General features: G+C 51.8%; 45 protein-coding genes (1 of these 45 only partly in view). 26 read left to right on the top strand and 19 right to left on the bottom strand.

Going from position 1 to position 49,114, the window contains the following annotated elements:
- From D568_RS0111560 to D568_RS0111535, 5 genes are all read left to right on the top strand, one after another.
- Positions 1-457, top strand: a 457-nt coding sequence (locus tag D568_RS0111560; protein WP_020209766.1) for an IS3 family transposase, incomplete at its 5' end; no start/stop codon positions are given.
- A gap of 31 nt (positions 458-488) precedes the next feature.
- Complete coding sequence (locus D568_RS0111555; RefSeq protein ID WP_020209765.1) at positions 489-854, top strand: hypothetical protein; 366 nt, start codon at positions 489-491, stop codon at positions 852-854.
- Positions 855-1,177: 323 nt separating this feature from the next.
- Positions 1,178-1,522 carry a hypothetical protein gene (locus tag D568_RS0111545; protein WP_020209763.1) on the top strand — a complete coding sequence of 115 codons (345 nt, stop codon included), beginning with the start codon at positions 1,178-1,180 and terminating at the stop codon, positions 1,520-1,522.
- Between the two features lie 41 nt (positions 1,523-1,563).
- Positions 1,564-2,178 carry a glutathione S-transferase family protein gene (locus D568_RS0111540; protein ID WP_020209762.1) on the top strand — a complete coding sequence of 205 codons (615 nt, stop codon included), beginning with the start codon at positions 1,564-1,566 and terminating at the stop codon, positions 2,176-2,178.
- Between the two features lie 248 nt (positions 2,179-2,426).
- Positions 2,427-3,356: a serine hydrolase domain-containing protein gene (locus tag D568_RS0111535; protein WP_245551632.1), complete on the top strand. Its 930-nt coding sequence runs from the start codon at positions 2,427-2,429 to the stop codon at positions 3,354-3,356.
- Between the two features lie 139 nt (positions 3,357-3,495).
- Here D568_RS0111535 and D568_RS20035 read toward each other — a convergent pair whose 3' ends face one another.
- Entirely contained in the window at positions 3,496-5,205 is a 1,710-nt protein-coding gene (locus D568_RS20035; protein ID WP_020209760.1) for a DEAD/DEAH box helicase, read from the bottom strand.
- Positions 5,206-5,587: 382 nt separating this feature from the next.
- On the opposite strand from D568_RS20035, the gene D568_RS0111525 reads away from it, so the two are divergent.
- Together D568_RS0111525 and D568_RS0111520 are read left to right on the top strand one after the other, a co-directional pair.
- Complete coding sequence (locus D568_RS0111525) at positions 5,588-6,433, top strand: hypothetical protein (RefSeq protein WP_020209759.1); 846 nt, start codon at positions 5,588-5,590, stop codon at positions 6,431-6,433.
- Positions 6,434-6,446: 13 nt separating this feature from the next.
- The gene (locus D568_RS0111520) at positions 6,447-6,839 is read left to right on the top strand and encodes an HIT family protein (protein WP_020209758.1); all 393 of its coding nucleotides are present in this window, start codon (positions 6,447-6,449) and stop codon (positions 6,837-6,839) included.
- Positions 6,840-6,899: 60 nt separating this feature from the next.
- On the opposite strand, the gene D568_RS0111515 is transcribed toward D568_RS0111520, so the two are convergent.
- Complete coding sequence (locus D568_RS0111515) at positions 6,900-7,436, bottom strand: DUF3806 domain-containing protein (RefSeq protein ID WP_020209757.1); 537 nt, start codon at positions 7,434-7,436, stop codon at positions 6,900-6,902.
- Positions 7,420-8,988 (bottom strand): FMN-binding glutamate synthase family protein, encoded by a 1,569-nt coding sequence (locus tag D568_RS20030; protein ID WP_020209756.1) that lies wholly within the window; start codon positions 8,986-8,988, stop codon positions 7,420-7,422. The genes D568_RS0111515 and D568_RS20030 overlap by 17 nt, the downstream gene beginning before the upstream one ends.
- A gap of 91 nt (positions 8,989-9,079) precedes the next feature.
- On the opposite strand from D568_RS20030, the gene D568_RS0111505 reads away from it, so the two are divergent.
- The 3 genes from D568_RS0111505 to D568_RS0111495 all read left to right on the top strand — a co-directional run bounded on the left by D568_RS0111505 (position 9,080) and on the right by D568_RS0111495 (position 11,142).
- The gene (locus D568_RS0111505) at positions 9,080-9,442 is read left to right on the top strand and encodes a hypothetical protein (RefSeq protein WP_157497837.1); all 363 of its coding nucleotides are present in this window, start codon (positions 9,080-9,082) and stop codon (positions 9,440-9,442) included.
- A gap of 29 nt (positions 9,443-9,471) precedes the next feature.
- The gene (locus D568_RS0111500; protein WP_020209754.1) at positions 9,472-10,227 is read left to right on the top strand and encodes an AsmA family protein; all 756 of its coding nucleotides are present in this window, start codon (positions 9,472-9,474) and stop codon (positions 10,225-10,227) included.
- Between the two features lie 333 nt (positions 10,228-10,560).
- Positions 10,561-11,142, top strand: a complete 582-nt coding sequence (locus tag D568_RS0111495; protein ID WP_040516616.1) for a hypothetical protein — start codon at positions 10,561-10,563, stop codon at positions 11,140-11,142.
- Between the two features lie 83 nt (positions 11,143-11,225).
- On the opposite strand, the gene D568_RS0111490 is transcribed toward D568_RS0111495, so the two are convergent.
- Together D568_RS0111490 and D568_RS0111485 are read right to left on the bottom strand one after the other, a co-directional pair.
- The gene (locus D568_RS0111490; protein WP_020209752.1) at positions 11,226-12,542 is read right to left on the bottom strand and encodes a type II toxin-antitoxin system HipA family toxin; all 1,317 of its coding nucleotides are present in this window, start codon (positions 12,540-12,542) and stop codon (positions 11,226-11,228) included.
- On the bottom strand, positions 12,536-12,853 hold the full coding sequence (locus D568_RS0111485; protein ID WP_040516725.1) for a helix-turn-helix transcriptional regulator: 318 nt from the start codon (positions 12,851-12,853) through the stop codon (positions 12,536-12,538). Before D568_RS0111485 ends, D568_RS0111490 begins: the two co-directional genes overlap by 7 nt.
- A gap of 306 nt (positions 12,854-13,159) precedes the next feature.
- On the opposite strand from D568_RS0111485, the gene D568_RS0111480 reads away from it, so the two are divergent.
- Positions 13,160-13,777, top strand: a complete 618-nt coding sequence (locus tag D568_RS0111480) for a LysE family translocator (protein WP_020209750.1) — start codon at positions 13,160-13,162, stop codon at positions 13,775-13,777.
- A 352-nt stretch (positions 13,778-14,129) separates the two neighbouring features.
- Positions 14,130-14,612 carry a DUF6231 family protein gene (locus tag D568_RS0111475; protein ID WP_157497835.1) on the top strand — a complete coding sequence of 161 codons (483 nt, stop codon included), beginning with the start codon at positions 14,130-14,132 and terminating at the stop codon, positions 14,610-14,612.
- Positions 14,613-15,104: 492 nt separating this feature from the next.
- Here D568_RS0111475 and D568_RS0111465 read toward each other — a convergent pair whose 3' ends face one another.
- The 8 genes from D568_RS0111465 to D568_RS0111430 all read right to left on the bottom strand — a co-directional run bounded on the left by D568_RS0111465 (position 15,105) and on the right by D568_RS0111430 (position 26,045).
- Complete coding sequence (locus D568_RS0111465; RefSeq protein WP_020209747.1) at positions 15,105-17,699, bottom strand: glycoside hydrolase family 9 protein; 2,595 nt, start codon at positions 17,697-17,699, stop codon at positions 15,105-15,107.
- Positions 17,700-17,982: 283 nt separating this feature from the next.
- A complete protein-coding gene (locus D568_RS20025) occupies positions 17,983-19,080 on the bottom strand; it encodes a metalloprotease (RefSeq protein WP_020209746.1) in 1,098 nt (365 codons plus the stop codon).
- The gene (locus D568_RS0111455; RefSeq protein WP_020209745.1) at positions 19,077-20,747 is read right to left on the bottom strand and encodes a BatD family protein; all 1,671 of its coding nucleotides are present in this window, start codon (positions 20,745-20,747) and stop codon (positions 19,077-19,079) included. Before D568_RS0111455 ends, D568_RS20025 begins: the two co-directional genes overlap by 4 nt.
- Before the next feature lie 5 nt (positions 20,748-20,752).
- Positions 20,753-22,651 (bottom strand): VWA domain-containing protein, encoded by a 1,899-nt coding sequence (locus D568_RS20020; protein WP_020209744.1) that lies wholly within the window; start codon positions 22,649-22,651, stop codon positions 20,753-20,755.
- Complete coding sequence (locus D568_RS0111445) at positions 22,648-23,667, bottom strand: VWA domain-containing protein (protein ID WP_020209743.1); 1,020 nt, start codon at positions 23,665-23,667, stop codon at positions 22,648-22,650. Before D568_RS0111445 ends, D568_RS20020 begins: the two co-directional genes overlap by 4 nt.
- Positions 23,660-24,151: a DUF4381 domain-containing protein gene (locus D568_RS20015; protein WP_020209742.1), complete on the bottom strand. Its 492-nt coding sequence runs from the start codon at positions 24,149-24,151 to the stop codon at positions 23,660-23,662. The genes D568_RS0111445 and D568_RS20015 overlap by 8 nt, the downstream gene beginning before the upstream one ends.
- Complete coding sequence (locus D568_RS0111435; RefSeq protein WP_020209741.1) at positions 24,148-25,092, bottom strand: DUF58 domain-containing protein; 945 nt, start codon at positions 25,090-25,092, stop codon at positions 24,148-24,150. The genes D568_RS20015 and D568_RS0111435 overlap by 4 nt, the downstream gene beginning before the upstream one ends.
- Positions 25,092-26,045, bottom strand: coding sequence for an AAA family ATPase (locus tag D568_RS0111430; protein ID WP_020209740.1), 954 nt, complete (start codon positions 26,043-26,045; stop codon positions 25,092-25,094). The genes D568_RS0111435 and D568_RS0111430 overlap by 1 nt, the downstream gene beginning before the upstream one ends.
- A gap of 283 nt (positions 26,046-26,328) precedes the next feature.
- Here D568_RS0111430 and D568_RS20010 point away from each other — a divergent pair, with 283 nt between their 5' ends.
- From D568_RS20010 to D568_RS0111405, 4 genes are all read left to right on the top strand, one after another.
- Positions 26,329-31,185, top strand: a complete 4,857-nt coding sequence (locus tag D568_RS20010) for an NAD-glutamate dehydrogenase (protein WP_020209739.1) — start codon at positions 26,329-26,331, stop codon at positions 31,183-31,185.
- Positions 31,186-31,296: 111 nt separating this feature from the next.
- A complete protein-coding gene (locus tag D568_RS0111415; RefSeq protein WP_020209737.1) occupies positions 31,297-32,766 on the top strand; it encodes an NAD-dependent succinate-semialdehyde dehydrogenase in 1,470 nt (489 codons plus the stop codon).
- A 19-nt stretch (positions 32,767-32,785) separates the two neighbouring features.
- A complete protein-coding gene (locus D568_RS0111410; protein WP_245551633.1) occupies positions 32,786-32,998 on the top strand; it encodes a DUF2835 domain-containing protein in 213 nt (70 codons plus the stop codon).
- Positions 32,999-33,058: 60 nt separating this feature from the next.
- Positions 33,059-34,105, top strand: a complete 1,047-nt coding sequence (locus D568_RS0111405; protein WP_020209735.1) for a quinone-dependent dihydroorotate dehydrogenase — start codon at positions 33,059-33,061, stop codon at positions 34,103-34,105.
- A 181-nt stretch (positions 34,106-34,286) separates the two neighbouring features.
- Here the strand turns inward: D568_RS0111405 and rmf are convergent, their stop codons facing one another.
- The gene (gene rmf, locus D568_RS0111400) at positions 34,287-34,508 is read right to left on the bottom strand and encodes a ribosome modulation factor (protein WP_026287004.1); all 222 of its coding nucleotides are present in this window, start codon (positions 34,506-34,508) and stop codon (positions 34,287-34,289) included.
- 470 nt (positions 34,509-34,978) lie between these two features.
- Here rmf and rlmKL point away from each other — a divergent pair, with 470 nt between their 5' ends.
- On the top strand, positions 34,979-37,186 hold the full coding sequence (rlmKL, locus tag D568_RS0111395) for a bifunctional 23S rRNA (guanine(2069)-N(7))-methyltransferase RlmK/23S rRNA (guanine(2445)-N(2))-methyltransferase RlmL (protein WP_020209733.1): 2,208 nt from the start codon (positions 34,979-34,981) through the stop codon (positions 37,184-37,186).
- Positions 37,187-37,191: 5 nt separating this feature from the next.
- The gene (locus D568_RS0111390; RefSeq protein WP_020209732.1) at positions 37,192-37,461 is read left to right on the top strand and encodes a hypothetical protein; all 270 of its coding nucleotides are present in this window, start codon (positions 37,192-37,194) and stop codon (positions 37,459-37,461) included.
- Between the two features lie 25 nt (positions 37,462-37,486).
- Here the strand turns inward: D568_RS0111390 and D568_RS0111385 are convergent, their stop codons facing one another.
- On the bottom strand, positions 37,487-39,316 hold the full coding sequence (locus tag D568_RS0111385) for an ABC transporter ATP-binding protein (protein ID WP_020209731.1): 1,830 nt from the start codon (positions 39,314-39,316) through the stop codon (positions 37,487-37,489).
- A 369-nt stretch (positions 39,317-39,685) separates the two neighbouring features.
- On the opposite strand from D568_RS0111385, the gene D568_RS0111380 reads away from it, so the two are divergent.
- Together D568_RS0111380 and D568_RS0111375 are read left to right on the top strand one after the other, a co-directional pair.
- Positions 39,686-40,075: a hypothetical protein gene (locus D568_RS0111380; RefSeq protein WP_020209730.1), complete on the top strand. Its 390-nt coding sequence runs from the start codon at positions 39,686-39,688 to the stop codon at positions 40,073-40,075.
- 30 nt (positions 40,076-40,105) lie between these two features.
- Entirely contained in the window at positions 40,106-40,654 is a 549-nt protein-coding gene (locus D568_RS0111375) for a hypothetical protein (protein ID WP_020209729.1), read from the top strand.
- 49 nt (positions 40,655-40,703) lie between these two features.
- Here D568_RS0111375 and D568_RS0111370 read toward each other — a convergent pair whose 3' ends face one another.
- Together D568_RS0111370 and D568_RS0111365 are read right to left on the bottom strand one after the other, a co-directional pair.
- Positions 40,704-41,555, bottom strand: a complete 852-nt coding sequence (locus D568_RS0111370) for a pirin family protein (protein WP_020209728.1) — start codon at positions 41,553-41,555, stop codon at positions 40,704-40,706.
- Between the two features lie 57 nt (positions 41,556-41,612).
- Positions 41,613-42,218, bottom strand: a complete 606-nt coding sequence (locus D568_RS0111365) for an FMN-dependent NADH-azoreductase (RefSeq protein WP_020209727.1) — start codon at positions 42,216-42,218, stop codon at positions 41,613-41,615.
- 117 nt (positions 42,219-42,335) lie between these two features.
- Here D568_RS0111365 and D568_RS0111360 point away from each other — a divergent pair, with 117 nt between their 5' ends.
- A complete protein-coding gene (locus tag D568_RS0111360) occupies positions 42,336-43,229 on the top strand; it encodes a LysR family transcriptional regulator (RefSeq protein ID WP_020209726.1) in 894 nt (297 codons plus the stop codon).
- Here the strand turns inward: D568_RS0111360 and D568_RS0111355 are convergent.
- Entirely contained in the window at positions 43,226-43,591 is a 366-nt protein-coding gene (locus tag D568_RS0111355) for a SirB2 family protein (protein WP_020209725.1), read from the bottom strand. The genes D568_RS0111360 and D568_RS0111355 overlap by 4 nt on opposite strands.
- 257 nt (positions 43,592-43,848) lie before the next feature.
- Entirely contained in the window at positions 43,849-44,337 is a 489-nt protein-coding gene (locus D568_RS0111350; RefSeq protein WP_020209724.1) for a MarR family winged helix-turn-helix transcriptional regulator, read from the bottom strand.
- A gap of 348 nt (positions 44,338-44,685) precedes the next feature.
- Here D568_RS0111350 and ectA point away from each other — a divergent pair, with 348 nt between their 5' ends.
- The 5 genes from ectA to D568_RS0111325 form a co-directional block, all read left to right on the top strand.
- Complete coding sequence (gene ectA, locus D568_RS0111345) at positions 44,686-45,177, top strand: diaminobutyrate acetyltransferase (protein WP_020209723.1); 492 nt, start codon at positions 44,686-44,688, stop codon at positions 45,175-45,177.
- A gap of 54 nt (positions 45,178-45,231) precedes the next feature.
- Positions 45,232-46,506, top strand: a complete 1,275-nt coding sequence (gene ectB / locus D568_RS0111340; RefSeq protein ID WP_020209722.1) for a diaminobutyrate--2-oxoglutarate transaminase — start codon at positions 45,232-45,234, stop codon at positions 46,504-46,506.
- Between the two features lie 98 nt (positions 46,507-46,604).
- Positions 46,605-47,003, top strand: a complete 399-nt coding sequence (locus D568_RS0111335) for an ectoine synthase (protein ID WP_020209721.1) — start codon at positions 46,605-46,607, stop codon at positions 47,001-47,003.
- Positions 47,004-47,049: 46 nt separating this feature from the next.
- Positions 47,050-48,486: an aspartate kinase gene (locus D568_RS0111330; protein ID WP_020209720.1), complete on the top strand. Its 1,437-nt coding sequence runs from the start codon at positions 47,050-47,052 to the stop codon at positions 48,484-48,486.
- Positions 48,474-49,114 carry the 5' portion of a tetratricopeptide repeat protein gene (locus D568_RS0111325; protein ID WP_020209719.1) on the top strand. 283 nt of this gene lie beyond the right edge of the window, so only the first 641 of its 924 coding nucleotides appear in the window; its start codon is at positions 48,474-48,476; its stop codon lies beyond the right edge, outside the window. The genes D568_RS0111330 and D568_RS0111325 overlap by 13 nt, the downstream gene beginning before the upstream one ends.

Genomic DNA, 49,114 nt, shown 5'->3' with positions numbered 1-49,114 from the left:
CTGGGTTCGACACCAATGGCTCTACCTGGCGACGGTCATGGACCTCTATTCACGTCGTATTATTGGCTGGAGCCTGGATACGAGTATGACAGAGCAGCTGATCACGCAGGCGATGCAAATGGCCATCGATGCTCGTGAGGCAGCCCCCGGCTTGATTGTTCACTCAGATCGGGGCACGCAGTATCGCTCAAACAGCTACGTTAGCTTTCTCGAGAGACACGGCATCACTCGGAGCATGAGCAGAAAGGGAAATTGCTGGGACAATGCCGTCATGGAATCTTTCTATGCTCGACTCAAAGTTGAGCTGATCTACGCCAAGTGCTATCAGTCGATTGACGAAGCGAGATCGGGTATATTTGGTTACATTGAAATTTTTTACAATCGCAAAAGAAGGCATTCTGCAAACGACGGGGTAAGCCCTGTTGAGTTTGAAGAGAAGGCAGCTATCGCTGCATAGGTACGGTGTCTATTTTTTGTGGGGAACACCATTGAAAAAAATGGATCGTAGAAACTTAACAATTATTGCTCTCGTAGTATCCGCAATAGCCGTTGGAGCTGTAGAGGTACATCTCAATAGTATTGGCGAATTTCTCACAGAGAGAACCCAAACAGTTTGGGGCTTTGCTTTCATAATGCTGAGCATAATGTGGGCTAACGAAGACGCCAAAAACCAACGTTATTCCAAGCCTTTCAGCTTTGGTTTGCTTATGTACATCTTCTGGCCTGTCGCCTTTCCATACTATTTACTGACAACCCGGAGAATTAAAGGTCTTATCTATATCCTTGGCTTTTTGGCTATCTGGTCAGGCCCTTGGCTCGCAGGTCTAATCTCTTATGTTTACATCTATGAGTAAATCAATTAACAAGTGTGTCATGCTCACCCTTCGGGGCTGGGACGGCTTACGCGCTACTCCAGCCGCCCTATACACAGGCGTTAGTTGTCCAAGTTACCCATCAGAAAGTGAAATGACTAAATACGTGTTTTTACATCTAAGGTACTTCATCTACGGGGCTTTTGGCTTCATGGCGCTAGGCTATCTTATGGAAATGTCTACTGTAGGAAATGATGGCGTATCTTCAAAGTTAATTGGTTTCCTTGGTTTGGCGGGAGGTATTTCCTTTCTGGCATCTAGCATTTCGTGTCACATTCTATTTGTATTTATCAAGGATTTGATCTATGGAAATACTTGAATGGCTACTAGCTGTGATATTCGTCGGGAGCTTATTCTATCCGATAGGTTATTGTTTCTATCGTAAAGTGCCAAATAAGCTATTTTATTTATCTTCGGTGGTTGGCGTTTCATTTGTCGTTCATTCGCTACTAGCTATTGCTGTGCTACCTATAGCACTGATAATGATTAAAATAGTACCGCAGCTGGTAGAGAACGGTGTAATGGCCAATGTTTCGCCTTTGTTGCAGCTAGTTGATGTGGTTCATAACCACTATTTTCTGGTTCTCACTCCAGTAGTGTGTATCGCATTGCCTCGCCTAATTAGAAGGCGCTATGCAATATTCACTTAAAAAGGCTGAGTTGAGACCTTACCGTTCACATTTAAAAAATCATGTACAAACTCTTCAACTATCAGCCTTCGGGCAATTGCTACAAGTTAAGGCTGCTGTTAAGCCAGCTCGGTATCGAGTATGAATCCGTCGAGGTTGATATTTTAGAGGGTGAGTCGAGAACCGACGATTTTTTAAATATTAACCCGAATGGCCGTGTTCCTGTGTTACAGGTCGAAGATGAACACCTTCCTGAGTCAAACGCGGCATTGTGGTATTTGGCGGAGGAGTCTAAGTTTATTCCGCAAGATCGTTTGGGGCGAGCGCAGGTGTTGCAGTGGATGTTCTTCGAGCAATACAGTCACGAGCCTTATATTGCGTCGGTTAGATTCTGGGTTTCTTTGCTCAAAGATAGACCCAATAGATTGAGTGAGATACAGCAGCGTATGCCATTGGGGTATGCAGCTTTAAGTGTTATGGAAATCCATTTAGCGGCAAATGATTTCTTTGTGGGTGGAGCTTATAGCATCGCAGATATTGCCCTTTACGCGTATACCCATGTTGCGGAAGAGGGTGGGTACGATCTGTCACCGTATCCGAAAATTCGCCGGTGGTTCGATCGGGTAGAGTCTCAAGCGGGTTATATACCTATGCTTGCTAGTCGGCAGGACGGTTGAGTGTTTTTGTGTTCTGTCTGCCCAGAAGAAACGCTGTGAGAGTAACTTGCCACTTTGGCGATAAGGGGTTATAAAAATCTCTGGCTCATTTAGCGCAACCATTTGAAATTGCTAATAATACTAATTACCCAAAGTACGCCATGAATAAAAAACAGTTTAAGCAACTATTTCGAGTTGTGCTGCTTGTTGGCACTGTTGTCTCTTTATTTTTTGTACCTTGGATTTTGGTAAAGGCTTGGATTTTACCTTTGCCTGATACCGTTCAAGCGCAGGTGGATGAGGCAATTGGGTACGGGTTTGATGGGATGATTGTGTACGTGGATCAGGCGGGTAAGCCGCCTGCGTTCTATGCCGCTGGCTGGAAAGATCGGCAGCGAGAGATACCCGCTGACCCGCAGGCGCTGTTTAAAATTGCCAGTATTAACAAGCTATATATCGCGGCATCTATTGCCAAGCTGGCTCATTCCGAGCGGTTGTCGTTGGATGATACGGTAGCGAACTATTTCCCGGAGCTTATCGGCAGGCTTGATTACGCCGATGAAATCACGGTGCAGATGATGGCGCAGCACCGCAGCGGTATTGCGAATTTTACGAACAACCCAGCGTTCTGGGAAAACGAACAGGAAAACGGCAAAAATGCTATTGAGTTTGCCCTCGCCATGCCCAGCAGTTTTGAGCCTGACCGTGGGTATGAATACTCCAATACCAATTATTTACTGCTGAGCCTGATCATCGACAAGGTGGTGGGTTATAGCCACACCCAGTATATCCGCGAGGAGATTTTGACCCCACTCAATCTCACCAACACCTTCTTTTCGCTGGACGAAGTCGATTTGGATGATGTGATGAGCGGCTATTACGTGGGCGTTGACGAGGACTTTAAAAGTAACGAATACGGCATGTTAGCGACCGCTGAGGATGTGGGCGTGTTCTTGCGAGCGTTAAACGATGGTTCGGTATTTAAAGAAGGTGAGCAAGAAATTTATTCATCCATTTACGTTTATGAGCACGGTGGCCTGGTGCCGGGTTATCAAAGCCTGGCGGAATACCATAAAGACATAGACACGGTCGTTGTTCAGTTTCTTAACACAACCGATTTTAACGGCTACCAATGGAACCTGTCCGAGATTTTTATAAATAGAATAGTGAAGATACTGAAAAACCAGGGTGATTCTTAACGCTGATTGGCAGGTGAGCTTAATCGGGGGGGGGCTTTAGTTTCGGAGCTTAGGTGCAATACGCGTGCAGATGGACTGAGAGCAGAATTTTTAAACGCCCGTCACAGCCTATAATGGCTGTGACGGATGTGAGGCGGTATTAACCGTGCGCTGGTTTTCTTTTACGCGGCTTAGCCTTACCTTTATCCCCGCCTTTACGCATAGGCCCGCGGTCTTCACTGAGTGATAACTGCTGGCCGCGCACGTGCAGCGAGGCGATTTTTTTTGTTTGCGCCGGTGCTAAATCTTCGGGCAAGTCCAGGGTGGCAAAGCTGTCGAACAGTTTGATCTGGCCGATGCTACGGCCTTTTAAGCCGGCTTCGTTGGCAATAGCGCCAACGATATCACCTGGGCGTGCACCGTGGTTGCGGCCCACTTCAATGCGGTAACGCTTCATGCCTTCTTCCGGGCCACGATTGTTGTTGCGACGCGGACGCTCGCCACGCTCGCCGCGATCACGGCTGCGCTCGCGCTCGGGTTTGATTTCGGCAAACTTAACTTGCAGCGGGCGATTCTTTTGTAGCAGGTACGCCAGTGCGGTGGCAATGGCTTCGGGCTCCAGATCGTGTTCGCGGCTGTATTTGGCCAGCAGCTCGTCAAAAAAGCTCAGGTTTTCTTCGCCGTTCACCACATCGGTGATTTGCTGTAAAAACTGATCAATACGCGCGGCACTGACGGTGTCGCCGCTGGGCAGTTTCATGGCTTCAATACGCTGGCCGGTGGCTTTTTCAATTGAGTACAGCAGGCGTTTTTCGCGCGGGGCAACGAACAAAATGGCCTTGCCCGAGCGACCGGCGCGGCCGGTACGGCCAATGCGGTGGACGTAGGCTTCGCTATCGTAAGGGATGTCGTAGTTAATCACGTGGCTGACGCGCTCAACGTCAATGCCGCGGGCGGCTACGTCGGTGGCGATCAGAATATCCAGCGATTTGTTTTTTAAGCGCTCGATGGTGCGCTCGCGCAGTGCCTGATTCATGTCGCCGTTAATGGCGGCGGCGCTGTAGCCACGGGCTTCGAGCTTTTCAGCAAGCTCGACGGTGGCGGTTTTGGTGCGCACAAACATGATAATGCCGTCGAAAGGTTCGACTTCCAGAATGCGGGTTAGGGCATCCAGTTTGTTGGTGCCGCTGACCATCCAGTAGGCCTGCTCGATGTTGCTGCCAGTGGTGCTTTCGCGGGCCACTTTAATCTCTTCGGGCGAGCGCAGGTAGGTGTTGGCTACACGGCGGATTTCTTTGGGCATGGTGGCCGAAAACAGCGCGGTTTGGCGGTTCTCGGGGGTGTGCTCCATAATCCAGGTGACATCGTCAATAAAGCCCATGCGCAGCATTTCGTCGGCTTCGTCCAGCACCATGGCTTTAAGGTTGGACAAGTCCAAACTGCCGCGGCGCAAGTGGTCCATAACCCGGCCGGGGGTGCCTACCACAACCTGAGCGCCGCGCTTTAACTGACGCAGCTGGCCGCGCATATCCTGGCCGCCGTAAATGGGCAGTACGTGAAAGTTGTTCAGCTCGCTGGCGTAGCTTTGAAAGGCCTCGGCGACCTGAATGGCCAGCTCGCGGGTAGGGGCCAGCACCAGCACTTGGGTGTTGGCGCTTTTGGTGTCGATGCTCGACAACAATGGCAGGGCAAAAGCGGCCGTTTTACCGGTACCGGTTTGTGCCAGGCCGACAATATCTTTACCGTCCAGCAGCGCGGGAATGGCGCGTGCCTGAATCGGTGAGGGGGTTTCGTAGCCAATTTTAGAAATGGCGTTAAGGACGGGCTGAGACAGGTTCAGCTCGGAAAAAGCAATGTTTTCTGATGACATGAATACATCCAATAATGGCGCGGGGCGCCGATTGCAAAATGGCGTAATGCGTACGCCGCGAGTCGGAGATTGACTCAAACAGACAGGTCAGGGCGCTAATGCGCCGGTAACAATCACAGGTTTACCACAGTGCCCGCAGGCCGCTGCTTTCAGGTATTTAGCAGGCTTTTATTAGTCTGCTACTTCAGGCGGGAAATACATAACCGCTTGAGGCATACGCTGGAGTAAATCTCCATCAGTATTTGCCTCGTAGCACGGTGCGCAAATGGCGCGGGCTTAGGGCTCTTGTGAGGCTTTCACTGAGGGCGCGGAGTATAGGGGATTGTTCAAGCTTTGGCCAGCGCTTTCGTGCTAATCTTGCACAAAATTGATGGGCGGGTGTATGAGCAGGGATTCACAGCAAAAACATTTATCCACTACGGCGTTGGCAAAGGCCATTGGTAAAGACGGTAAAGAGCTGTTTATTTTGTTGGCCAACAGCGGTTGGATTATCAAGGTAGACGGCCACTGGCAGCTCACTGAAAAAGGGCGTTTTGAAGGCGGTACCTACGCTAACCACCCCAAGTATGGGGAGTACATTGTCTGGCCTGAAAGTTTGAAAAGCCACCCGGTGATGGGGCTGCTGCCCGAGGCGCCGTTGAGCGCGCGCAATCTGTCGTTAAAGCTGGGTATGCCGGCGCGGTTAATCAACGTATTGCTGGCCGAACGCGGCTGGATTGAAAAGCACGTGCACGGTTGGCTGGCGACCGAGGCGGGTAAGGCGCTGGGGGCGCAACAGCACATCAGCGACAGCACCGCCATTCCTTTTGTCACCTGGCCCGAAACCTTGTTGGATAACCCTGCCTTGCAGCAAGCTGTGGCGGCTTTAAAGCCCGATGCGGCGCATTGCTTAGACGGCCACGCGCCTGCCGAGGGCGGCTTAAACCAGATTAACAATTGGCTGTATGTGACCGGGTTAACCCATGCGCGGCGCTACGGCTTGGCGCTGACGGTGGGGCAGTATCGCGGGCAGTCGGTAACGGTGGATTTTTACCTGCCACAGCAGCGGGTGGCCATTGTATATTGGCCTGCTGAAGCCGCTCCGGGTAAGTTGGCCGCCACGCTGGAGCTGCGCGAAAAACTCAAAGCCGCCCATTGCCCGGTGATTGAACTGGAGCAGTCGCAACTGGATAATCTGGATGAAATTCTAGCGCGCGAGTTAATGAAACTTAGCGTCGCCGTTTATTAAAGTAGAGGTTTTTATGGCAAGTGTATTCAGCAAAATCATCGCCGGTGAATTGCCGGGCCATTTTGTGTACGAGGACGATATCGCGGTGGCTATTATGACCATTGCGCCGTTAAAAGATGGCCACGTGCTGGTCATTCCCCGTGAAGAAATTGACCACTGGTACGATTTACCCGCCGACACCTTGGCGCACTTAACGGTGATTAGCCAGAAGGTGGCCAAGGCGTTGCAAAAGGCTTTTCCCGCTACCCGCGTTGGCATGATGATCGCGGGGTTAGAAGTGCCGCACACGCACCTGCATCTGGTACCGATGGATGAAATGAACGAACTGGATTTTGCCAATGCCAAACCCGCCGATGCCAAGGTGTTGGCGGCGCAGGCCGAAAAAATTAAGGCGGAGTTGGAGTAACGCAAAGGGCGCCTGATGTTGGTGCGTTAGCAGTGACCATCAGGCATCCGATTTAGTCGGTTAATAAGGCTTATATTCCCGTACCTCGCCATAGGGCAGTGCAGGCAGTGATTCGGCAATTAAGTCCAGCGCTTCGACGTACACTTTTTTAACGTCCGGTTTTAACCCCACACGCATGCGGCGCGACAGCATGGTCACCGGAAACAAACACTCTTCTACGCTCATGGCGCACAAAGCGCGTGAGCGACCTAACTTGTCTTCGTACACTTTCCAGGTCAGTTCTTGTTCGTCTTTAAGCATGACATCGCCCAACACCACGCCCAGCGCCTGTTGGGTGATGGTGTCGTCTTTGGCTACCAGTTCGCGGTCGATAATACGCTGCAGGGTGCTTAAATCGGATTTGTCGCCGCGAACTTGGCTGCCTAAATTCTCGCGCGCCAACCGATCAATGCGGGCGCGCTGTTGCGACAGAAAGCTCTCATCGGTCCAGCTTAAATCGTCGATGATGACCGCATCCGGGTTGTCATTTTGTTGCGCGTAAGAGGCGCTGCTGGCGAGTAAGGTGATGGCTATCAGCCATTTAATTGATGCTTTCATGGGGTACCTCTTTGTTCGCTTGTGCGGCGCTATTGGCGTGCGCCTGGTCGTGATCGTCTATCAGAGTCACAGGCTCGGGGTGAAGTTCACTTAACGGCGCTGATAACCCCGATGCCATAACAATTTGTACATGGTCGCGGCGCAAACCACGTGGTTCGGCCACACCGCAAGCGTGGGCGATAAGGCCAACACCGTAAGTCATATTGCGCTGGTAGTGGGCCACACGCTCGGCTTTATCGGTGGGCACCAGGCCGCGCTGCAGTTTCGGGTCGTGGGTGGTGACCCCTGTGGGGCAGGTGTTTTTGTGGCATTGCATGGCCTGAATGCAGCCCAGGGCGAACATAAACCCCCGCGCACTGACGGTAAAGTCGGCACCACAGGCCAGCGCCCAGGCCACCTTAGAAGGGGTGACCAGTTTTCCCGAGGCAATGACTTTAATTCGATCTTTCAGACCGTGCTGTCGGAGTAAATCGCACACCCAGGGCAGGCTTTCTTTCAGTGGCAGGCCCACATAATCCATCAGTGGTTGCGGCGCGGCGCCGGTGCCGCCGTCGCAGCTGTCGATGGTGATAAAATCTGGCGCTCGATCAATGCCGCGCTGCTTTATTGCGGCGATTAAATCTTTCAGCCACTGCTGGCTGCCGATAACCGCTTTAAAACCTACGGGTTTGCCAGTGACTTCGCGCACATGCTCAATCATGTCCAGCAAATCGTCCACCGAGCGAATATCCGGATGACCGTTGGGGCTGATGGAGGCATGGCCTTCGGGAATGCCGCGAATAGCGGATATTTCGGCCGAAACTTTCTCGGCGGGTAGAATACCGCCTTTGCCCGGTTTGGCCCCTTGGCTAAGCTTGATCTCAATCATTTTGACCTGCTCGTGCTCGCCCAAATGCTTTAAGCGTTCATCGCTCAAGTGGCCTTCATGATTGCGTACGCCATACTTTGCGGTGCCTATTTGAAACACCACATCGCCGCCGCCTTCCAGGTGATAGGGCGACAGGCCACCTTCGCCGGTGTTAAACCAGCATCCGGCTTTTGCCGCACCTGCCGACAGGGCTTGTACAGCGGGTTTAGATAGCGCGCCGAAGCTCATGCCGCTGATGTTAAAAATGGAGCTGGTGGTGTAGGGCTTGCGACAGTAAGGGCCCACCATAACCTCCGAGGGCAGGGCGGCGTCTTTTTCCAGGGTGGGAAAGGCAGAGTTTAAAAACATCACCTCGCCGGTTTTGCTTAAGTCGCGGGTCGAGCCAAAAGCGACGTTGGCGTCCACATTTTTGGCTGAGCGGTATACCCAGGCGCGCTCGGCGCGGTTAAAGGGCAACTCTTCTCGGTCCATGGCAAAAAAGTACTGGCGAAAAAACTCTCCCAAGTGCTCAAACAGATAACGAAACCGGCCAATAACCGGGTAGTTGCGCCGAATGGTGTGCGTGCTTTGATTGACATCAACCACATACATAATGGCCGCAGCGATGACGGTCAGGACAATGACACCAGTAAATAAGATGGCAATTATGCCCAGTAAATTCAGGGCGAGAGAGCTATCATTCATAAGAGCTTGTTTTCACGGTTATGTTTTATGGCTTGGTGCGCGTTATGATAGGCGTTTTTCAGCATTGGCGCATTGCCTGGGGGGAATGAATATGGGTTTTTTCGCGCGTTTACTTCTGATTTTACTGGTCATTGCGGTGTCGGCGCAGGGCGCGGCACTCTACTGGGGCTACCAGCAGCATTTACAGCTAACCGCCCGGGTGGCCGAGCTGGAAACTCAGTCGGCCGCTTTACAGACGCGGGCCGAAGCGCTGGGCAACACCATCAAAAAGATGGAACAGGATTCGGTGGGAGCCATGGTTAAAAAAGCCAATCAAGTGATTGTTCAGGGCTGGGATGCGATTGTGAACTCCGTTGAAGCGGAGATGGATCGCGCCCGCGAGGCGCTGGAACATTTGGATGAAGAGCCAGCTACTGCTGAACAAGCTGCGCCGCAAACACAGCCTGCTCCTTAAACACTAATTTTCGGCAAAGGAAGACTGACATGAAAGCGTTAAAAATTATTCTGATTATTTTGCTGGTGCTGTTTTTGTTAATCGGCGGCGGTATTTATTATTTGCTTAAAAACCTCGACACCATAGTCGCGGGTGCGATTGAGCGCATTGGCACCGAGGTATTGCAAACCGAAGTCAGCCTGGATTCTACGCACTTTGAGTTAAAACAGGGGCGCGGTGAGCTGCACGGGTTGTCCATTGCCAACCTGGACGGTTTTAATGAGCCTTACCTGTTTCAATTAAATGAGGTTGCTCTGCAGGTTGAGCCCACCACCTTGCGTGACCCGGTGATCGTGATCGACGAAATTTTAATCGATGGTGCACAGTTAACGGTGGAAGACAAAGGTATCGCGCAAACCAATATTCAAGAGTTGATGCAGCGCTTAAACCAAGGCGGTTCGCAACAGGAAACCGCATCGGAATCCTCCGGCCCCGCGCCGCGCTTTATGGTGGAAAAGCTGAGCTTTACCGATATTTCTATGGACCTAATTTCGCCTCAGTACGATAACCAGAGTGTCACTCTTAAAGATTTTAGTCGCACTAACCTGGGCGACCGTGAAACCGGCTTAACCGGGCCGCAGCTGGCTAAAGCCATTGTTCAGCCATTGATCGATAAAGCGCGCGACCGCGCCGAGGCTGAATTAAAGTCCCGTGCTCAAGATGCCGCGCAAAAAGCGATTGAAGAGAATTTGTCAGACGAAGATAAAGAAAAAGCGAAGCAGTTGCGTGGGTTGTTGGGGCAGTAAAGTATAGGGGCTGCTGAACGCAGCGGGCTTTTTATTTGCCCGAGTCGCCGGGCGGGCGAGTTACTTTTCTTTTTTGTGGGAAAAAGAAATCTAACGAAAAGAAAAGCCCACCCCGGTTCGCGGCCCTCGGCAACTGCTCCTGCGTTGCTCTACTACACTACATCCATGTAGCTATGCGGGTTCCCTCACTCCAATCGATTTCCATTCGGCTCGCTCGCAGGGGCCTCGGGTGTGCCAAAGTCAGGCTTGGGCAGATTTCTCGTTGCCTTTCTCGGCTACGGGCTTAATTCAGTTAAATCTGTTTGCGGCAATCATATTGTGAGGTATTAGGGGGTGAAAATCAGAACTGACAAGGAGACGTTAAAGACAGCCGCTATTCTTGTACTTTTGTCTTTGTTGGCTTTATCGATCGTTCGTGAGGTGTTTGTTAGCCGATTTTTATTAGATATGACGGCGGAAAGCATGGAAAATCTTACCGAGGGGAGCCGTATGGAGCGGCAGGTTGATTTCTCCACGAGTCTAACTTTCATCGATCATTTAGAGAGTAATAATACGCGAGAGGTTCTTTATAGTCTCTACGAATCGGCCCTGGGTGATTTGATGTGTGTGGACGAAGCGGCAACCCAATGTCTGCCTGAAGTAACCCGTGAACAGTTCAAGTCAAAATACGAAATGTTTATGGCGCGCGAGTGTGAAAATAACTTTTACTCGGCCTGCCTGTCTTACGGTGATTTCCTCTCTCAGCGTGATGATTTTGACCTTGCTAGCAAAGCTTATGTGAAAGCCGCGAACAATGGTAACGAGGCAGCCGCTTCGCGCTTGTATTACTTGTACAGCAATCAACATTGGGACGGCCACTCTGATGAAAAATCCGAATATTGGCTGGGTCGGTTGACTGCAGGGCAACCAAATTGATCTTGGGTGGGGAAAGGGTTTGCGCAGTAGCGGCTATATCTTTATCCGTAGTTTTTGCCCGCTTTTGTTGTATCGGGTATGACTTATAAATTCAATCTAAAATGCCCCTCAATTTCTTGAATCAAACTTTTGGGCACGGCATGTTCGGTGGCGAGTTTTTTCCATTCGCTTACGCTGTCGTAGGTTTGCTCTAACGTTTGGTCGATTTTCTTGCGGGTGAATAGGGGGCTTATTTGACTCAGGCTGTACAAGTCGTCGCGGGTAAAATGGTCGCGTTTGCCGTTCAAACTCATCCAGTGGCTGTTAACCCAGCGGCTGCCGGGTTTGTAGCTGTAGGCGATGTCGTAGGCAGGTGCCAGGCGCCAGGTGTTGTTTTGCAGGGTAAAGGCGAAGTTTTTGGCGTGGTCGTCGTGGTTGCGCGCGACAACATTAAACACCAAACGCTTTAGCAGTTGTTCGGCGTCTTCCGCAGGCAGTTTCAGCTGCCGTGCCACTTCAAATAATTCGGCGTAAGAGAACGAGCCGGGCACTTTGTAGTTAACGTGGGCCAGCCCGTTCAGGGTTTGTACGTGTATTTTCTGGTTGCCTGTGCGGTCAAAACGCTGGGTAATAAAGTGGCGGCGCTCGCCTTCGTTAATTAAATGGCAGGGCATCATATTAATGCCGCAGCTTGTCGCCATTAAGTAGTACACATACTCCATGGCGCCAAAACCCATGGGATCGCCAAAGGTTTCTCGGTCGGCGTTGTGTTCGCTGACGCCGTCAAATTTCATGATGTAGTGGTCAAATCCTTCCGGTACTCGTGCCTGCCCCGAACGTACCTGAGTAAAATCTTTATTAAATGCGAGCACCGCTTTGGGTCTTGCGCCGCCAGCGCTCATGCCCACAGATAGCAGCGCCAGCATGGCTTCGCGTTCATCGCTGCCATCGCTTTGCAGCGATACCTTAAACTCCTCACGTTGGTCGAGAATTTCCTGAGCAATGGCCACCAGCGATTCCACCTCAACCGGGGTGGAGGCGTTGAGGCTTTTTAAGCGGGTGGCGGGGTGGTACTCCAGCGCGCCCATGCCTCGGCGGCCCGTGTATTGCAATCTTTGCAGCGGAGTAATGTCGGCGGTTTGTTTACCCTGGCTTGCTACCCAGGCGTTCAGTACGGCGTTGCCAAAGTCGTCGGGCAGCGAGTCGGCAATCATTCCCGGCAGGCCTTTAAAGGTGTGAAAGTCCAGCTCGGGAAAGGTGTAAATGCGCTGGGCCAGCGGCATTTTCAGGGGCGATAGCTCGATGCCGGTGTTAATAAAGCCCTTGGTGTATTCAAACGCGCCAAGACCGGTATCGGTGTCAAAGCTTACCGCGCCGACATCGTGTTCACCGTAGGTGACCGCCACCACTTCCATTACCATGTGCTTGGCTCCTGATGTTCGTCTTTACGGCTGCCAGAGGCACGTTTGCGCTTTTTGCCCTGCAGTTTTGCCAGCTGCACCGGCGAGACGGGCGGGGGCGGCAAGAAGCTATCGAGCTGCGCGGCCAACCCCAGGGCGTGCATAATAGCCACAAATACCTCCAGCGTGGCCTGGCCTTTTTCGGCGTTGAGCACCGCTTTGCGGCTTACACCCGCTCGTTCGGCGGTCTCAACCTGGGTTAAGTCCAAGTTGAGACGAGCCTGCTTTAAGCGTTCGCCCAGTTCGTCGGCGGTTATGTTTTTTCTTTTCATAATGTCCTTAAATCGGGATTTAATGGCATTTTTTGAAGTTAATGTGCAAAAAATAGCACTTTTGTGCATGTTTGTATAGGTTCTTATTTTAGTACTTTGTCAGAGTTTTTCGTGTTAGTGTTCATTAAGTTGGATCTTATACTCCTTGGATAAGGTTTTCCTATTTTAGTTATACCACGGCAATTACCACTAAACAGACGCCAAATGGATTAAGCTCGCCGAGCTGCTGATGTCGGGTATTTGTAGCCACCGAAAGTTGAGCCGCTAGTGTCATTGATAAGAGTTTTACTGTTTTAAGGCTTAAGTATGAGTGTAGAAAGTGCGCTGTCGTTTTTTCTGGCGGTGTTAGTGTTTGGGGTAACGCCGGGGCCTGGTGTGTTTGCGATTATGGCTCGGGCGCTGGTGTCGGGGGCTGGTTCTTGCGGGTTTCTCGCGTTGGGTATGGTCATCAGCGACATTCTTTATCTGGTAGCTGCTTGTGTGGGGCTGGCTGCCATGGCGACCCATTGGAGTGAGTTGTTTACGGTAATTCGTTTTATGGGCGCTGCTTATCTTATTTACCTGGGCTGGAAGATGTGGAAGGCGCCAGCGCAGCTAAGGGCTGCCAATAAACAGGCTGATCCTGCGGATGGGGCGATGAGCTTTTTGCAGGGGTTTCTTATTTCAGCCTCGAACCCAAAGGTTATCCTTTTCTACATTGCATTTTTACCCACGTTTATGGACTTAAGTGTATTAAGTGGGCGCGATATTGCACTGGCCTCGGTGCTGACCTTCGTGGCGCTAATGGCTGGGTTACTGAGCATTGCTGTGTTCGCTGCAAAAGCGAGGCGACTTTTTACCTCCGCCTCAGCGGTGCAGCGGTTAAACCAAGGCGCTGGTTCAATTATGATGGCCGCAGGTGCTTATCTGGCATGGCGTCACTAATACACTTTGGCTAGCTATAAAGCGCTCGAGAGTCAAAAACATCTGGAGTTGTGTAGGCGGTACAAAATGAATCATGGACGAGAGAGTTTTTGCTAAGACAGCGGCATCAACAGGTTTATTTAAATGCAGTGCTGTTTAGCTGATTGTGTATTGCAGGCGGAACCCTTGGTCTGTAGCAACTGACAAAAAATACTTTCGGAGTTGGCAACCTAAGCGTTATCGTTTCGATGGTTGCTCTTTCAGTCTACAGGAAGTCTGCGATTTAGAGTCTGCTCAAGCTTTAAAAGCCATTCTTGTGATTGCATACAAAACAATGTGATACTGATTTAAACCCACAAAGTTGATGTTTTTTATGTCTAGCCCCAGCCAAGCCTTAGCCACCGTAATTGATAGCTGCCAACCCAAAGCAATGGTTGCCTTGGGTGAACTCGGTAAACAGTTAGCGCAGCGTTGGGCAGAGCATCAGCCGTGCGATGTGAGTGTTCTGACGCCGGAGGCTGCGGCCAAAGCTTTGTCACTTTCTAAAATTCAGGATTTGGCGCTGGTAACGGATGCGTTGGAACAGTTGGATTTTCAGCAGGGCCAAACATTAATTGGTTTATTGCGTAACTATGGCACGCGGCAAATAGCGGTGCTGGTGAGTGATGACAGTGGTTGGACTGATCGAGATTTTATTGGCTTAGGATTTAAACGGCAGGAAAAGTTTGCAAGTGAAACCGATTCGCAGGCTTTTACGCTTTATACGTATAACATTAACAATTACAACCATAAGCGCACCTGGAATAATCCGCAGCACTGGGCCAACCCGCACATGTGGAATAAAGCCTGGTGGTGAGCGTGTGATTAAGAAATAGGCGCAGCTTCACTTAGGTTTGGGATGAGAAACGACACACAGATAATAATTAAGGATAGTAATGTCTTATAAATGCCTTCGCTGTCAAAAATCGTTTACTGCGCGGCAAGCCCTTTGTGAGGATTGGCGTGACCCTGAAAAATCGGTAGGTTGCCCACATTGCGGACTTTTTCAAAAACAAGATTTACGGCCAAATCTGCAACAGTCTATTTTGATAGGGGTTATGTCGGGGGGCATTGCTACCCCAGCGGTATTTTTGATAGGCCGTGGTTTTTCAAGCGCTGACACTCTTCTGTTGTTTTACGGCGTGGTTATTCTCATCAGTTGTGCAGCCGCTTTAATGTTGAGTGTACGGAATTGAAGAGAATTTGACCTGGGCAGAGTATCGCTGCGCAATAATTTCTTTAACTCAGTGGAGAAAAAGGCCGTTGGCTTAGCGCTAACGGCCTGATGTTGAGGTTAACGGTTACTGCATTACTCCTCTAACAACGCTTGACCCGCATGAGTTAAAAACAAATACATGCTTCCCATGGGGATAACATACTCATTTTGCCCCCAAAAGAATGGCCAGTTGCTTTTGTTTTCAGGCAAATCGGGCGGCAATACCAGCACGCCTGGAACCACTCCACCGGGAATAAACGAAAAGTCGGCGCGGTTGCTGCCATAAGCGGCTGTTTGCGACTCGGCGCCTATGCCCGAGGCAAAGGAGTAGTTCGAATCCGGATGGGTGCCGTAAATGTAGTTAAGGCTGCGGAACACTAAGTCTTTTTCGACGATGTCCGGAAAGGCTTTGTGAAGCCAGTAGTTGGTGATGCCAAAACCCATTACGCTGCTGTTGCCGGCCCAGCCGCCGCGAGTAATGGGTACACCGTAGGGGTTGTCTTTTTCAATGTCGCTGATACCGCTCCGGTATTGGCGCGCCAGAGTTTCCAACTCGGCGGCGTAGGCGTCGTCCATATAGGGCAGGGCAGACACTAGCATGGCAACATTTTCACCGCGAAAGTTTTCTTTAACCTGAGGCAGCAGTTCGCGCACTGCGTCGGCGTATTGTTGTTTCTGGGTGGCCAATAACAATTCCACTGCGGCTTTTAGGTGCTCTTCTTCCAGTTTGCCACCGGTGGTGTTGCCAAAGCGAAAGGTGTTGGGCTCACGGTTTGCTTCGTACTGCCAGACTTTTTTCGCCGTTGTCAGGCTCTCTGCGGCAAGTTCGGCGTTGATCGGGCCAAGCACTCGGCTTGCGGCGGCCAGAGCCGCGGCGGAGCCATAGTTTAGAGCGCTGGTGTTACTGGTAAAGGCCCAGCGATCATCAAAGCGGCCGCTGTGGGTGCCGTTTTCGGGCATTACGTCTTCAGCGGCGGTGGGGTCGACAGTCGAGGGTTCGTACATGGCGCCCACGCTGCGTTCTTCGGCGTGGGGGTCCATGCCTGCATCGTAGATCATGTTGTCGGTTTTAGTAGAGCCGTCGCCTAGGTGTGGGTACTGGTATAAGCGCCCGGCAACGATGCCGGGAATAGCATGGCCGATGGCGCGATGCTGGGCAATTAGCGCCAGAGTGCCGTGTTCAATTTGCTGCAACACGTCTTGTTTGCCATCGGGGCGGTTGATTTGGGTGAATTTTTTCGCCTGATCGACCGTGGTGTTATCGCGCTCAATACCAAACTCTTCGACGGCATGCACCAGGCCCTGCACCGTGTGGTATTGCGACTGGGTGCGAATGTCGTAATCACCGGCATCGTACCAGCCGCCGTAATTGAGCCCGTCGATATGCTCAAAAGGTTTAAAGTCGGTGTCGAGGTTTTCGTCGTGGGCGTAGAGGTCAAAGTGCTCGTAATTGGGGGGCGCTTGCAGGGCGTCGTCCATGTGCGAACGGCCGTGCCATACTCGGTAGGCTTCGCGCACGAGCATGTGATCCATTTGTACCGGAAAGAAAAAATCCAACGTCGGTTGCCAAACTTTGGTCAGTACGTCTTGGCTGATGGGAAAGCTGTTACCGATTTGTGTGCCGTAACGCAGCTGATACAAGCCGGGTTCGTTTACTTCGGAAAAATCAAACGTAAAATATTGGTAGCGCAGGTAGTTGCCCCAGGGTTGGGGTTTAGCGCTGAGCACCACTTGAGTGCTGCCGTCGGCATTGATTTTTAATAGCTCTACGCGGTTCTCTGGTGTGTCATTTGGGTCAAGCTCAATCACTGCTTGCTTGGGTTGAGCAGGGTGGTAACCCACCTGCGAATACCCTACAACGGGTTTGCGCACCCAGTTGGGGATGGCGCTAATTTCTATGTTCCACTCCACGACTTTTCCGCTGCTGCCTGCGGGTATCATATCGCGTACTACATACCAGCCGTTTTGCGCCTTGGTGCGACCATCGAACAGCATCAATTCGCCATCGCCTAAGGTTTCGCGAATTGTTACACGGCGCTCGTTATCTTCGGGCGCCAGTACCAGGGTTTTACCTCGGGCGAAAGGGGTGGGCTCGGTAAGGCCATCCGCATTCATTCGCATACCGTGGGCGGTAGAAGCTGAGCGGGGAAATTGTCCGGGCGTACCATCGGCCAAATAGGTTTTATCCCAGTATTCGGCGGGCACAAACTCCATATTAAAACCGGCTTTGCCTTCAAGCTCGGCGGGTAGCGGTTGGTCTAAATGCACGCTAACGCTAATGCCAGACTCATTGGTCTTGGCTTCGACGGTGTAACTGAAGTCCAGCTCGGGGTAGGCGAGCTTGGTGGTGATCGTGCCTGTTTCAGGGTTTACATCGCGCGACACAAACTGGCCCATACCGTCCCACTGCTCGGGGGTGTGCAGCAGGCGAACATCGCCATTGGTCGCGGTGCGCTCGCCGTGCTGAATAATTTCTATACCCGCTGTTTTCGCATCAAAAAACAAGCCACCAGGTTTACTGGAAAAGGCAAAAACATCCACGGCGGCTGAGTCGAAGTATTCTTTCTCGTTGAGTGTGAGGGCCGCCTGCGCATTTGATTGAGGTTGCGTCGCGCAAGCGCTGAGCAGCGCTGCCCCGGCAATGGCTGCCGCCAGGGGGCGCCAGTTAAAACGTGTGTGGCTGTACATGAAAGTCTCCTTGTTTTTATCGTTACCAAGCTGCGCGATACAATCTCGCTTCACTTTTATTGAGCTATTACAGGTTTATTGATTCTTATGTTCAATGTGACTATTACAGATAAAGATAACGTAAAACAAAATGAATTGCGATAGACGGGTATTGGGGAATAAAAACGGCCTGAAGCCTTTTGGGCCGGGCGCTCCGGCGAGGTTCTTACGTCAAATAAGGGGGTTTTTAGGAGGGATAAGGTTTGTAAATATTTGCCGTGATCGGCCGATTATGTCGTTGATCTCAGCTGGACAGAAACACAAATGGCAGATTGGCCCCGGCAATGCCCGAGCCTGCCATTGCCCAGGAAATGGCGACTAAAACAGCGACAATAAAAAAGTAGAGTGCGGCGCAGACCGTCATGCCATAGGTGTTCATGGGCACTTGGCGTTGGTACTCCTTACTGCCACTGGCAAGGAGATCCACCGCACCTAAAATGCCAAAAAACACCAGCAGGGTAAAACCGAAGGCAGCTGCACCTGCCACCAGCACGGCGCTTAGCGCCAGCATGATGATATGCCCCAGTTTGCCCGGCTTGCTGTAGGCGATGGCTTTAATAGCCTGGCCTCCGTCAAGAGGCACAATGGGCAGCAGATTAAAAATATTTAACAACAGGCTAACGGCCGCAAAAATAGCCAGGGTTTGATAGCCCGTTAGCAGCCATGCCAGCCAACCTGCCACAGCGCCCGCACTGCCTATAACCGGGCCTGCCATAGAAATTTTATAATCCTGCCAGCGGGTTTTTGCTTGCTCGCTGACGGCCGCACCGCCTAAAAAGGGGATTAAATAAATGCCTTTTACTTTTAAGCCGCACTGGCGCATAGCCATCACATGGCCGAATTCATGAATAAAAAGCGCGGCAATAATGCAGATAGCCACTTCTAAATTAAACAGCCACGCCCATCCCGCTAAGGCGGTGCCGGCCAGTGCGGCCTTTAACGCTCCGGCGCTTTTGATTAATTTAAAAAATAAACCGAACAGTGCAATGCCGTGATTTTTGGCTGCATGAGTGGTCTTGTTCTTGGTGTTGGTGCTTATGTGGCCAGACTCGGCGATTGCAGCGGCTTTGCTTAGGCTGCCGACAATAGGCTGTTGCCCTTCGGCAAGGGTTTGCTGCTCGGAAAAAATTCGGTAAACGCAGTGCTTAGCGGTATTGTCGAGAGAGTATTCCAGCGTGACCGTGCCCTGGCCGGGCAAGTTAAACGCGTGCACGCCATGCCATTCATGGCGAATATTCAGTGACACGACCTTGCCGTCCAGGCGCAACTCATCCAGAGATGCCTGTTGCCGCCTAAGTTGCAGTCTGTGGCCTGTCAGCTCAAGGTCGAGTAGCTCGGTCATGAGGTGGGGTAAAGCGGGGCAAGGCCGTCGCTTTTGCCATCGCGCTTGTGCACGCGCAGTTTCTGCAGCTGCGGCAACAGCGTGCCGGGCTCAAAATTGTGTTGTTGTGAGCTGTAGATAGCTTTGTCCAATTGCTGTAGTTGCTGGCGGATGGTTTCGTCGTTCGCCAAACGGCTCAATTCGTCCAAACCTTTGACCGGAGTGTGCCAATGTACGCTGGCCCACTGCAATAAATTTTGCCGCAGCTCGCTCCAGTTTTCATCGGCAGCGCTGCGTTTAATCTGTTTCCATAATGTTTTGTCGCTGACGGTGTGAGCAGTGCTACGGCTTGCTTTTGGCGTTCGGCTTTTGGGCGCAAAAAAGTAGAGCGCGGCAAAAATAATTAACAGCACGGCGGTAATGCCCTGGCTGATCAGCAGCCATAAAGGGGCGCGCTCAATGACTGTGACTTTGCCTGCTCCGCCGGTTGTATCTGGTTCGTTTGCCACATTGACGGGCTTGCCCGGTGTGGAAGGCAGGGTGGCATTCACTTCAAGCGCTGGCAGGCTTGCGGTTTCAAATTCACCGGTTTGGGTATTAAACCAGCGCAGCTCGACGGGCGGTAAACTTGCCCGCCCCGCGGCATTAGGCACCAGTGCAAGGGTTTCGGTGCGGGTGCTTGTTACGCCGTTACTGCTGCGGTTTTCGTCGGTTTGAGCTTTGTCTTTGTAACTGCTGTAGCCCTCAATGTCGCCAAACTCGATGGGTGGCAGTTGGGTAGGCAGCAGACCATCGGCTTCGATGGTAACGCGCCGCGTAACGGGTTCGCCTGCCACCAGGGCGTCGGGGTCGTGGCTGAAGTGTTGGGTGAGCTTAATGTCTTTTGCCGGTAGCCAGGCACCTGTGCCATTGGCGGCGGGAATGGGCTTAACGTCAATCTCTATGGCCTGACTGCGACCGCGGCGCACTGGGCCCGAGCTAAAGCTCATGAGTGAGCGGCCGCCGCTTCGCAGCTGCGCGGCGTATTGCAAGGGGGGAATGCGTAACGTACCGCTTTTTTGCGGGTAGAAAGCGAAGACCACTTCGTAGACTAAATGCTGTACGCCATTGATGGTGGAAACATATTCGTCTTCGCTGACGGCTTCAACCAGCGCGTTGTCCAACTCAAAGCTGCCCAGTTCGCGCCCGCTCCAGTTGTACTTTGAGTACAGCTTGGCGCTGACAAGCACTTGCTCTTGCACGTAAACCGAATTTTTATTCGCGGTGACTTCTAAAAAGGTTTCGGCGTTGGCATCGGCGGGCGATTCGGGCGCGTTGGTCACATGGATGGTGACGGGTTCGGAGCTGACTCCGGCCACTTGTAAGCTTGGAATGACAATTTGACCACGGCTTTTGGGTACCAGTGCCAGTTGCCAGATAATGGACGATTCACTGCGACCATTCACGCTCACAGATTGCACTCGCTGACTGATATCGAGAATGTCAAAATCCTTTCGCAGCACGGCAAAGTCGGGTTCATCGCGAGTGTTGCCGTTTTTTAACGTGACGTTAAGAGTGAGTTGATCGGTAATCGCTAAACTCGTGCGCCCCGGTTCAACCGTCAAGCTCGCCGCCCAAACGGGGCTTGTGAGTAAGAAAATAAACAGGGCGAAAAAAAATCGGCGTGCCATAGGTGTTTGCTTGCTCATTGGTTTCACCAGCGCTGCTCCGTGTTGCCCATATCGTTAAGCTGTTTAAGCTTAGATTCCAGGCGTTTTTGCTGATACTCGTACTGAAATTTATTGCGCAACAGGCCCGAGGGGTCATCGGGTATCTGACGCAGCCACTGCTCTTGGGCTTGTTGCTCTTCCAGTTCTTCGGGCGTTAACTCTTTGGGCGTGGCCTCGGTTTGTGCTTGTTCATCGCCTTCGTCCGCTCTGGCAGTGCTGGAGCTTTGCCCCTGGCTTGAGGATTGCGCATTGCCATTTTGCGATTCATTTTCCTGATTTTCGCCACTGCTGGTGCTGGAAGACTGGCCCTGTTGGTCCTGCTGATTTTGCGCATCGCTTGAACTGTTTTGTCCGCTTTGAGCTTGCGAGTCGTTCGCTGTCGATGAGCTTTGCTGTGGCTCGCCTTGTTCTTCACCCGGTTGCCCGGACGAGCTACTTTGCTGCGATTGATTTTGCTGATCTTGCTCTTGTTCGCTGTTTTCCTGGCCGTCGCCGTCTTGGTTTTGTTGTTCTTGTTGCTGCTGTTGTATTTGCTCAACAATTTCCTTGTTGGCTTTGGCGTCGGTAAGATTCGGGTCGCGTTTTAACGCTTCGTCGTAAGCTTTAATGGCTTCGTCTAGCTGGTTGGCGCGGGCGAGGGCGTTGCCACGGTTGTAGTGCCCTTGCGCGGTATCCACCTGGCTAAAACTCTCTGCCGCAGCGGCATAGTCACCCGCGCGATACTGCGCTGTGCCGCGCCAGGCCGGATTGGCAAATTGCTCGGCTGCCGCTTCTGGCTGATTTTGCTCCAGGGCGCGTGCGCCGCGCTGGTCTGGGGTAAGCAAAATATCCGGCAGGTTTTGCGCCTGCACAGGCTGTGGCAGCAAACCGCTAAAAGGCACGATCAGCAGCGCGATAATCACGCCGCGACGAAAAGCGTAAAGCGCTATTGGCAGCAGCAACAGTACGAGCCAGGGGCCTCGATCCAGCCAAATGTCCATGCTGGAATCGGTTTGCTGATGATCCGCCGACAACAGCGATACGTTTTGCGATAAATATTCAACATCGCGGGTATCGAAGGTGCTGGTGATGTAACGGCCGCCGCTTTGCTGCGCGAGGCGTTGTAAATCGCCACTGCCCAGCTCTGTTGTCACGATATTATTTTGCCCATCGCGTAAAAAACCGCCCTGGCCCGAGCGAATGGGCACCGGCTCGTCGCTGCCAATGCCCATAATTGAAAGGCTAAACGACGAGTCAGCCATCAAATCAGCCACGGTTTTTTGAGCGCTTGCCGCAACGCCATCGGTGAGCAAAAGAATACGGCCGCGATCAAACCCTGCGTCTTGCAACAGAGCGATGGCGCGCTCAATGCCAGCTTCGGTGCGGCTGCCCGGCACTGGCATCATGCCCGGCGATAAAACCGGCAACAGCGACTGAATCGTTTCGGTATCTTCGGTTAACGGGGTAACCACGTGGGCATCGTCCGCATAAACCACCAATGCCGTTTCACCTTGATCGCGTCGCTTGAGCAGGTCGGAAATTTTTAACCGTGCCCGCACCAAACGGCTGGGTTTTACATCGTCGCCGATCATCGAAGGGGATAAATCGAGCAGCAATACCAGGGCATCGGACTGCCGATGCACTTGGCTGGGCGCGCGCTCCCAGGTTGGGCCGGCAAGGGCGAGGGCGGCAATAAGCCAGCTTAACGCGATGGCCAGCAAATAGAATCGCGATTGCTGTTTGTGCTTGCCATCGGACAGCGCAGCCAGAAGCTCGGGCGCAATGAGAGATTGCCAGCCGCCCAGCTTCGTGCGCGAAAACCATAACAACAGCGCAACAACGGCCAGAGGTATTAGCGTGGCCAGAGCCCAGGGGCGAATAAAGTGAAAGTCAGCGAATGTCACGACAGACCTCCGGTGGTGCGTGCATGCCTCAGGTGGATGCGGGTGCAGGCCATTAATGCCGAGAGCAGCAGCGCGAATGCGAGAGGCCAATAAAACAATCTGTTCATGGGGCGCACGGTGCGTTCATCCAGCTCAATGGGCTCTAAGGCGTCCAGTTGTTCGTGTACGGCTACTAACTCTTCGGTGGACTCGGCGCGGAAAAACTCACCGCCGGTCAGCTCAGCAATTTGTTGCAGTGTGCGCACATCCAAATCGGCCGAGGCGCTGCGGCTGAAAAAGCCCCCGGTAGAGTGGTTTGAACCAAAGCCAATGGTGTACACCTTTACGCCCATATCCGCAGCGATGCGCGCGGCCTCTAAAGGTTCGGTGTTGCCGGCGGTATTGGCGCCATCGCTCAGTAAAATAATGCGGCGACTGCCTTCGGGGCGCTCGCGCAGGCGTTTGATGGCAAGGCCCAGGGCATCGCCAATGGCCGTGGCACCACCGGCAAAACCAATTTGCGCTTCTTGCAATAGCTGGTTAACCGTTTGCGTGTCGTAGGTTAATGGCGCCTGCACGTAGGCTTGATCGCCAAATAAAATTAACCCCAGGCGATCACCCTTGCGCTGTTGTACAAAATCGCCCACCACCGCTTTTACCGCTACCAGACGATTGATGGGTTCACCGTTTTGAAATTGCATGGCGACAATGCCGGGCGGCAGCATATCGCGTATTTCCATACTTCTAGAAATATCCACCGCCATCATCATATCGCGCCCGCTGTAAGGCTGCGATTGTGCCTCGCCTATCCAGCGCGGGTCGGCGGCGGCAACCACCAGTAAGCACCAGATTACCCACAGCGTTAGGTTTTTACCCACGCGCTTGCGTTTTATTTGGCCACTGCCAGCTAGGGCTGCCGCGCTGTTATAAAACGGGACTTTAATGGCCGGGGCGGAGTCGGCTTTAGGTTTAACCCAGCGCATCAACAAAGGCGCGGGCAGTAGCAGTAAAAGCCAGAGTAAGCCAAACTCAAACATGCTTGGCCTCCGGTGTGAATTTGCGCTTGCGACGGTGTTGTTTCAGCCACTGCGTGGCGTAATGGCGCAAGGTGTTTTGGTCAAACTGCGGGTTTGCTTTATAGGCGGCATCGGCCAGCGGTTGAGCGGTATCGACGTTAAGCTTGGGCGCGCTTTTTTGTAAAAACGCCAGCCAGTGTTCGCCGTGTAAGGTAGCGCAGGTACCTTCGCCGTAGGCTGTGATGGCGGTGCGCTTAAGCAGTGTGTTGAGTTTCAGCGCAAAGGTTTGGTTGTCATCGTCGCGGGGCAAGTTGTTCAGTTCGGCCAGCGCGTCGCGGCGGTATTGCTGAGCCTGATATTTGCGGATAAGCACCATCACAATCACGACAAGCAGAGTTATTGTCAGCGCGATAATGACCCACCACAGAGGCGCCAGGGGCCACCAGCCGATGGCATCCGGGGTGTGAATATCGTTCAGTTGCGCCAACGGATCGGACGGATTCATGTGCGCCTCCGGCTGCCGTAGCGCTGGCGTAACAGTTCGCTGTAATTGCCGGCGGTTGAAGCGGAGATAATTTCCAGCCCCAGGCGTTTAGCGCGATCTTCCAGTGCTTGTTGGTGGGCAAGCGCCTGTTGCGCATAGGCTTTTTGGAACTGGCGATCATGGGCGGGCAGCTGGGTTTTTGCTTTGCCGTCGGTAATATTCAGCGCTGCCGCGGCGCGCAGCTGATGCTCTAGTGGGTCGGTAATTTGAATCAGCGTAATGTCCAGATGGCGGGCCAAATGGAACAGCTGCTTTTCCGCGTCGTCGTTTAGATCGTGACAATCACTCAGTACAAACAAGGCCGCGCCGGGTGATGCAATGCGCCGAGTGTCTTTTAACATTTGTGTCAAGTCCAGCTTTTGCTGAGAGGCTTGGGGCGCGGTGAGCTCATGGTTAAACGCGTGCAGTAGTTGCAGCGTTTGCAGCACTGTGTGTTTGCTGCGCTTGGGGCGGATATCGCGAAAGTGATTGTCGCCGAAAATGACCGAGCCTATACGGTCGCCACTGTTCAGCGCCGCCCAGCTCAGCTGTGCGCCGATATGACAGGCAAGGGTGCTTTTAAAACAGTTCACACTGCCAAAAAACATGGGTGCGCGTTGGTCGCACAAAATATAAACAGGTCGCTCGCGTTCTTCGCTGTACAGCTTGGTGTGAGGCACTTGAGTGCGGGCGGTAACGCGCCAGTCTATCGAGCGAATATCATCGCCGGCCTGATAGAGGCGTACCTCTTCAAAATCCACCCCTCGGCCGCGAAAACGGGTGCGAAACCGGCCGCTTTGTACGCTCTGTACGGTTTTGCGGGCGAACAGGTTAAGTTCGCGGGCAGTAAAGCGCTCGCGCAGCAGAGCTTGCAAGTCACAGTAGGGGCCGCGGGCCAGGTTTTCTGACGCTGGTTGGTTCATCAGGCAATAGGCACGGTTTTTAACAGTAAATCGATGACTTGGTCGCGGGTGGTGCCATCGGCTTCGGCTTCAAAGCTCAGGATAATCCGGTGGCGCAAGCAGTCGTGCAGTATCGCCGCCACATCGTCGGGGCTGACGAAATCTTTACCGGCCAGCCACGCGTGGGCGCGAGCGCAGCGCTCAAGTGCAATGGTGCCGCGAGGGCTGGCGCCGTACTCCAGCAGGCCCGCCAGCTGCTCGTTGTATTGGGCGGGGCGGCGTGTGGCGTTGATCAACTGCACAATATATTCCTCAACCGCCTCGCTCATGTGCAGCTTGAGCACTTGCTGGCGCGCTTGCATCAGTGCGTCTTGCGTTAAGGGCGTGGGGGCAGCTTTCGCTTCGTGGCTGGCCTCGGCGCGCACCAGCGAGAGAATTTTACGCTCGGCTTCAACACTTGGGTAATCCACGTTCACATGCAGTAAGAAACGGTCGAGCTGGGCTTCGGGCAAGGGGTAGGTGCCTTCCTGCTCGATGGGGTTCTGCGTTGCCATCACCATAAACAGCGGCGGTAACGGGTAGGTTTTGTTGCCCACGCTGACCTGGCGCTCGGCCATGGCTTCAAGCAGCGCCGACTGCACCTTGGCCGGGGCGCGGTTAATTTCATCCGCCAGCACTAAGTTGTGGAATATGGGGCCGGCCTGAAACTCAAACACTCCCTGCTCGGGGCGGTAGATGTCGGTGCCGGTCACATCGGCTGGTAATAAGTCAGGGGTAAACTGGATGCGGTTGTAATCGCCTTCAATGGCGTCGGCCAGGGTTTTGATGGCTTTTGTTTTGGCAAGCCCCGGTGCCCCTTCAACCAGTAAGTGGCCATCGGCCAGTAGCGCAATGAGTAATCGCTGAACCAGATGCTCTTGACCGATGATCTGGCTGCTGAGCCAGTCCGTAAGCGTTGCAAGCTGCTGTTGCATGACAAATACCCTTTTTACTAATGCTGGTGTTTTATTGGCGCAGTATGACACTGGCATGTGGTGGCAGTTCCGCAAATTTCAACTCTGTGGCGACTATACTGCTGGATAAACTTTCGGGTGATAGGATGAAGAGAATGTATCGCCACGATTTCGCACTATTGCAAAATTCGGCGCTGGTTAAAAGTTAGGCAGTTGTTGTGAGTGATAGGCTTGATTGTTTGTGGAGAGGAACGAATAGCCACGGGCAGATCAAACTCAATTTGCGCAAATAAGGAGAGTGTTTATGGGGCAGGCAGAATCTTCGCCAGAAACCATCGAGGCATTAGCGGATGCGGTTAGCAAGCGCGCGGCGCCGAGTGAGCGCAGCGCTTGTGCAGATTTTGTCCGGTTGTTTTTTCATCATTATCGCCCTGAGGACATGGCCCTCGACTCCTTCGATAGTCGCGTAAGCTGCCTTCGCTATTTGTGGGGCATGGTGGCATCTGGCAGCGAACACGCCGCTGTTGAAGTGTTCAACCCTGACGCAGAGCAACACGGTTGGAGCAGCCCTTACACGGTAGTGGCAATTCGCCAGACCGATATGCCGTTTTTGGTGGACTCGGTGCGAATTGAACTTGCCAGTCGCAGCATTCCTATTTACAGCATTAAAAGCACGCCTTATTGCTCGGATTCAAGCGAGAATAGCATTGAAAAAATTACGGCCGCTGTCTCGCAAGACGCGCCTGCGAGTGCGTTGATTTATCTTGAGGTTGGCGCAATCGGTGCCGCAAGTTTGTTACAAGAGCTGCGTGAAGCTTTCATTGAAATACTGGGGTTGGTTGCCCAAGTTGTCGAGAGCTTTAAGCCATTAAAGCAGCAAATGCTGGCTACAGCTGATGCACTAGAGGTGGTGAGCGATCAAGCCCATGTGCAAGAGCTGAAGCCCACGCAAGAATTTCTGCGTTGGCTGGCCAAAGATCACTTTACGTTTTTGGCCTACACCGAATTTGACTTGACCGAGAGAGACGGCAGGCAGGTCTTGGTGGAAAATCGTGAGTCTCGCTTAGGGCTGTTTGATAACGCCAGCAAGGTGAAGTACAAAGCCCTAGACGAGGCCCACCCAGGCGTGGCGAGATTTTATTTGTCGCCCGCGGCCATTGCCTTTTCCAAGTCGCCCCAACGCTCGCGTGTTCATCGTAACGCCTACCCAGATTATGTGGTGATTAAGCGCTACAACAGCGAGGGTGAGGTGTGTGGTGAAGCTCGCTTTTTAGGTTTGTACACCTCCAGCGTTTACAACATTTCGCCAAGACGTATCCCTTTATTAGACAACAAAATTGCTCACATTTATGAGCGTATGGGGTTGAATGAATGGAGTCACGAAGGCAAGGCACTGGAACAAATTGTGGAGACATTTCCCCGCGATGAGCTGTTTCAAGCCAGTGCGGCCGAGCTCTACGACACTCTGCAAGGCGTGTTGTCCATCAGCGAGCGCTATCAGGTGCGCTTATTTACCCGCCGCGACCGCTTTGGCAAGTTTGTGACCTGTTTGCTGTATGTACCGAGAGAGCTTTTTTCAACCCGCTTGCGCCAACGTATTCAGGACTATATTGGTGAGCGCGTAGGCGCGTGCGATCAGGAATTTAATACTTTTTTCTCCGAATCGGTATTGGCCCGCGTGCATTTGGTGTTTCGAATTGCCAAAGGTGAAGGTCGCGAATTTGACGCGGCAGAGCTGGAGCAAAAAGTGGCCGAGTTGGCCCGCTCTTGGGGCGATAAACTGTTTGCCTGCTTGCGCGAAACGCATACCGAAGAGCGCTCCCGTGCCTTGGTGTCTCATTATCGCAATAGTTTTGGCCAGGGGTATCAAGAGTCTTACAGTGCGCGAGATGCGCGGCGAGATATAGAGTTGTTGGAAACCCTGGGTGATAACGAGCCGCAAGCGCTGGATATTTTTGCCGATGGCGACATGCTGCGGTGCAAGCTGTTTGTGCGCGATCAAGCCGTGGCGTTATCGGCGATTATTCCTGTGCTGGAAAACTTTGGTTTTTCGGTGCTTTCCGAGCACCCTTATAAAATTTTGGATAAATCAGGGCATTGCCTTTGGTTGCACGATTTTTATTTGCAACCACAAGGGCAAAACGCGCGTGACATTGCCGAGCGCGCAGACATTTTCAAACAGGCATTATGGGCGGTGCGCGAAGGCAAGGCCGCTAACGATAGCTTTAACAGGTTGGTCTTGGCCGCCGAACTCGATTGGCAACAAGTTAACTTGTTGCGTGTGTACGCCGCTTATATGCGCCAGACACAGTTCTATTACGATACCGAAACCATCGCTAAAGCATTGGTAAATCAAACGGAGTTAACGCGGGCGTTATGTGAGCTGTTTCGTCTCAAATTTGACCCCGCCGTGGCGCAAAGCGATACCGAGCAGGATGGCTTGTTAGAAGATATTGCAAGCCGCTTAGAACAGGTGCCCGATTTAGGTGAGGATCGCGTGATTCGCCAGTACCTGGCCTTAATCAAGGCCAGTGTGCGCTGTAATTATTATCAAAAGAATGTTCAGCAAGACACTGCACGAGACTTTCTGGCCATCAAATTCAGCGCGCGCGATATTCCTGATATTCCCGAACCTCGGCCGATGTTTGAAATTTTTGTGTTTTCTCCTCGGTTTGAAGGGGTGCATTTACGGGGCAGCAAAGTGGCCCGCGGCGGTTTGCGTTGGTCCGACAGACTGCAGGATTACCGCACCGAAGTGTTGGGCTTGGTGAAAGCTCAGCAAGTCAAAAACGCGGTCATTGTCCCCAGTGGTGCTAAAGGTGGGTTTGTGTGTAAGCAAGCCGATGGCATGGATCGCGATCAACGTCAGCAGGAGGGTATAGCCTGTTACCGACAGTTCATTACCGCGCTGTTGGACTTGAGCGACAACCTGCAAGACGGCGCTGTGATACCCCCGGATAATGTGGTCCGCCACGACGGAGACGACCCTTATTTAGTGGTCGCTGCGGATAAGGGCACGGCGAGCTTTTCTGATATCGCTAATGAGGTGGCGAGCAAAGCGGACTTTTGGCTTGGCGATGCCTTCGCCTCCGGCGGTAGCCACGGTTATGACCATAAAGCGATGGGGATTACTGCGAAAGGGGCCTGGGTTAGTGTGCAGCGCCACTTTAAAGAGCGTGGTGTCAACGTTCAGGAAGATGCATTTACCGTGGTTGGGATTGGCGATATGGCCGGCGATGTGTTCGGTAATGGCATGCTCCTGTCTGAGACGTTGCAACTGACGGCGGCTTTTAACCATCTGCATATCTTTATCGACCCGAACCCTGACGCTAAAGCCAGTTTTTCTGAGCGCAAACGCTTGTTCGAACTGCCCCGAAGTCAGTGGAGCGACTACGATAAAACTCTCATCAGCGAGGGCGGCGGTGTTTTTGAACGCTCAGCCAAGTCCATTGCCATAACCCCCGAAATGCAAAAACGCTTTGCCATCGAAGCCGATAAGTTAACCCCCAATGAACTCTTGCACGCATTGCTGCAAGCGCCAGTAGATTTGATTTGGAATGGGGGTATCGGCACCTACGTAAAAGCCGAGGCTGAATCCCATGGCGATGTGGGCGATAAGTCCAATGACAGTGTGCGTGTGAACGGCAAACAGTTACGCTGCAAAGTGTTTGGCGAAGGGGGCAATTTAGGCATGACCCAGGCGGGTCGTATCGAGTTTTGCCGTGCCGGTGGCGCTTGTAACACAGACTTTATCGATAATTCGGCCGGCGTAGACTGCTCGGATCACGAGGTCAATATTAAAATTGCGCTGTCAGAATTAACCAAAACGGGTGAGTTGAGTTTCGACAAGCGCAACCAATTGCTCGAAGCCATGACCGACGAAGTGGCGAGCGATGTGTTAAACAACAACTACCACCAGACACAGGCCATCAGTCTGGTTCAGCGAGATGCTTTATCTCGCACTTCAGAGCTGCGCCGATTTATCAATCAGCTGGAAGAGGTGGGCCGCTTAAACCGTACACTCGAACATCTACCGTCAGATGAAGCCCTGCTTGAAAGACAAGCCGCGGGCGAAGGGCTGACCCGGCCCGAGCTTGCGGTGCTGGTGTCTTACGCTAAGGTGGGTTTAAAAGAGGATTTGGCCGTTGCCGAGATTAGCGACGATCCCGTTATAGCGCCTTTGTGCCGACACTTTTTTCCAGAAAAACTTCAACGTGATTATCCTGAATTACTCGACAACCATCAGTTACGCCGCGAAATTATTGCTACCGCGCTTGCGAATGAAATTGTTGATTTTCAGGGGCCAACGTTTGTTCAGCGAATGCAAGATGCCGCAGGTGTCAGTGCCGTTAAGGTCGCACGCGCTTATGTGTTGGCTCGGGACAGTCTGAAGCTAACGGATTTATGGCGAAGTATTGAGGCTCTGGATTACACCGTAGAGGCTGAGATTCAGCTGGCCTTGATGAAGCAACTAATGCAGCGCATGCGTCACGCATGCCGATGGTTTTTACGCAATCGTCGGGGGGATTACGGCTTAGGTGAACAAATTGAACGTTTTGTTGAACCGTTGCAGGCCTATGCTCAGCAGCTTCCCTCTCTGTTGGGTGAGTCCGCTGTTACAAACCGAACGCAGCAGCTTGAAAAGTTTACACAACAGGGCGTGAGTGAAGCGCTTGCCGCCGCCGTTGTATCGCCTGGTTATCTCTACTCTGGCTTGGGTGTGGTTGAGGTGGCCGGTTCTTTGCAGGAACAGACGGCGCAGGGCGCTTCGCAAAAAAATACTTTGCATGAAGTGGCAGAGCTGTATTTGGCGCTGATTGAGAAGTTGCGTCTGGACGGTTTTGCTCGCCAGCTAACAGAAGCTAAGGTAGACAATTATTGGCAAGCCATGGCCCGTGAATCCTACATGGACGATTTGGAGTCGCAGGTCCGCAGTTTAACGGAGACACTGGCTGCACGCCTGGGCCAGAAAAGCATACCGACGCTGCTTGAAGAATGGGAAAAGCAACATACGTTGATGCTCACACGTTGGAACAATATGGTGACCCATGCGCATGCGAATACCTCTACCGATTACGCCATGTTTGCGGTCGCGCTGCGAGAGTTGCTGGACTTGGCACAGGTGACACGCCACGGCGCAGCAGAGGTGGATAATGCATGACCGTGTGTTCGCGAAGCGAGCTACGCTTGACTCTGTTGCCGCGCTTGGTAGTTTCAGCGTTTAAGGCCAGCAATATGAAAAATCAGCGATTTGAAATGTAGTGAGGTGCAGATGAGTTTTGCTCTGAATGATTCCAAGTTGTTCCGCGAGGCCTGTTACGGCAATGGTCAATGGATAAGCGACGGGAATGACGGACATATTGAGGTGGTCAACCCTGCCAATGGCGAAGTCATCGGTCGCGTCCCTTCGTTGGATGAGGGACAGGTGAGTGCGTCCATTGCGGCGGCGGCAGAGGGTTTCGAGGTTTGGAAAAATACCTCAATCGCCGACCGTTCGGCCTGCTTACGCCGATGGTTTGATTTGATGCATGAACACAAGGAAGATCTGGCTCGTATCATGACCTTGGAACAGGGCAAACCGATTACCGAGTCGCGCGGTGAAATTGATTACGCCGCATCTTATATTGAGTGGTTTGCCGAAGAGGCGAAGCGCGGTTACGGACAGGTGATTCCGGCGGTGAAGCCCGATCAGCGTATAGTGGTTCGGCCCGAGCCTGTGGGTGTTACCACGGCGATTACCCCTTGGAACTTCCCCGCGGCAATGATTACCCGTAAGGCGGCTGCGGCGCTAGCCGCTGGGTGCTCGATGCTGGTTAAGCCTTCTGGCAATACGCCGTTCAGTGCCTTGGCTCTGGCCGAGCTTGGCGAGCGTGCAGGCTTCCCCGCCGGTGTGTTCAATGTGTTAACGGGTTCTTCGGCGGTTGTAGGTGAAGTGTTCACTCGTTCTGGCACGGTTAAAAAGCTGAGTTTTACCGGCTCCACAGAAGTGGGCAGAAAGCTGATGGCTATGTGCGCCGATAACTTGCATAAGCTATCGCTTGAGCTTGGCGGCAATGCGCCTTTTGTGGTGTTTGACGATGCTGACCTGGATTTGGCGGTGAAGGGCGCGATTGCGGCAAAATTTCGCAATACTGGCCAAACCTGCATTTGTCCCAATCGTTTTTTGGTCCAGGCGGCGGTTCACGATGAATTTGTCGCTAAGCTCGCGGCTGCTTTAAAAGAGTTAAAAGTAGGTGACGGGTTTGACGAAGAGGTAAAACAAACGTCATTGATTAATGAAAAAGCGGTTGAGAAAGTTCAGCGACATTACGATGACGCTTTAGCCAAAGGTGGCAAATGCGTGCTGGGTGAGCGCCCGGGTAAATTGCCTCACAACCGAGTGGCTCCGATAGTGATTACCGGCCTCAGTCAGCAGATGCAGATCTGGCAGGAGGAAACCTTCGGCCCCATGGCGCCGGTGATGAAGTTCGATTCTGAACAAGACGGGATTGATGCGGCCAACGCCACACCGTTTGGGCTTGCCGCTTACTTTTACGCCAGCAACAGCGATCGGGTATGGCGGGTGAGCGAAGCCTTGCAAGCGGGTATGGTTGGCGCAAATGAAGGCGCTATTTCCAACGCCATGGCGCCCTTTGGCGGAATTGATCAATCCGGTTTTGGCCGTGAAGGCGGGCGTGAAGGTATGGCAGAATACCAGCAATTGAAATATGTGTGCTTCGGTGAGTCGGGGCCCGCTGCATGAGGAGTATCGATTGCCCCAAGTGGTTGTCAGCCTATCCATAAGCCCCGATCAGTTACAGCGCTGGTACGCCGGAAACGTTCGCGATGTGCTCGCTTACGCACGGGATGGGCGCAAGGTGCGTTTTCCGGTATCTGTCTTGCGGCCCCATGTTACTCATCAGGGAGTGCAGGGCCACTACGCCATCACCTTTGATGACAGCAACCGCTTTCAAAAGCTTGTCAAAGTTGGCTAATAGCGGGCTTTTTGAGTATCCTTGCGGCCCGTTAATCCAGCCATAGCCCGAGAGGATCCCATGTACTCAGCCATTCGCAAGCTGCTATTTCGCATGAACCCTGAAGTCTCCCACGAATTCAGTCTGGACGCTCTTGGCGCCTCTGAGCGTTTGGGCCTTGCCGGGTTCGTTGGCAAAAAAATTGACGATAATCCGGTAGAGGTTATGGGCCTGTGCTTTCCCAACCCAGTAGGCTTGGCGGCCGGATTGGATAAAAATGGCGATTACTTTAACGCCCTGGGTAAGCTGGGTTTTGGGTTTGTGGAAATCGGTACGGTCACGCCTTTACCTCAGCCCGGTAACCCTAAGCCCAGGCTGTTCCGTTTAACCGAGCAGGGCGCCATTATCAATCGCATGGGGTTCAACAACAAAGGTGTTGAGCACTTGGTTGCGCAGGTTAAAAACCGTCGTTATCAGGGCATTCTGGGGATTAATATTGGCAAAAATGCCAAAACCCCAGTGGAAAATGCGTTAAGCGATTACAAAATTTGTTTGCGTAAGGTTTACCCTTATGCCGATTACATCACCGTCAATGTGTCTTCTCCGAATACCCCCGGGTTACGTAGCTTGCAGTTTGGAGACAGCCTGAAAGAGCTGCTGGGCGGGATTAAGCGCGAGCAGCTGAAACTGGCCGATGCGCAGGAGCGCTATGTTCCTATTGCGGTGAAAATTGCTCCTGACATGGATGATGAAGCCATTGAGTCGGTCGCCAATACGTTGTTAGAGCTTGAGTTGGATGGCGTTATTGCCACTAACACCACCATTGGTCGTGAAGGCGTTGAGGCAAATCCGCTGCACGAAGAGGCGGGCGGTTTGAGTGGCAAACCCGTACGGGATAAAAGCACCCGTGTGATTGCCAAGCTTGCCGAAGTATTACAGGGGCGACTGCCCATTATCGGTGTAGGTGGTATTGATTGCGGTGATGCCGCGGTGGAAAAACTGCAGGCCGGTGCCAGCCTGGTGCAGGTTTATTCGGGCTTCATTTACGAAGGCCCTGAGCTGATTGAAGATTGTGCCAAGGCGATTGTTCGCTACCGTAAAAGTGACGGCGCAAAAACCGAGGGTTAACCTCTGTAAAAACTGGCATTGTGGCAAGTCTGGCGAAGCTCTGTTGTGAACTGAAGCTGTGGCGAGAGGTACTGATGTAAAGCCCGGAGCATAAAAAAGCCCGCTTGCGCGGGCTGGGTCTGCTGGTGGCAGACGTGCGGTGGTAAACTTAATAAATCATCAATGTGTTTTGCATAATGTCTTAAGGCATACCTCCATAGGAAAGATTGCTGAGTTTTTGCACTTGCGCCATGCGATTGAAACCGTCCCATTGATCGGTGCGCGCTTCGCGCCAGCCACTCATCCATCGCTGTCGGGCCATGCCAGACTCATGGGGGCAAAGACTTCGGGATCTCCCGTCAATGCCGGCCTGGTAGCCTTTACCGAATGCTCGTTCAATATGATCACGTTTTTGGCGTTTCATGCTTAGCAATACCTCTGGTTAGTCTTTAAAATGACGGCGGGCCAGGTGTTGGGCGTTAATGCCGTCGGTAGTCGCTTGCGTAATGCCTCTTGCCTCCCTCGGTTAGGTTAGCGGTGCAGTGGCGACTTTTTTCGGGCCGAAAAAATACGCGGCGCGCTTAATTAGTTGAAAGCGACCGAGTGGCCCAAGAGGCCGACACTGTTGTTGGATTGCCCGCTTACAAGCCGGGAAAGTCCGGCGGTTTGAGAGTTTTCTGTAGCGGGACGTTCAGTACATCAAAATGCAGACGGCTTGTGAACGAATTTATTTTTATAGGCACCCGCTCTTATAGATCACAATCGTCTTAAAATTGTCATCTAGGTTTGTTAGGGCGCCAAGGCGCTTCGCGGGTTACAGCTTTACGGCTACACCGCGCGCAGCTATTGAGTACACAGGCCTTACGCCGTGTGTGAATGAACAGAGTGTTAATCATGACCAAAACACAATATTTCGCCACTTGTCCCAAAGGCCTTGAAAGCTTGCTTTTGGATGAACTGCAAGCTCTGGGGGGAGAAGATTGCCGGGCCACGGTGGCTGGTGTCTATTTCGGCGGCGAATTGACGGTGGCTTATCGCGCCTGTCTCTGGTCGCGTTTGGCAAATAAGGTGCTATTGCCACTGGCGTCGGGCAGTGTCCGCAACGCCGATGAACTTTATGATTTGGTGAAAGCGCTTCCCTGGCAGGAGCATTTAAGTGCGGAGGGCACGCTGCTGGTGGACTTTAGCGGCCAGGGCAGTGGAATACGTAATACCCAGTTTGGGGCGGTTAAGGTTAAAGACGCCATTGTTGACTGCCTGCGTGAACAGACCGGGGTGCGTCCGTCGGTCGCGAAGCTCAACCCGGATGTACGCATTAACGTGCGGCTAAACCGTGGGCGCGCCAATATCAGTTTGGATTTGTCCGGAGACAGTTTGCATCGGCGTGGTTATCGCCAGCAGCAAGGGGAGGCCCCTCTTAAAGAAAACCTGGCCGCGGCTATTTTAGTGCGCGCAGGCTGGTGCGCTGAAGCGGAAACCGCTCTGCTGGACCCAATGTGCGGCTCGGGCACTTTTCTGATTGAGGCGGCGCTGATGGCCGCCGATATTGCCCCCGGTCTCTATCGCAGCGAATTCGCGTTTGAGCGCTGGCGCCAGCATCAGCCTTTGCTGTGGGCCGAGCTTACGCAAGAAGCTCGTGAGCGGCGCTTGCAGGGGTTGGCTCGCGATGACTTACCGGAAATTCGCGGTTATGACGCTAATTTAAAAGTCATTCGCGCCGCCGAAGAAAACATCACCCGCGCCGGATTGGACGATTGGTTGCGCGTATCACGCAAAGAGCTGCGCGAATTTAAAAGGCCTACACACACAAGCTTACAAACAGGTTTGATCGTGTGTAACCCGCCCTATGGTGAACGCCTGGGTGAGGTCGAATCTATGAAAATTCTCTACGCCCATATGGGAGAGCGTTTTCGCGACGAATTTACCGGGTGGCGCGCAGCGGTGTTTACCGGCAACCCCGAGCTTGGTAAGCAAATGGGGCTGCGCGCTCATAAAAAATACAAATTATTTAACGGCACCATTCCCAGTGAACTGCTGTTATTTGATATTGCTAACGAACAGTTTGTGACGGCGCCGCCTAAAGAGCTTGAAGCCAGTGCTCCTGTCAGTCGCGACAGCTTAACCGAAGGGGCTCTGGGGCTGGTGAATCGGCTGCAGAAAAACCAGAAAAAATTAAAGAGTTTTTTAAAGCGCAGTGGCGCGACCTGCTATCGTCTTTACGATGCGGATATTCCCGAGTACGCCTGTGCTATTGATGTGTACCAGGGTAAAAGCGTTAGCGGGAGTGAGCCGAAGTTACAGGTGCATGTTCAAGAGTATCAGCCGCCGCGCTCTGTGGATGAAAACAAAGCAGCAGAGCGTTTTAGTGACATTCAAAAGGCCGTGCCTGTCGCTTTGAATGTGGCGCCGGCAAACGTGAGTTACAAACAGCGGCGGCGTAACAAAGGCACCACTCAATACGAGAAATTGGCAGAGCAAAGCGAAGGCGAGTTGCTGCAAATTGAAGAGGGGCAGGCGAGGCTTGTGGTGAACTTATGGCAGTATTTAGATACTGGCGTATTTCTAGATCACCGCCCGTTGCGCCTAAAGATTGCTCAGCAGGCTAAGGGTAAACGCTTCTTAAACCTGTTTTGTTATGCGGCCGCGGCAAGCGTTCAGGCGGCTGTCGCGGGCGCGCGTTTTACCTTAAGCGTAGATATGTCGCAAACCTATTTAAATTGGGCGCGCAAAAATCTGGCGCTTAACGGTTTGTCAGAATCTAAAAACCGCCTGGAGCAGGCTGACTGCCTGCAATGGTTGCAAAAGCCCCAGACGCAAAAGTTTGACCTGATTATGTTGGATCCGCCGAGCTTTTCCAATTCAAAACGCATGGCCGATGTGCTGGACGTCCAGCGCGACCACGTCTTTTTAATACAAAAGGCGATGTCGATGCTGGAAGACGATGGCGTGCTGTATTTTTCCAATAATTTGCGCAGCTTTAAACTGGATGAGCAAGCGCTGGCCGCATTTGATATCACCAATATTACTCGTGAGACCATCGCCGAAGATTTCGCTCGCAATCAGAAAGTTCATCACTGTTGGGAAGTGCGCCACAAAGGTTAAACAGAATGCTCAAGCGCTCGCTGAACATCTTGTGGCGTAATAACCCGGTGACCCGGATTGTTTATGCTCGCGCGGAAAAAGAAATTAAGCTGATTGCGCTGTCTTTGCTGTTGGTTTTGCTGTCTGCTTTGCCTTTGGTTATCAACAATGTTTTCGGCTTGGTACAGCCCACCCCAAAATTCTTAGTCTATTTGTTTGCGGGTGGGGCATTGCTGGCCCACGTGGGGTTTCTAGTGGGGCTCAGTGCGATGATCTGTAAAAACTATTTCCGCTAATGCGCTTAAAAAACCTTAACAGGTGCTAGTCTTCGCCTAAAAAACCCCCGGACTGATGCGCCCATAGCTGTGCGTATAAACCGCCTTTGGCAATCAGATCGCTGTGGCTTCCTTGTTCAACAATATGGCCTTTGTCCAGCACGATGAGTCGATCCAGTGCGGCGATGGTTGACAGCCTGTGAGCAATGGCAATCACGGTTTTGTTTTCCATCAGCGCGGTTAGGTTATGCTGGATTACGGATTCAACTTCTGAGTCCAAAGCCGAGGTGGCTTCATCCAGAATAAGAATGGGGGCGTCTTTCAGTAATACCCGGGCAATGGCGATGCGTTGACGTTGGCCACCGGATAATTTTACGCCTCGCTCGCCGACATGAGCATCGTAACCGGTGCGGCCCTGGGCGTCTTCAAGCCCCACAATAAAGTTGTGTGCTTGAGCTTTTTTGGCCGCAAGAATCATTTCCTCGTCGCTGGCATCCGGGCGTCCGTAAAGCAGGTTGTCTCGAATGGAGCGGTGCAGCAGAGAGGTATCCTGGGTCACCATGCCAATATGCTGACGCAGGCTGCGCTGAGTCACGTGATTAATATTTTGGCCATCAATACTCAAGATGCCATCTTGAACGTCGTAGAAGCGCAGCAGTAGATTCACCAGTGTGGATTTTCCCGCGCCCGAGCGTCCGACTAAGCCTATTTTCTCGCCGGGTTTAATGTGCAGGTTAAACGCCTCCATAACATTGGCGTTGTTACCATAATGAAAATTCACTTGATCAAAGCGAATTTCTCCGCTGTTTACCACAAGCTCTGTAGCTTGTGCGTCGTCGACAACACTTAGCGGTTTAGATAAAGTGTTAGCACCGTCTTGGGCCGTACCGATATTCTCAAACAGCGCAGAAATTTCCCACATAATCCATTGCGACATACCGTTGATGCGCAGCACCATAGCCAGAGCCGCGGCGATGGCGCCTGTGGTGATGGCGCCGTCGGCCCAAAGGCTAATACTGAGTGCGCCAAGAGAGAAAATTAATGCAGAATTTAGGGTCCACACGCAGGTGCTTAACACCGTCACCATACGCATTTGCGGGTGCACGGTTTGCAAGAATTGATTCATACCTTCTTTGGCGTAGCTGGACTCGCGCCCCGCGTGAGAAAACAGTTTGACGGTGTGAATGTTGGTGTAGGTATCGACAATACGTCCGGTCATTTCGGCGCGAGCATCGGCTTGTTTACTGGAGATACGTTTTAACCGCGGCAAGAAATACGTTAATAAACCGATGTAACCTACAAGCCACAGCACCATAGGGATAGCGAGACGGCCATCAAGGGCGGCCATAAGGAAAACCATACTGCCGAAGTACACACTGATGTACACCGCCACATCCAAAAGTTTCATGACGGTTTCGCGCACGGCGAGCGAGGTTTGCATAAGTCGTGTGGCTAAGCGGCCCGAAAATTCGTCTTGGAAAAAATGCACGCTCTGCTGAATTAAATAGCGGTGCGCCTTCCAGCGAATCGCCATGGGAAAATTGCCCAGCATGGTTTGATGAATCAGCGTGGCGTGGATAAAAATAATCACCGGCAGACCAATAAGTAATGTCACCCCAATAAGGGTGAGCGGTGTGCCATAGTCTCGCCACAGGTTTTCTGGGTTGGTGTTGTTCAGCCAATCCACTAGGCTACCCATAGCGCCAAACAGCGAGATCTCGATAATGGCAATCAGCGCTGACAGTATTGCCATCATTAACAAGTAGCGCTTGGCGCCACGAGTATAGTGCCAGCAAAACGCAAACAGGCCCTTGGGGGGCTGGCGTACTGGTTCGTCTGGAAAAGGTTTAAGTAATCGTTCGAAAAAAGAAAACAAAAGGGCACCTCTATTAATTGCTTGCGGTCTCTGGCTTTCGGGACTTCTCTCTAGCAAGGCGCACGATGCAGGCGGGCTGGTTGTCCCGCCGAAGCAGTGCAACGCAGCTGGAGGGGAGTCCTGAAAGCCCCTCCGGGCGCGGCCTGTGCGGCACCAAAGCGGCGTTTCTTTGCTTGAAAAGGCAACCAGCCTTTTCCTGCGCAAAGGGCCTTGCTTGTGGCGCCGCACAGGTTGCGCAGAGGCCACAATCAATTAATAGAGGTGCCCTAAGACTTTAACTTACCGTGCTGGGCGGATATGCTGTGGCCTGATTGTAACAGGCTGGCGGTAAACTTGTGTTAGTGTTGGCCGCTGAGTAGACAGAAACAGATGAAAAAGTGGTTGTTGGTTTATGGCGCCGGAACTTTAGGTGCCTTGGTTGCCTCTATTGGGTTGTGGTTGGCTGGTCGTTACGGTTTAACATCGGCTCTGGATGTACGTATCGCTCCTGGGTTGTCGGCTCATTGGCTATACCCGCGTTTAGTGTGGGGCGGGCTCTGGGGTTTTTTACTGTTGCTGCCGGTGTTCGGTAGCCGCTGGATTTTCAAGTCATTGGTATTGGCGCTGGTGCCGACGCTTGTGCAGTTGTTTGTTATTTATCCCTATACCACCGGTTATAGTGTGGCGGGCTTGGCGCTTGGTTTGTTAACGCCGTTGGTCATTTATTTTTATTATGCCGTGTGGGCGCTGGTGGCCTCTATCACTTTGCGCTTGGCATAAAACATCAGTTTTACCTTTAGGAGAAATATTATGCAAAAGTCATGGAAAAACCGTTTCGTCAGTCAGTGTCTCGCGCTGGTGGCTTTTATGGTAATGAGCACCTGGGTACAGGCGGATGATTCCAAAGAGCTGGATCGTTGGTTGGAAACCACTCAAGAATTTATACCCATGAAGGATGTCTTTGAAGCCATTGGTGAAAATTCAACCATTGCGAATCAATACAGTGAGGAAGAGTTTTTAGCGCTCAGCGTCGATAAGCAAGACGAAGTGCTGGACGATATGCTTAAAGAGCAGGGTGTTTACGACAAAATGTACAATGTCCTGAAAGCCAAAGACTGGGAAAGCGCCGGTGAATATGTGCGCGCCAGTGCTCGTTACGGTAAAGCCATCGCTTATCAGATGCGTGAAATGCTGACAGCGAGTATGCCCGAAGAGCAAAAAAAGATGATGCAGGAAATGTCGGGTGAAATTGAAGCAAACCCGGAGGATGTAAAACTGGTAAAAGACAACTGGGACAAAGTGACGGCGTTTATGTCAAAAAATATTCAGCAGGGTAATTTACCACCGGCGGCCCGGTGAGGGCTCCCGCATAACGCAAAAATCAAAAATGGGCCCATTGGCCCATTTTTTATCCTGCTAGTTGACCATTACGATAATCGTTAATGGCCTGATCTATTTCATCTGCGGTATTCATCACAAAGGGGCCGTACTGCGCAATTGGTTCGCCAATGGGCTTGCCGCCAACCACCAGAAAGCGTGTTTGGCTTTTTGCTTTCAGCTGCAGGCTATCCCCCTCGCTTAACAAGCCCGCCTGGCTGGAGGGAAGTTCGCGTTCATCTGCACCGACCAGCAGCTTACCCTCGTATGGATAGATAAACACATGGTGTTTTTCTGGCAGGCTCAGCTTAAGCGTTTCGCCTTCAGGCAGTTGAATATCCCAGTAAAGCGCCTGGGTTGACCTTCCACTGATTGCGCCGGTTGTGGTTTCAGCATTCTCATCGCTGAACTCTCCGGCGATCACTTTTACGCTGCCGCCGTTAGCCAATTGTTGTAGCGGAATGTCAGCCGCGGCTATGTCGCGATACGCAGCAGGCTGCATTTTTTCCGCAGCTGGAAGGTTAATCCACAGTTGAAACCCCCTCATGCGCCCTTCGAGTTGCTGCGGCATTTCTGAATGGATAATGCCGCGCCCGGCGGTCATCCATTGCACATCGCCCGCGCGTAAATCGCCCCGGTTACCCATATGATCTTCGTGCAGCATGTGCCCATCGAGCATATAGGTGACGGTTTCAAAACCGCGATGCGGATGCGATGGAAAGCCCGCCAGATAATCTGCGGCTTCGTCGGAGTTAAATTCATCCAGCATGAGGATGGGGTCCAGGCGCGCTGAGGGGGATTGCCCCAAACTGCGCTTGATCTTAACCCCGGCACCGTCGCTTGTGGCGAGGGCGGGAATGACCTGTCTTAGTTGTCGGCTCATGGTTGCCTCCTGACATTTCCTGACGTTATGGCTGGTAATTATCTGGTTAGCGGTAGATTACGCCGCTACCGTGCTTTCAATTTCGTTAACCGCTGTGTTAAGGGCATTGGTTTTGCCGTCTTCGCCCATGGCTAATCCTTCTGCGTAAATAAAGCGGGTATCCTGCAAGCCCAAGAACGCGAGGAAGGTCTTCATATAGCCGGTTTGCGAGTCCGCCTGAATACCTTGGTAAATGCCGCCGCGCGCTGCCAGTATGTATACCGGTATATTCGGCAGTAGGCCTTCCGGGCCATTTTCCGTGTAGCGGAACGTCACTCCAGAGCGGGCAATGTGATCAAAATAAGCCTTCAGCGTAGACGGAATGCCGAAGTTATACATGGGCAGTCCAATGGCAACGGCATCAGCCGCTTTGATTTCTTCAATCAACTGGTCGGAGTAATCGATAATTTTCTGCTCAGAAGCGCTGCGCTTGTCTGCCGAACTTAAAAAGGCGTTAAAACGTTCGCCATCTAAATGAGGCACTGGGTTGGCCGCCAAGTCGCGAACAATGACTTTGCCGTCTGGGTTTTGCGCCTTCCAGCGAGTGACAAACTCATTGCTGAGGTAGCTAGATTGACCGTTGTCGCCATTTAAGCTGGTTTTGATTTGTAACAGAGTCTTCATCTACATCTCCTTAACGTATTCGTCGTTGATGGGTTCATTTAAATATTTATTTGTTAGATGATAAATAGCTCTATTTGGGTTAAATTGATCGAATTGTTCGATTTAAGGCGAGGGGATATGAGTAAGGATATTAAGGTCACCTTGGATCAGTGGCGGGCGTTGATTGCGGTTATTGAGCAGGGGGGCTACGCCCGCGCGGCAGAAACCCTGTGCAAAAGCCAGTCGACGGTGTCTTATGCGATCAGCCAGCTGGAGCAGGCGCTCAATGTCGCGCTGTTTAAGATCGAAGGGCGTCGCGCGCATCCCACGGCGGCGGGTGAGAGCCTCTACCGCCGTGCAAAACATCTGTTGGCTGAAGCTGAGGCGCTGGAAAGCGCCGCCGAGAGAATGAGCCAGAAAATTGAACCGGTGGTGCGCCTCGCGGCCGATTTGCTGATTCCCGGGGACCAGGTGTTGGACAGTTTGGCGGACTTTGCGCGTGATTACCCAGCCACTCGAGTGGACGTGCTGGAGTCGGTATTGAGTGGCACTGAAGACGCTCTAGTACAAAAGCAGGTGGATTTGGCGATTACCGGGCGTATGCCAGCGGGTTTTATGGGGGATCATATAACGGACATATCTTTAATTGGTGTGGCTGCTGCCGGCCATCCTTTGCTGCAACTTGAACGGCCGATCACTCAAGAGGATTTACGCCATCACCGACAGCTGGTGGTGCGTGATTCGGGTATCCATCGTCGCTACAGTGCGGGCTGGCAAGAGGCCGAGCAGCGCTGGACCCTGGCCCACATTACCACATCGCTAACAGCGGTGCGCCAAGGCCTGGGGTATGCCTGGCTGCCTTGTGGGTACATCCAAAAAGATTTACAAAGCGGTGCGCTGAAGCGCTTGCCAATGGTGCAGGGTGGGGAGCGAAAAGTCGCGGTCTACCTCGTGTATGCGGAGCCGGATCTGGCCGGCCCAGCCACCAAGGCGCTTGCGGCGGCTTTACGCAAACGCCTGGCAAAGCATTAAAACGCTTTGCTAATGGCCAGGTGCAAAATGCCCAGTATCCATACTAAGGCAAGCGCTGCCCCTATCCATCGAGTGGATTTGCTGCTCGCTTTAATCGCGATGGTGCCACAAATTATATACGCGACCACCAAGAGCAGCTTAATGGTCAGCCAGTTTATGGGCCACAGAGGGTAACCAACGACTATTATCAACCCAATACCACTGGCCAGCAGACAGGTGTCGATAATATGGGGGGCAATTTTAAAAAATTTCGCACGTATAAAAGTGGCACCTGCCTCACGACAAGCAAAACGTAAAAAAAACAGTCCAATTGACAGTACAACGAACATTAAATGGGTATGCTTGAGGGCCATGTAGCTCATAGGTTTTACATTCTCAGGGGTAAATGATGTGGTCAGGTGATGGGGTTCTAGATTACAGATTTATTCTGGGGCTACAAGAGCGTTAAGGGCTTGATTAAATAGGTTGGGTCGTTTGCAAAATGCTTGAACCGGCACGGCTTACGTAATAGCAAGCATTAGTACTTAATTTTACCGTGTATGCCTTGGGTAAACAAAAGCACAACCTAATGTGTGAATGATAGGTTGTGCCTGAATGACAGCTTTGGCGGGGCCAGGCGTTAGTTCTTCTCAATTTCCCCGCGATCCAGGGCGCCAACGTCCAAAAAGGGTGATGCGTCGAGCTTGTCGGCATTCATCATCTCGGCTACCCGTTGTAGTGAAGCGATCATCATACTCTGCTCCCAGTTATCGAGATCTTTAAAGCGACGTACAAAGTCGTCTTGCAGGGCAGTAGGGGCGCTCTCTAGGATTTTACTGCCTTTGTGGGTCAGCTGGGGGTACACCTTGCGTTTGTCTTGCTGAGAGCGCACACGAGTAATCAGTTCTCGTTTCTCCAGGCGGTCCAAAACCGTAGTGACTGTGGCTTGAGACAAGCTCATGTCGCGGGCCAGTTCACTAATAGTCATATCCCCTTTGTTGTTCAAGATTTGCATTAATAACAGTTGCGGGCCGGTAACACTGGCTGTCTTGATCAGTTTTTTCGAGTGCAAATCGGTGGCGCGGATGACACGGCGCAAAGCCACCAATACTTCTTCTATTTTGTCCATTGCCGTTCTCTGGTTGGAAAGCGCGAAATTATAAGCAGCTTTTGCTTCGAGTCCTAATCTTTCTTGGTTGGTTGGCGATTTTGTCGCATAGGCCATAATAGTTACCTTTTGGGTTACTTATTGTCGGTTTCTCCGCTTCAGGGGTTACGGCGGGGAAATTGAATGTCGTCTGGACTCTTCAATTTGCTTAGTGTACTATAGATTAAAGTTTAGAGCACTAACTAATATTCAGCAGTAAGGTAAAGCTTATAAGCAACAAAGGCTTCAAAAGTTGCTGAATTGACAAGGTTTGGTCACAAATCGTCGTTAGTGTTTAAATTTATCTGCTTAGAGGAAAAAGTAAATTTCATGTCGAATTCTGTAGAGTTACGTCATCCCACCTCTGAAGATGGATATGCCGTCAATCAACTGGTGGCTGCCAACCCTCCGCTAGACCCCAATTCCATTTATTGCAATCTTTTGCAGTGCTCCCACTTTGCCGATACGGCAATAGCGGCCTTTAAAGACGGGAATATGGTGGGCTTTGTGTCTGGTTATGTGCCGCCTAATGCGCCGCATGTATTGTTTGTTTGGCAGATTGTGGTGGATAAGGCCGGGCGTGGTCTTGGTTTGGCGAAAAAACTGGTTAAAGAGCAGCTTGCGAGCCCAGCCTGTAAAGAGGTGACTCATATCCACACGACGATTACTCCGGATAACGACGCGTCCTGGGGGCTGTTTCGCTCTCTGGCGAAAGATCTAGGCGCTGAACTTAACAGCGGCGTGTATTTCGAGAAGGACAAGCATTTTGGTGGGGTGCACGATGATGAGCACCTGCTGGAAATTGGCCCTATTGCCCGTTAATGCCTTTAGGTCAACCAAAAACGAATTCACTGTTTATTATTAACTGAGGTCAGTATGAATATTTTTAACGAAATGGAATCGGAAGTTCAGTCTTATGCTCGCTCTTTCCCGGTGGTGTTTAACAAAGCAAAAGATTGTTACCTGTATGGCGAGGACGGCAAACAGTATATTGATTTTCTTTCAGGTGCTGGCTCGTTGAACTACGGCCATAATAATGATCACCTGAAGCAGGCTTTGATGGATTACATCGTCGAAGATGGTATTACTCACGGCCTGGATATGCACAGCGCGGCAAAAGCCCGCTTTCTAGAGGTGTTTCGCGATAAGATCCTTGCTCCACGTGATATGGAATATGTACTGCAATTTACCGGTCCCACGGGTACCAATGCAGTTGAAGCGGCATTGAAAATTGCCCGTAAAGTCACCGGTCGAACCAATATAATTTCATTCACCAACGGTTTCCACGGCTGTTCGCTGGGGGCGGTTTCGGCAACCGGTAACCAACACCACCGCGGCGGTGCCGGTGTTGCCTTGAGTGATGTCGATCGCATGCCCTTTTGTGGTTACTACGGTCGTGATGTTGATACCGTAAAAATGATGGATAAATTGTTGTCAGATCCATCCAGTGGCATCGACAAGCCTGCCGCGGTAATCGTAGAAGCGGTGCAAGGTGAAGGTGGTTTGAATGTGGCGACCACCGAGTGGCTGCAAGCGTTAGAGCGCCTGTGTAAGAAGCATGAGATTCTGCTGATTTTGGATGATATTCAGGCGGGCTGTGGCCGCACAGGTACCTTTTTTAGCTTTGAGCCTGCTGGCATTAAGCCCGATATTGTGACTTTGTCGAAATCACTGAGTGCTTATGGTTTGCCTTTTGCTGTGGTGATGATTAAACCGGACTTGGATATTTGGGAGCCGGGTGAGCACAATGGTACTTTCCGTGGTAATAATCACGCGTTTGTAACCGCTACGGCAGCCATTGAGCATTACTGGAGCGACGATGCTCTGGAAAAAGAAATCAAAGCCAAGTCTCAGTTAGTGACTCAGCGGTTTAAGAAGATTATTGAGGCTCATGGTGAAATTACATTGCGTCTGAAAGGCCGCGGCTTGATGCAAGGCATAGATTGTCGCACCGGTGAACTTGCCAGCAAGGTGTGCGAGCGCGCTTTTGAGCATGGCGTGGTCATTGAAACCTCGGGTAATCACAGCCAAATCGTCAAATGCTTCTGTCCGTTGACTATTACTGAAGAGGCCTTGAATGAAGGGCTGGACAGACTTGAGCAGAGTTTCGCGGAAGTCTTTGCCAAAGAAGCTTTGCAAAAGGTCTCGTAAGGCTGCTCCATAGAGTAAAAAGCTCTGGGCAGCAGGGCGACCTTGTGTCGCCATTTTCAAACTGAATACACAACCATCGAACACTGGAGAGTAGATATATGCTCGTTAGACGCCTGAAAGATGCCGAAAAAACCGACCGCAAGATTGTCTCAGAAGGCTGGGATAGTACCCGGTTGCTGCTTCGCAATGATAATATGGGGTTCTCCTTCCATATTACGACTATCTACCGCGGCGCCGAGTTACACCTCCATTACCAAAATCACCTGGAGTCTGTTTACTGCGTGAGCGGTTACGGTTCTATTGAAGATTTAGCGACAGGTGAAGTTCATAGCATTGAACCCGGAACTATTTATGCGTTGGATAAACACGATAAGCATATACTGCGAGCAGACGAAGAGATGAAAATGGCGTGTGTGTTTAATCCTCCGCTGCACGGCAAAGAGGTTCATAATGCCGAAGGTGCGTATGAACTGGATGCGGAAGAGGTTAAAGACTGAGTTGATAGGGGGTAACACTTCTATCAATTCAATTTAAGGCGAGGCTATGAATCATACAGTAGAAAAAATTGGCGGCACCTCCATGAGTCAGTACGAGGCGGTGCGTGATAATGTTATTTTAAAAGGCAATAACAGCAGCGATATTTACAATCGTGTTTTTGTTGTTTCGGCGTATGGCGGTATAACCGACTTGCTGCTGGAAAACAAGAAGAACGGCAAACCCGGTGTTTATGGTTTGTTTGCGAGTACCAGTGATGACGAAGATTGGCATCAAGCATTCAGCGACGTACGCCGCGAGATGTTTGCAATTAACGAATCATTGTTTGGTCAGACTGAGCTCGGCGAAAAAGCCAACGATTTTATCGCTCAGCGTTTAGAGGATGCTGAGCGTGTACTGAAGGATCTTGAGCGCTTGTGTCAACATGGCCATTTTGAGCTGCAGTCCCATTTGTTTACTGTACGAGAAATGCTCGCCAGTCTCGGTGAGGCTCATAGTGCATGGAATATGACCCATTTGCTTGAGCGCGATGGAATCAATGCTCGGTTTGTGGATTTATCTGGATGGCAGGCCGACCAGGCCGAAACTCTGGATGACATGATCAAAAAAGCGTTCGACGATGTTGATTATGCCAGCGAACTTGCTATTGCCACTGGCTATACCCATTGTGACAAGGGGTTAATGGCGACCTTTGATCGCGGTTACAGTGAAATGACTTTTAGTCGCATTGCGGTTTTAACCGGTGCGCGTGAGTCTATTATTCACAAAGAGTATCACCTAAGCAGTGCGGACCCGCGTTTGGTGGGCGCCGATAAAGTGGTTCCTATCGGTCGCACTAATTATGATGTGGCTGATCAGTTGGCAAACCTAGGTATGGAGGCAATTCATCCTCGCGCCGCAAAAGGCCTGCGCCAGGCGGATATACCGCTGCGAGTGATGAATACTTTTGAGCCAGAACACGCCGGCACCCTGATTACGGGAGATTATGTCAGCGATACGCCCAGGGTTGAGATTATTGCCGGTCGTCGCCGGGTGTACTCTATCGAGCTGTTTGATCAAGACATGATGGGCAGTATTGATGAGTATGACTCTAGTATTCTTAAAACCATTGCTCGTTATAAAGCGCATGTAGTGAGTAAAGATATTAATGCTAATACCATCACTCATTATGTAGGGGCCAACCTGAAAACGGTCAACCGTATTCGTCGCGTATTGGAAGAGTTGTATCCAGACGCGGAGATTAACACCCGCAAAGTCGCGGTGGTATCGGCCATAGGTAGCGACATGAAGGTGCCAGGTATGCTGGCCAAGACGGTATCGGCGCTTTCCGAGGTGAACATCAGTATTCTCGCCATGCATCAGTCAATTCGTCAAGTCGATATGCAATTTATTCTCGATGAAGACGATTATGATTTGGCCGTTCAAAGCCTGCATCGATGTCTAATTGAGGTGCACAACCACGGAGAGGCGATATGCGCTGCCTAAATTCGGTAGTGTTGATGCTAGCGCTGGCTTTTGCCAGCGCTTTTTCGTTGGCACAAGAAAATGCTGAGCAAACTACCTCTGAACCAGACAGGGTGCAGGTTTCTGACTCAGAAGCGCGGGCACGGGTAGAGGGGCTGCAAGAGCCATTATACAACCCGTTTGTAGAGCGTTATGTGTTGGATGAGCTGAAACAGTTGCGCAGTGAAATGGCCCAGCAGCGTGTCGAGCTGACAGAAAAAATTGTCGACAGGCAGGTAGAGTCTATTGATCGTGGTGTGAACTATGCGACTAACACCATTACTTACTTTTTCTACCTGATTGCAGGGGTTAGCTCAATTTTAGTTTTGGTGGGCTGGACCTCCGTGCGCGATATCAAAGAGCGTATGAACAAAATTGCCGACGAAGAGGTGGGTAAGCTGGTTAGCACTTATGAAAAGCGCCTTGAAGCCATTGAGAAACAGCTAACCCAAAAAACCCGTCATATTGATGCTAACCGCGAAGAAATTGAAAAAACTCAAGAGGTGCATGCGCTTTGGTTGCGGGCGGCGCAAGAGACCATGCCAGCCAATAAAATTGCGGTTTACGATCAGATTTTGGATGTGCGCCCACTGGACTGCGAAGCCTTAAC

This window comes from Gilvimarinus chinensis DSM 19667 (assembly GCF_000377745.1).
GTDB lineage: Bacteria > Pseudomonadota > Gammaproteobacteria > Pseudomonadales > Cellvibrionaceae > Gilvimarinus > Gilvimarinus chinensis.
This window is presented reverse-complemented; position numbering and strand designations above follow the sequence as displayed.

Excerpts from the sequence above, each read along its gene's own strand:
- D568_RS0111435 (WP_020209741.1), bottom strand. The coding sequence starts at position 25,092 with ATGAACCAACCAGCGTCAGAAAACCTGGCCCGCGGCCCCTACTGTGAC.
- D568_RS0111330 (WP_020209720.1), top strand. The coding sequence starts at position 47,050 with ATGAATCATACAGTAGAAAAAATTGGCGGCACCTCCATGAGTCAGTAC.
- D568_RS0111350 (WP_020209724.1), bottom strand. The coding sequence starts at position 44,337 with ATGGACAAAATAGAAGAAGTATTGGTGGCTTTGCGCCGTGTCATCCGC.
- D568_RS0111355 (WP_020209725.1), bottom strand. The coding sequence starts at position 43,591 with ATGAGCTACATGGCCCTCAAGCATACCCATTTAATGTTCGTTGTACTG.
- D568_RS0111360 (WP_020209726.1), top strand. The coding sequence starts at position 42,336 with ATGAGTAAGGATATTAAGGTCACCTTGGATCAGTGGCGGGCGTTGATT.
- D568_RS0111525 (WP_020209759.1), top strand. The coding sequence starts at position 5,588 with ATGAGCAGGGATTCACAGCAAAAACATTTATCCACTACGGCGTTGGCA.
- rlmKL (WP_020209733.1), top strand. The coding sequence starts at position 34,979 with ATGACCAAAACACAATATTTCGCCACTTGTCCCAAAGGCCTTGAAAGC.
- D568_RS0111415 (WP_020209737.1), top strand. The coding sequence starts at position 31,297 with ATGAGTTTTGCTCTGAATGATTCCAAGTTGTTCCGCGAGGCCTGTTAC.
- D568_RS20030 (WP_020209756.1), bottom strand. The coding sequence starts at position 8,988 with ATGAATGATAGCTCTCTCGCCCTGAATTTACTGGGCATAATTGCCATC.
- D568_RS0111475 (WP_157497835.1), top strand. The coding sequence starts at position 14,130 with ATGTCTAGCCCCAGCCAAGCCTTAGCCACCGTAATTGATAGCTGCCAA.
- D568_RS0111455 (WP_020209745.1), bottom strand. The coding sequence starts at position 20,747 with ATGAGCAAGCAAACACCTATGGCACGCCGATTTTTTTTCGCCCTGTTT.
- D568_RS0111365 (WP_020209727.1), bottom strand. The coding sequence starts at position 42,218 with ATGAAGACTCTGTTACAAATCAAAACCAGCTTAAATGGCGACAACGGT.
- D568_RS0111405 (WP_020209735.1), top strand. The coding sequence starts at position 33,059 with ATGTACTCAGCCATTCGCAAGCTGCTATTTCGCATGAACCCTGAAGTC.
- D568_RS0111480 (WP_020209750.1), top strand. The coding sequence starts at position 13,160 with ATGAGTGTAGAAAGTGCGCTGTCGTTTTTTCTGGCGGTGTTAGTGTTT.
- D568_RS0111515 (WP_020209757.1), bottom strand. The coding sequence starts at position 7,436 with ATGAAAGCATCAATTAAATGGCTGATAGCCATCACCTTACTCGCCAGC.
- D568_RS20025 (WP_020209746.1), bottom strand. The coding sequence starts at position 19,080 with ATGACCGAGCTACTCGACCTTGAGCTGACAGGCCACAGACTGCAACTT.
- D568_RS0111545 (WP_020209763.1), top strand. The coding sequence starts at position 1,178 with ATGGAAATACTTGAATGGCTACTAGCTGTGATATTCGTCGGGAGCTTA.
- D568_RS0111540 (WP_020209762.1), top strand. The coding sequence starts at position 1,564 with ATGTACAAACTCTTCAACTATCAGCCTTCGGGCAATTGCTACAAGTTA.
- D568_RS0111490 (WP_020209752.1), bottom strand. The coding sequence starts at position 12,542 with ATGGTAATGGAAGTGGTGGCGGTCACCTACGGTGAACACGATGTCGGC.
- ectA (WP_020209723.1), top strand. The coding sequence starts at position 44,686 with ATGTCGAATTCTGTAGAGTTACGTCATCCCACCTCTGAAGATGGATAT.
- D568_RS0111485 (WP_040516725.1), bottom strand. The coding sequence starts at position 12,853 with ATGAAAAGAAAAAACATAACCGCCGACGAACTGGGCGAACGCTTAAAG.
- D568_RS0111390 (WP_020209732.1), top strand. The coding sequence starts at position 37,192 with ATGCTCAAGCGCTCGCTGAACATCTTGTGGCGTAATAACCCGGTGACC.
- D568_RS20035 (WP_020209760.1), bottom strand. The coding sequence starts at position 5,205 with ATGTCATCAGAAAACATTGCTTTTTCCGAGCTGAACCTGTCTCAGCCC.
- ectB (WP_020209722.1), top strand. The coding sequence starts at position 45,232 with ATGAATATTTTTAACGAAATGGAATCGGAAGTTCAGTCTTATGCTCGC.
- D568_RS0111445 (WP_020209743.1), bottom strand. The coding sequence starts at position 23,667 with ATGTTTGAGTTTGGCTTACTCTGGCTTTTACTGCTACTGCCCGCGCCT.
- D568_RS0111500 (WP_020209754.1), top strand. The coding sequence starts at position 9,472 with ATGAAAGCGTTAAAAATTATTCTGATTATTTTGCTGGTGCTGTTTTTG.
- D568_RS0111335 (WP_020209721.1), top strand. The coding sequence starts at position 46,605 with ATGCTCGTTAGACGCCTGAAAGATGCCGAAAAAACCGACCGCAAGATT.
- D568_RS0111370 (WP_020209728.1), bottom strand. The coding sequence starts at position 41,555 with ATGAGCCGACAACTAAGACAGGTCATTCCCGCCCTCGCCACAAGCGAC.
- D568_RS0111430 (WP_020209740.1), bottom strand. The coding sequence starts at position 26,045 with ATGCAACAGCAGCTTGCAACGCTTACGGACTGGCTCAGCAGCCAGATC.
- D568_RS0111520 (WP_020209758.1), top strand. The coding sequence starts at position 6,447 with ATGGCAAGTGTATTCAGCAAAATCATCGCCGGTGAATTGCCGGGCCAT.
- D568_RS0111465 (WP_020209747.1), bottom strand. The coding sequence starts at position 17,699 with ATGTACAGCCACACACGTTTTAACTGGCGCCCCCTGGCGGCAGCCATT.
- D568_RS0111375 (WP_020209729.1), top strand. The coding sequence starts at position 40,106 with ATGCAAAAGTCATGGAAAAACCGTTTCGTCAGTCAGTGTCTCGCGCTG.
- D568_RS20010 (WP_020209739.1), top strand. The coding sequence starts at position 26,329 with ATGGGGCAGGCAGAATCTTCGCCAGAAACCATCGAGGCATTAGCGGAT.
- D568_RS0111380 (WP_020209730.1), top strand. The coding sequence starts at position 39,686 with ATGAAAAAGTGGTTGTTGGTTTATGGCGCCGGAACTTTAGGTGCCTTG.
- D568_RS0111505 (WP_157497837.1), top strand. The coding sequence starts at position 9,080 with ATGGGTTTTTTCGCGCGTTTACTTCTGATTTTACTGGTCATTGCGGTG.
- D568_RS20015 (WP_020209742.1), bottom strand. The coding sequence starts at position 24,151 with ATGAATCCGTCCGATCCGTTGGCGCAACTGAACGATATTCACACCCCG.
- rmf (WP_026287004.1), bottom strand. The coding sequence starts at position 34,508 with ATGAAACGCCAAAAACGTGATCATATTGAACGAGCATTCGGTAAAGGC.